Below are 46,388 nucleotides of genomic sequence, written 5' to 3'. Positions count from 1 at the left end.
ACTCTTCAATTAAATATATCGAATATGAATCGTCGTTGTGTGACACTCTTAATGAGTGCCCACACAGATTGTCTTGTTATAAATTGTTAAAGAACGTGGTGCAGAATCGCGACGCTTTCGGTCGGGACTTCTGCGCAAGGAGGACTCAGGCTACATATAGTTGCTAGCGTCTTTCTTGCTTTGCTTCTCTTCGAAGCGGATGCGCATTCTACGCGTTTCGTTTTCAGTGTCAACGTTTTTCGTAAATTTCTTTTCGAAGCGCTGTTAACTCCAAAGAGTTAATGAAAACTGCTTTTCCAGTGTTGTTACCAACTCCTTGAAGCGAGGCGCGCATTCTACATCGTTAAGTTACGATGTCAACCTAGATTTTTAACTTTTTAATCAGTCTTAATTCAAGGTTGCGCACTGTGTCTTGTGAATGCCTGAAGCCCCCTCAAAACGTGGAGCGCATTATAGATAGGTGGCGTAAAAGATCAACCGTTATTTGGCACTTATTTGCATTTAATAACACTTTCACCCTCAAACGCTTATTTTTACATCATTTAGGTGTATTCCATTGGACTTTAGGATAGTTCTTTCACATTTTATTGTTCTAATTGTTACAAATGAGTAAACTATAACCAGCCTTCATTATTATGATAATAAACACTAGAAAGGTAGGTATATGAAAGTAGGCTTTATTCAATGCACTGTTATTAGTGCTATCTTTGCAATCGCAGGATATCTGTTGTTTTCATCAGCTAGTATAGAAGCGCACGTTCCGTTAACGGTTTCAGCGTCTTTATTAATAAGCGGTATATTAACCCCGTGGCTAGCTTCACTCCTTAACAATTCCCCCTCTGAAACAGCTGCGCCCTCCACCAGCAGCACAACCACTGAAACACTCTATGTGGGTAATCTACCGTATCGTGCAAACGAATCTGCGGTTAAAGAGTATTTTGGTAGTTTTGTCGAAGTACAGTCTGTCCGACTCATGAAGGATAGAAAAACTGGCAAGCGAAAAGGTTATGGCTTTATTGAAGTGATAACTAGCGACCTTGACCCAGTAATAGCGAAGACTAACGACTCAGTGTTCCAAGAGCGAACATTAAAAGTTAGACCAGCTAAAGACAAAGTAGAACAAGTATAAATTAAAAAACCTGGGCATGACCCAGGTTTTTTTTACTCTATTCTGAAGCCGCTTGCTGTGGCATCGCGTTTAATAAGTTTTGGTTAAACGTATGGAAACGATTTATAGCTGAAACTAAATCAGGTATTTGTACATCTTTCATTTCACTAATAATACCTGCAAGCAATGTATTGTAGTCATCTCCAGCGCCTAAGGTATTCTCGGCATTTTCGAACGTAGACATCATCTTTTCTAGATACTGTGCTATTGGGCTTACTACATTACCGTATTGGTTTTCAGCCTCACCTTCTTCACTGTAGTGCTTTACGTTCTCATAAGCCTTGACCATTTCGGTTTGTGTAGTGCGGTTTAACTGCAACGCATACCCAACTAACTCTTTGTCATCGAAACCTAAATTCAACGCTTGTTCGAACGCCTTATCCATATCCCCGCTATAAAAGGTATCGGCTAAGTCTTGTGCTTCACCCACAAGGTTTGCAATAGCTGTCATTTCATCTTCGTCTATTTCACCCTTTAACGAAAAGCTGATGCCACTTCGCTCAAAGTATTCATATTGAGATGACTGCTGCGCCACAACTGAATCTGTATTCGAACTAGACGCTTCAGCATCGTCATTCGCGGGTATATATAGCGAAGCCTGACTAGCAGCACTAAACTGTCTGATACTTTCAAAGCTAAGGTTTACTTCATCCCCATCTTTGGTTCGAATGAGCAAGCTTCCTGATTTAGCATCAGATGCAGATACCGCGTTAAGCTCGCTCACACTCACTGGATTCGGATTGAAGATATTCTGTTCTAAATCGTTAATGCCGCCGTCTATCATTTCACGGCTACGAGTAACACCTTCTTCAATCTCATCATTCATAAAACCTTCGAGATCTTTTTCAGCCATAGCGAAGCCACGACTTACGCCTTCACGGGCCTGACCAAATAACCCTTTTAGGGTATCGTCATCCGCACCACCATCAGCGGCACCTTGAATGACTCCGGTCACGAACCCAAGTACATTACGGGCAACTTTTTCGAAATCGAATAAGCTTTTATTTTCTTCGCCGTCTTCAGACTGCTTGCTTTCATTAGGGCGCTTACCATCAACAACCACATTTTGACTTAAGCTACCACTGAAGACCTTTAAGCCGATACTGGTCTGCGTGCTATTCACGGTGACCGTTGCTGAATGCTGTTTGGTAAACTCGGCTGCTTGCTGTAAGCCTTCCTGTTGAAGCTGCTTCTTTATAGCTTCATTCGGGTGAACCGATGCCTTTTCATCCACTTTCTGGTCGCCCATGAAAGCCTTAATTTGACTCACGTTCATAATTTGATCCTCACTATCCTCAATCAAGTTATCGGCACCAATCACGTATTGTTTAATTTTAATACGAAATTTTTGCTTCTGTGAGTTTTATCCGTTGCACATATAATATAAGGCACTACAATTCGCAGCCTTATTTAAATGATGTTCGGAGAACCACATGACAACCACCACTGCAAAAGACTATCAAGCTCAACTCGATGAGAAAGTGGATCGGTTAGGTACTCTTCTTACCCCGTTTAACGCACCGAGTCTGTCGGTGTATCCGTCTAAACCTGAAAACTACCGTATGCGGGCTGAGTTTCGTGTATGGCACGACGGTGACGATCTTTATCACATCATGTTCGATCAAGGTTCTAAAGAGAAGTACCGCGTAGATACATTTCCACCGGCTAGTGAAACCATTAACAAGGCAATGCAGCAATTAATTGATTATTTAAAGCCAAACGAGCTGCTGCGTAAAAAATTGTTTCAAATTGATTATCTAACTGGATTATCCGGTGAATTGGTTATTAGCTTGCTGTATCACAAGCCACTAGATGACGAATGGCAAGCACAAGCTGAACTACTTCGCACCTTTTTAGCTACCCAATTTACGGCTGTGAGTATTATTGGGCGAGCTCGAAAGCAAAAGCGCATTGTAGGGAACGACTTTATTATAGAGCGACTACCTATTAACGGCCGTGAGTTTGAATTCAAACATATTGAAAATAGCTTTACCCAACCTAATGCAGAAGTAAATTGCAGCATGATTGAATGGTCACTTGAATGCTCTGCTCCCCTAACTGGGGATTTACTCGAAATGTATTGTGGCGCCGGAAACTTCTCGATGCCATTGGCGGTTCACTTTGACAATGTGATAGGAACCGAAATAGCAAAGCCATCGGTACAAGCGGCGCAATACAATATTGCGGCAAACCACTTAGATAACGTGAAAATTGTGAGGTTGTCGGCTGAAGAGTTTACCGAAGCAATGAACGGGGAACGAACCTTCTCTCGTCTAGAAGGTATTAACTTAACTGAATACAATTTTACCACTGTATTGGTTGACCCACCTCGAGCAGGGTTAGACGTAGATTCACTAAAGATGATTCAAGGGTACGATAATATTATCTATATTTCTTGTAACCCTGAAACCTTAGCTGAAAACTTAAGCCTGCTTTGTGAAACTCACGAAGTAGCAAATGCGGCGCTGTTCGATCAATTCCCATTCACCCACCATATAGAAGCAGGTGTGTTACTTACTAAAAAGTAACGAGCTGTATTTTGCAAATGGATTTGCAGCAACTTTAGATTTTAACGCTTAAGATGCGTCGGAAGATGTCTGTGATGCAAGCTTCGACATTGCGCCCAATTGCACGAAACGTAATTGGGCTTTAACCCTTTCGCCAATTTCTATCTTCAACTTAGTATCAGCTTCTAACGCTTCTGCACCAGCACTGAATACCAATCTAACCATCGCATCAGCTTGAAGCTGCGCAATATTGTACTCCACGCCTTGTTGCTCGATGATGTAATCGGTTAGCTCTTCAATAAAATGCTGAATTTCGCGAAAAACCGCCATTCGGTATGCAGCTGACGTGCCTGTATGTTCCCGCAACAATAATCGAAATACATTTTTGTTAGCAGAGATGAACTCCATGAAGGTTTCAACTGACGTGTGAATTACGCCGCCACCTGAAGCAATTCTACGGCGAGCCTGGCGCATTAACTGGCGAAGAGCTAACCCAGCTTCATCCACCAGCGTGAGCCCTAATTCATCCATGTCTTTAAAGTGTCGGTAGAAGGACGTTGGCGCAATGCCTGCTTCTCGAGCAACTTCACGTAAACTAATAGCAGACAAACTGCGATTTTCATCCAGTAATAGGAATGCCGCATGAATGATATTTTGGCGGGTTTTAAGCTTTTGTTCCTGACGAGTCACAATAGTACCAGTTTGTTAGTCTTCACTAGTCTATCGCATGAGTGCCTATGGGGAGAAGCTTAAATTAATTCGGCTCTAGGCATAAACGCTATTAGCACTTACTCATTATTATCTCCATAGCGTTTTATAGTAACTGTTGTTACTGTACATTCAACTCTTAACAAGTTGTTAACTATGTAGCCGCTATTCTCCTGTAAGGCATTACTGGGACTTTATCAGAGTGAATAGCCAGAATTAATTTATCTCATTATTTCCTGTGGGAATGATGGACTATGGGGTTATAGGACTATCGGCCTACATGAACAAAAATAGCTGACCCAATAATGAAAAAAAGTATTCAGCCCTACGTGCTACGGTTCATTTCGAGTAACACGCTACTAAGTATTAAACGCCGCTATTATACTTGTGCACGCTTTTTTAAGCGTGGTGTACCTAAATTAGAAATTTTCATAAAAGTAGATGACCCCTACTCATTCCTACTTGTTCAAGCATTACCGACACTCGAAAAAAAGTATCGCGTAGCCATTACAGCTCGCGTCATTATCAATTCAGATCCCGTGATGTTTCCTGAATTAACTATGTGGAATAAGCATTCAATTAATGATGCGATGCATTTAGCCAACGTTTACCATCTTCATTTTCCGTGCTCTGCTACTGAGATTACCCACGAAGCTCGCTCAGTTTTTACTGCGTCCTGTGCCGTTCAGCAAAAAATAGATGAAGGCGCTTCATGGACAGGCATTGCTGAATTGCTACTTGCCTATTGGAAAGGTGACCATATTGATGCCTCGTCTAGCATTGATGAGGCGGCATTGGAAAAACGCTTTGAAGCACACCTACATCAGCTTTCCTCGAAAGGTCACTATCTGCCCGCCACGATTTTTTACGATGGTGAATGGTATTGGGGTGTAGATAGGCTTGATCACTTAGAACGTCGACTTATTGATGAAGGCTATGGCATACAACCCAACCCTCAAATCGAATTTGATAAAACCTATACTTCGCTATTACAGCCTCTCAACTTTACTCAAGAGAAGGAAAAATACAGTGAGCCCTTAACCCTGTTTTGGTCTGCCCGTAGCCCCTATTCTTATATTGCGTTGCTGCAGGCCGTAAAACTAACCACACACTATGGCATCCCCATTGAAGTAAAACCTGTATTGCCGATGATGATGCGTGGGTTATATGTTCCCCCTAAAAAAGCCATTTATATTTTTCTAGACACAAAACGCGAGGCACAGAAACTGGGGATTAATTATGGGTTTCTAGCTGATCCGTTAGGTGAAGGTGTAGAGCGATGCTATGCGTTGCTAGCCTATGCTCGGGCGAATAATAAATACCTAGATTATTTACTCTCGTTTGCGAAGTCGGTAAATGCACACGGTGTTAGAGCAGATACAGACAGCGGAATGGAAAAAATAGTAGAAGACGCTGGGCTATCTTGGCAGGAGGCAAAGCGACACTTAGCCAATACTGACTGGAAAAATGAGGTCACTGCAAACCAATCGGACATTTACCAAAACGGCAGCTGGGGTGTGCCCGTTTTCAGATATAAAGATATTCAGGTATGGGGCCAAGATAGGTTATTCGTTATAGAAGATGTCATTCGACAAAACCTTACCCTGCATAAAGTAGCCCCTATTGATAAAGCAATGCATGACATTCGCCAAGCAGTAGGTAGTTCACAAGATGAATGAAGTGGACAATTAAACTAACTGGCACCAGGTAGAGTTCAACAATATGAAGCAATCGTTATGACGCAATCCTCACGAAGCAAAATACTGTAAGACTGCCAGATATGGGTCACAGTCCCCAACTTGAAGCGGCTACCGATATTAGTAATTCAATAATTTCCTTTATAAACAGCGATAAGGCTCCCTAAGCATAAAGTGTAGTAGGCAATTTCTTGAAGCTTACTATAATTAAAGTTTACACACGTAAGCAGAACTTCTGTCCATTCTGCTTGCCTGATGAGCAATAAAACGATAAATTAGCGCACAGTTGTAAGCTGAGTTGTAGAAAATGAAAAAACCACCTCTTATCCTGACGAATGTCTTAGTGTTCATAATTACCGGCGCCATCGCCTTTATTGGCGTACCTGTATGGGTTATCAATCATGGAATTGATTGGGCCGAAATAGGCACTGCGATCTTCTTATTTTATTTCACTGGTATGTCAATTACTGCCGGTTACCATCGTCTTTGGTCACATAAAACCTATGATGCGAATATTGTCGTGCGCGTAATACTTGCCATCGGCGGCGCAATGGCATTGCAAAATAGTATTTTGCACTGGAGCTCAGATCATAGAATTCACCACCGTCACGTAGATGACAACGACAAAGACCCTTATTCAGCAAAGCGCGGTTTGTGGTTTGCACACATTGGTTGGATGCTTCGCGAGTATCAAGAAAAGCGATATGACGACTACAGAAACTGTAAAGACTTGCAGAAAGATAAAGTGGTTATGTGGCAACACAACTACTACCTGCCAATCGTTCTTGCTGCTAACTTTGGCGTTACTGGCTTTTTGGGCTGGTTAAATGGCGACATCCTAGGCATGATTTTAGTGGCTGGTGTACTACGCTTAGTACTTGTTCACCATGTTACTTTCTTCATTAATTCCCTCGCGCACTTCTGGGGAAACCAGCCGTATACTGATGCAAATACGGCCAGAGATAACGGTGTACTAGCATTCTTCACTTTCGGCGAGGGTTATCATAACTACCACCATATTTTTGAATACGACTATCGTAACGGTATTCGTTGGTATCAGTTTGATCCAACAAAATGGTTAATCCGCGGGCTTTCTTACGTGGGGCTTACGCACAACCTGCGTCGTGTACCTGAAGAGCGTATTGAAAAAGCGAGAGCGGCGATGCAACTGCAACGTGCTAGCGAACAGGTCTCTGTATTACCGAATGCAGAAGAGCTCATGCACACCATTGAGCAAGAGTATGAGCTACTTATGCAACGTATGTCTGATTACTACGCGGCGAAAAAGCGTTTGATGAAAGTAAAACAAAAATCACTCAAACGTACCATAGAAGGCTTAGAGCTTACCTATAAGTATAAAGAGCTTAAGCATGCGTTCGCTGTACAAAAAGAAAAGTGGCTTCAGTTACAGAGTCTATCGCTTCAAGCCGCATAAATTGTTGGCTCCAGCTTAGGGACTACTGACATTTGATGTACAGTAAAGGTCCACACCCTCTATACTATTTTAAAAACCCACATGCGCTTTGCTCATGTGGGTTTTGTTTATTTGGCGATTAGCACTAGAGTTAGAGTTACAAACCCAGTAACGTAGAATATTAGTCATTGTTATTTTACGACAAGCGCGGCCACTCAAAAATAGGATGTAGTTATGGCGACAAAGCAAAAAGATAAACCAGCAACCCCTTCTTACCAATACGATGCCATTGTTATAGGTACAGGACCTGGAGGCGAAGGTGTAGCCATGCAATTGGCTAAAGCTGGCAAAAAAGTCGCCGTAATAGAAAGGTACGAAGCCGTGGGAGGTGGGTGTACGCATTGGGGCACTATTCCATCTAAAGCGTTAAGGCATTCAGTAAGCCGCTTAATTGAATATAATAGCTCTCCCCTTTTTGCTGATAACCATGTAAGCAGAAGCCTCACATTTGCAGAAATAATGCGTCATGCCAGTGGGGTCGTAAAAAGTCAGACTCGTCTTAGATCGTCATTTTATGATAGAAACCGCGTTAACTTGTATCATGGTGAAGCCAGTTTCCTTGATGCCAACACCTTACAAATTGTCCGTGATGATGGTTCGAAAGATATTTTAACAGCAGCACAGATTGCAATCGCTACTGGCTCTCGCCCTTACACGCCACCCGATATCGATTTTGGTCACCCTCGTATTTATAACTCCGACACGATTTTATCTCTTGATCACGATCCTAAATCCATCATTATTTACGGCGCTGGGGTTATTGGATCGGAATATGCCAGTATCTTTCGCGGCATGGGCGTAAAAGTTGACCTCGTGAATATGCGAGACAGACTTCTGTCTTTCCTTGATACCGAAATTTCAGATGCGCTAAGTTACCACCTTTGGAACAACGGCGTACTTATTAGGCATAACGAAACTTATAAGTCGGTGGAAGGTAAAGAAGACAGCGTAGTGTTGAACTTAGAGTCTGGTAAACGAATGAAAGCTGATTGCTTGTTATTTGCCAACGGTCGTACCGGTAACACTGACATGCTGGGTTTAGAAGCCATTGGCTTAAAAGCAGATAATCGCGGGCAACTCAGTGTGAATGAGAAATACCAAACCCAAGTAGATAACGTTTTCGCTGTAGGGGATGTTATCGGATACCCAAGCTTGGCGTCTGCCGCATACAATCAGGGCCGATTTGCCGCTGAAGCCATGTTAGGGGCAACCACACACACCGCATTAGTGGCTGACATTCCCACTGGCATTTATACCATTCCAGAGATTAGTTCGGTGGGTAAAACAGAACAAGAGCTTACCGCCGCAAAAGTGCCTTACGAAGTGGGTAGAGCCCAGTTTAAGCATTTGGCTCGTGCGCAGATTGCGTCAACACAGGTGGGTAGCTTAAAAATTCTGTTTCACAGAGAAACGAAGAAAGTTTTAGGTATTCATTGTTTTGGAGAACGTGCATCTGAAATTGTGCACATTGGGCAGGCGATTATGCAGCAAAAAGGCGAAGGAAATACCATCGACTACTTTGTTAATACAACCTTTAATTATCCCACCATGGCCGAAGCTTATCGCGTAGCAGCAATAAATGGACTAAATAGGATATTTTAAGGAAATTTGGGCACAAAAAAACCGGCACTTGATGCCGGTTTTTTTTAGTGCGATTAATCTCGGTTTGCAGCCAGAGTATTTAGCGCTGAAAGCGCATCTCTATGTGCTACGATATCGATCTGCATCTTTTCTTGGTCGAATGTCATTGTTGCAATTGCGTAGTCTCCAAGACTTTCGCTGGCAACGTTGACCAAATCAGTTTGTGCATCACGGAAATGAATGTTGTTGTTGATGTTCTCAGCTATACATTCATTATTCAATTCGAACGATTTTGCGTCCATACAATCGAAAAGCTGGTTTTCGCCAGAGCCCGCATGCGCAATACCAAAGACGGACATTAAGGTTAATCCTAGTACTACTTTACGCATGGTTTTTCTCCTGTTCAGCAGTTCATTACTGCGATGATCCAATAATAATGTATATACGTTTTAATGTCAAATCGGATCACGTAAATATGACAGCAATATTACAAAGTGAAATATTATGAGAAATTTGCCAATTATTTTTGAGGATTTAGTAAAAGAGGCGAAACAGTGTTCATTGTGTATTGAACACCTTCCCTATGGCGTGAACCCAATTTTCTCAATTGGGCCACAGGCAAAAGTTGTGCTAATTGGTCAAGCGCCCGGCCTGATCGCACATCAAAACACAAAAGCCTTCAGCGATAAAAGTGGTGAAAGGCTAAGGCAGTGGTTACACATCGATACTACAACGTTTTATGATGAAAACAAATTAGCCATTATGCCTATGGGGTTTTGCTTTCCAGGCTACAAAAATGGGGCCGATGCGCCGCCTAGAAAAGAATGCGCGCCCACTTGGCACGAGAAGATGTTACACGCCATTCAACCAGAATTAATTCTACTTGTCGGTAGATATGCTCAGCAATACTACTTACCTAAGTACCGAACATTAACAGACGCTATAAAGAACAATTGTGACGAGAAGTTTGCTGTGCTGCCCCACCCGTCTGGTAGAAACAACCGCTGGCTTGCACAGCATCCTTGGTTTGAAACTGAATATTTACCCCACGTGGTAGAGCGCTTAACACCACTACTTGAGTGAAACGTTAGTTCACGTCTTTTTGGGACACGAGGTAATCCATCAATTCATTAAATGGCATGGGTTTAGCATAAAAGAAGCCTTGCGCTTCATTACATCCTAATTCAATCATATACTCAGCTTGCTCTTTGGTTTCAATCCCTTCAGCAATAGTGAGTAGCCCTAGTTTGTTTCCTAAGGTAACAATAGTCTCAGCAAGCACAGCGCTTTTACCGGGCTCAATATCACGAATAAACGAGCGATCTACTTTAAGCCTGTCTAATGGAAGTTGCTGCAAGTAACTCATAGACGAAAACCCCGTACCGAAGTCGTCTATTGCTATGGCAACACCATGCTCTTTTAACGTTCTAAGAGCATCTATCACAATTTGCGGTTCATCCATCACCACGCTTTCTGTTATTTCTAACTCGAGTAAACTTGGATCGCATTTAGATGTGCTAATAGTGCCAAGCACTTTATTAACAAACGACCTATCTCTAAACTGAGGCATTGATATATTTACCGCCACCCTTAAGTCGCCGAAGTTTGCCTCTTTTAAATCTCTCAATCGGTGGCAGGCTTCTTCAAGAACCCATTCACCAATATCAACAATAAGACCTGAATACTCTGCCAGAGGCACAAACACCGCGGGGGAAATATAGCCGTTGTTCCCATCAGGCCAACGTAGCAAACCTTCCATGCCAACGACTTTTTCACTGACCAAATCTACTTGCGGTTGGAACCACAACTCTAGCTTACGTGCCATGAAGTCGCTGCGTAAGCGGCGTATCATTTCTAGGCGCCACGTGGTTTTGTCTTCAATATCTTTAGCAAAATACTCGAAGTTGTCGCTTATGTTCTTTTTCGCGCGATTTAGGGCAATATTAATGCGCTTTAAAATTTCTAAGCCAATATTTCGTTTGTCATCGAGTTGACATAGCCCCATCGTCACGCTGACAGGCAAGGTGTGGTCGCTCACCTTAAACGACGATTGAAACAATGAATTAATATTGTCGGGGTTAACCACACTCGAAGGGCCAATAAGCCCAAACACATCCGCGCCAATGCGCCCAATTTTAACTGAGTCATCGAAGCACGCTTGAAACCTATCACTGATAGCACGCAATAGCTCATTTCCAGCTTCTTGGCCTAAACCATCGTTGATGTCTGAAAAATGATTTACATCAATAAGCGCAACTGAGCAGTTTTCGCAGGCAAAAATATGCGGCTTATCGAGCATATTGATAAATTCATTACGATTGGGAAGTCTCGTAAGCCAATCCCTAAAGGCTGCGTTTCTTAGTTGGTGAAACAAGTTTACGTTTTCGTAGCCTACCGAAATACTGGATAAAAACACTTCTAACAAGCTTTTATCTAGGTTAGTAATTTCACTTACCATATTTACGTAAACTGCCGCTTCAAACCCAGAACGGTTTATATACAGCACAGATGAATCAGATTCGAAAATATGACGTTTAAGGCGAAGACAGCGACCTACTTGCTCGACAATTTCACTGTTATTAATGTTATCGATAGACTCATTAATAAAAGAAGCATATTCGCCTGCGGCCCCTAAGATATACACACCGTTGTCGTCTTTATCGAGAACCGAACCAGCTCTAGCACAAACAAGGCCCTCAGCATCTAATCCAATCAACGAGCTAATTTGAGTAACAACCCCTTCGCAAAACCCTTTTACCGAATGCTCTTCAAATAAATTGGCCGACGATGTAATGATTTTTTCTAAACCAATACGGTTTTGATTGATTGTCATTATTTGCTGATAAGAGCGCAGAGAAGAGATAACCGTCGTCATCAGTTTGGCGCGGGTAAGCTCTGTCTTTGTTTTGTAATCGTTAATGTCGTAAAGCTTAATCACCTCTTCTTCAGGTGCATAACCAGGTTGCCCTGTTCTTAAAACAATACGTGGTTCGGTTAGCCCCATGGATTCCCGGATATAACGCACTACATCGAAACCGGCGTCATCAGTTTCCATGACAACATCCAATAAAATGATAGCTATCGTTTTACCGTAATCGTGCAGAAGTGTTTTGGCTTCTTTAGCCGAATAAGCATGAAGGAAATTAAGTTTTCTATCATTAACAATAAGGTCGGAGAGTGCGAGTCGCGTAACGGTATGAATTTCCTCATCGTCATCGACAATAAGAATATTCCATTCTTTATAAAAAGTAGTATCGATATCAGAACTTCCATCATCATCTAAGAAGATAAGTTCATCGTTATCGTAATCCGTTGCCGACATAACTGCTTATACCCTCGTCACTGATTCATACATACTTTTTTGCCTGTATGCTGTTTATCAGAATTGCTAAATCGATACTGCAATGCAATAGTGGTAACCTATTGTTCATGCTTTGAATGGCAATCTACATATTAAAATGAAGATAACCCCTGATCCTTATACTAGTTCACTTCCTAAGACCAAGCGCCCTACTGAACCAACGCCGGCTAGCCGTAACGACAATCCAAACCAAAGTGCGACTCAAAATGTGCAACAAGATACACCGACGCATTTTGTACGGCAAAAGATACTCTCTTGGTTCTCTCGTGTCGGCATTTCTCCTTCAATGGCGAAAGATCCTAAAAGCCAACGCAACACGTTAGAACGAAGAAAGCAGATAATAGAATTACAAAAAGCTGCAAACCTCCAAGCTGTATTAAATATAGCACTAAATGTCAACATAACCGAATCTGAAAACGATGGACTTGATCCAGATTGGTTTTTTGCCTTCAGCAACATGGCAGAAGAGATCCACAGCCCGGGAATGCAGGGACTTTGGGGCAAAATTTTTGCCGTTGAGGTAAGTAAACCCGGCAGCTTTTCTCTTCGTAGCTTACAAATGCTGAAATTGCTTACTCACAGAGACGCAAAAGTATTTGCGAAGGCTGTCAGTATTGCCAGTAGACGGCAACACGATACTATCCCTCGTATATTAGTCGGCTTTCATAGAAAAAAAGGCATACTGTCTTTTTTCAAACGTGCGGTGCCGGAACAGCTCAACTTAGCCTCTGTCGGCCTTTCCTACCCCGATTTGCTGGCCCTTCAAGATATGAAGCTACTTTATGCTAGCGAGATAGAAAGCGGTGAATATACAGAAGGCCAACAAACAAGATGGCGCTGTGGTGCCGAGCAGTTCACATTAGAAAGCAAGCAGCCAGGTGTGGCCTTAGTATATTTTAAGTTTACCGCGGTAGGTGGCGAACTTTATAAGCTCGTACCAAGAAAACAAAACCCTACTTACCTATCGGCTCTTAAGGACGTATTAAGCGAAGTCTTCAATATTCATTAACCCGTCGTATTAGCACCGCTTTTTTTCAGACCTGCTTTTCATCTAGCGGTTTCTGTATGCTAGACGAGCGGGTGACAGCTTAAATACCGTCACCAAACTCGTGCAATCCACACTCTCGCTTAAGCCCGAAGAAACGAGTATCTTGTTCACTCATGCCTTCTTGCAATGATTGCGTGGTATGCCAATCGCCAATAGATACATAGCCTTCATCCCACAAAGGATGATAAGACAGACCATGCTCTTTCAAATAGTAGTGCAGATCTTTGTTGCTCCAATCAATAATAGGATAGAGCTTAAACTGACTGCCTACCTTTTGAAGCACAGGTAATTTGCCGCGGGTATCAGATTGGCTGCGGCGTAAACCGGCAAACCATGTACCTGCGTTAAGTTCTTTCAAAGCACGCTGCATAGGTTCAACCTTGTTCATTCGGTTGTACTGCTCAATGCCTTCAACACCTTGTTCCCACAATCGACCAAAGCGAGCTTCTTGCCACGCAGATGAAATATCTGCGTTATACACGTGCAAGTTTAGATTCAATGCGTCTTTCAGCTCGTCAATAAACTTGTAAGTTTCAGGAAACAAATAGCCAGTATCCGTTAATACCACAGGGATATCTGGCTTAGCTTGAGTAAGCATGTGAAGCATAACCGCAGATTGAGCACCAAAGCTTGATGACACAATGTGACTGTCAGGTAAGTTTTCAAGCGCCCACGCAACGCGGGCTTGAGCACTCATCTCTTCTAGTTCAACATTGATATCGGCAAGGGCTTCCTTGCTGATATCAAATGCTAACGGACTGCTATTAATTAGCGTCGAATTACTCATAAAAGTCTCTAGCTGAATCGACAACGGGCGCGACAATTTCAGCGCGAATAACATAATCACCGAACGATTCGTTACCGCTACGCTCTTTCGCCCACTTGCCAATTAATGAATCAAGTTCGGCCATAATTTCTTCTTCACTGATGTTTTCACGATACATCTTAGGAATACGGGTTCCTTCACGATCGCCACCTAAGTGGAAGTTATATTTACCTGGGCCTTTACCCACTAAACCAACTTCGGCCAACATGGCACGACCACACCCATTCGGGCAGCCCGTTACACGGAAAATAATACTGTCGTCCGCTAAACCATGCTTCGCTAGCAAACCTTCAAGTTCCGTTACCGCATCAGGCAAATAGCGCTCTGCTTCTGCCATTGCTAATGGGCAGGTTGGCAAGGCAACACAAGCCATAGAATCAAGACGCTGATTTGAAGTCTCTGGCGCAATAAGTCCGTGCTCACGGGCCAAGGCTTCAATCTTTTCTTTATCTTCTGCTGGTACACCCGCAACAATCAGGTTTTGATTCGCGGTTAAGCGGAAGTCGCCAGTATGAATTTTTGCAATTTCAGCACACCCTGTTTTCAAGGTTTTGCCCGGATAATCTAAAATTCGGCCGTTTTCAATAAATAACGTTAAGTGGTATTTACCGTCAATACCTTCAACCCAACCGAAGCTATCGCCACGGGTTGTGAATTCATATGGACGAGTGTCGCCAAAGGTCACGCCTGCACGCTTCTCTACTTCGGCTTTAAAGTTATCTACGCCAACTCGTTCTAACGTGTATTTGGTTTTAGCGTTTTTACGGTTAACACGGTTACCCCAATCACGCTGAGTAGTTACCACTGCTGCAGCTACGGCTAACGTGTCATCCAAACCAATAAAACCAAAGTCACTGGCTTTACGTGGGAAAGTGCTCTTATCGCCATGTGTCATGGCAAGGCCACCGCCTACTAGTACGTTAAAACCAATAAGCTTGCCGTTTTCGGCAATAGCTACAAAGTTAAGATCGTTCGCGTGAACATCTACATCGTTTTGTGGTGGAATAACCACGGTGGTTTTAAACTTACGGGGTAAGTAATTGTCACCTAATATTGGCTCTACTGGCTTTTCAGTAGTTTCTACTCTTTCACCGTCTAACCAAATTTCAGCATAAGCACGGGTTTTTGGAAGTAAGTGCTCGCTTATCTTCTTAGCCCATTCATAGGCCTCAACGTGCAAAGCAGACTCAACCGGATTAGAGGTACAAAGTACGTTTCGGTTTACGTCACCAGCGGTGGCAATAGAGTCGATTCCTGCTTTATTCAGCATTTGGTGCATCGACTTGATTTTCGGCTTTAATACACCGTGAAACTGGAACGTTTGACGGGTAGTAAGACGAATGCTGCCGTACATAGTGTGATCGGCGGCAAACTTGTCGATAGCTAACCATTGGTCAGGGGTAATCACGCCACCCGGTAAACGGGCACGTAGCATTACGTTGTGCAATGGCTCTAGTTTTTGCTTAGCACGCTCGGCGCGAATATCACGATCGTCTTGCTGATACATACCGTGGAAGCGTATAAGTTGGAAGTTATCTGCCGTGAACCCACCGGTTAAATCGTCTTTTAAATCGGTTTCGATTGTGCCGCGTAAGTTATTACTTTCACGCTTTAAGCGCTCGTTGTCAGCCAGTTTGCCCTCAACGATAAATGGTGATTTTTCATTGCTCATTAATAGACATCCTTCTGGTAACGTTTCGCTTTGCGTAATTCAACTAAGTACGCTTTAGCATCGGCTTCTGATTTTTCGCCGTACTGTTGCACAATACTAATCAGTGCATTTTCCACATCTTTTGCCATGTAGGTTGCATCGCCACACACATAAAAATGTGCACCTTGCTGAAGCCATTCGTACACTTCTTTACCATGCTCAAGCAAACGGTGTTGCACATAAACTTTCTCTTCTTGGTCGCGAGAGAAAGCCAAAGTAATCTTATCTAGTAGGCCGTCTTTCACGTAGCCTTGCCATTCCACTTGATACAAGAAGTCTTGGGTGAAATGCGGGTTACCGAAGAACAACCAGTTCTTACCTTCAGCCTCTTGAGCATCACGCTCTTGCATAAAGGCTCTGAAAGGGGCAATACCCGTACCTGGGCCAACCATGATAACCGGTGTATTTCCATCTTCAGGTAAACGGAAGTGATCGTTGTTTTCAACAAACACGTCTACTTCACCGTTTTCTTCTAAATATTCACATAAGAAACCAGATGCCCCGCCTTGGTGGCGATGACCAAAGGCTTCATAGTCTACGTGAGCTACCGTTAGGTGAACTTCGTCTTCAACTTCGGTTTGGCTAGACGCAATAGAGTATAAGCGCGGTGTTAGCGGTCGAAACGCTTCTACTAGTTGCTGAGCAGTTATACTGCCCGGATGGTCACGCACAATATCAATCAATTGACGCTCGGCCATGTAAGTGCGCAGTTTTGCTTTATCTTCCATCATCGCTGCCAAGCTTTCAGAGCCGGTAGCTACTTGATAGGCTTTAATGAAGTTAGGATAGCTAAGCGTAAGCTCAAGCTTGCTGGTTAATGCTTCTCGCAACGTCAGCGTTGCATCAGCAACCTTCACTTCTGCATCGCCATCAAGAGAAAGTGTATCTATGAACGCATTAACAAGACTTGGCGCGTTTTTAAACCACACGCCTAATGCATCACCCGCTTTGTAGGTAATACCAGAATCTTCAAGGCTAATTTCAATATGGCGAATGTCTTTTACTGAATCACGACCAGTAATTTTTTGAGCATCAAGCAAGGTTGCCGTAAACGGCGCTTTTTTGGTATACGCTTGTTCAGGTGCGCCTTGCACGGCTGAGCCAGTTTGCACTGCTTGGGCAACAGGCGCTGACGCTGTAAAGTCATCTTTAAGAGAAGCGATTAAGTCATTCAGCCACGCCTCAGCTTGCGCTTCATAATCAACATCGCAATCGGCACGGGCCACTAGCTCGGTACCACCAAGTTTGCCTAAGCGTTCATCGAAGTCTTTGCCCGTTTGACAGAAGAATTCGTAACTACTATCACCTAATCCTAACACCGCATACTTGGTGCTGCTTAACTTAGGTGCTTTCTTGCCGCTAACAAACTCATGCAACTCGATGGCATCATCTGGCGCATCGCCTTCACCATGGGTGCTAACAAAAAGCGCAACATGGGTTTCAGCTTTAAGCGAACGAGGCTTGTAATCTGCCATGCTAACTAACTTAGAGTTAAAGCCCGCTTCTTCCGCTTTAGCCTGACACTGTTGAGCCACGCCTTTCGCATTACCGGTTTGTGAACCGAATAAAATGGTAAGCGTGGGAGCATCAGTCTGCGCTGGTGCTACTGCACCGGCTGCAGTTGGCGCAACGGCGCCGCCTTGTGCTGCGGCCATACCGGCAGCATAGCCACTGATCCAAGTCAGTTGGTCGCGGTTTAACCCAGATATCGCTTGGGTAATTGCATTGAACTGTTGTTCGTTTAGTACGGCACCAGTAGCCGATGGATTGTTCGATTGTTGTGACATAATTCTTTAGCCTTAATTCGATGGGCATAAGGCTAACGGCTTTCTAGAAGAAGAGAAAAGAATAAATGAGACTTTTTTATTACTGAAAGTGATTAAGAGTGTGTTTTGGAGTATAAACACGCTATTTTCGATGATAACACTACCAGTAAAGTTGATTTTTGGTAGCTTCCCTAAAAAAATTTTAGATATCAGCGCCTAAAATTAAGCACAAACCTAAAGTGTTTTAAGCAAATTTTAAGGTGTAAGCTAACTTTCTGAAGGAAAAGAAAAAGCACCTAAGCAATTAATAAATAAAGGGCTTTATGCTTAAATTCACAAAGACTAGCATGTGGAAATATGTTGTAATCAATCAAATTTTCTAATTGCTACATTATGTCCCAACTTCCGTTTTTTAGATCAACCACTTCGTTAATCATTCTGTTCTTTCTTAGCGCAATTTCATCTAGTCATGACAACACATTTAAGCACTCAGATGTGCCATTGAATCAAGAGCGGCACAAAGATGACATTGAGGAACAAAAACATGACGAGCATGCAGAGCACGACGAACATCCTCTACTTTTACCTAGCCGAGCGGCTAGTGGGCAGTGGACTACTGATATATGGTCTCGCAACGATGGCTTCATTGCCAATGCAGGAATAAGAGTTAAATTTGGCCACTAGTGCAATAGTACTAATATAAAAAAGCAAAAAAACCGACACATGTCGGTTTTTTTGTTTATCAGATAGATGTCGGCAACAATTAGAAGTGGACTTCTAACCCTGCAAACGCGCCATCAAATTCCATATCTGCATAGATATCGTCAAGATCTTCAATATCCACCGTCACTTTGCGATAGCCCACCTGAAGGGTCATATCAACCGCGAGACTTTCTATAAATGAGTAAGTCACTGCTACTTGGTAATCGCTTAGTTCGTGATCGTCAAACGACAAGTAGCTACCTTCAGCGTAAGCCGCTAACCCCGTAAACGGCAAGCCTACTTGTACTTTCGAATACAGCATTGGTACAACACCAGAAAAATCACCTGAGCCCTGTGTGTCGCTAGCGGTATCGTAAACTGAGAACGCGCCGTCGATATACTTGGCATTTAAACCTACATCGAAGCTAATTAAATCGTTATCGAACAGTTCGTAATACAAAATAATGTCTGTAGCGTCTAACTCAACAATGGTGTCCACTTGACTATCGGCAGTGTACAAATCGCCATCGAAGGTAAAGTTAGTATTTAGCGTAGTCGTGCCCGAGTTATCAAGGGTGGTATGCCCTATCTTCACGTTAGGCACAAATGGCAACGGGTGCTCAAATGCAACGTATAACGCAGTATTTGTTTCATCATCAAAATTGAAATCAGCAGTAGACGAACTATCGGCGAAACCACCTGTTGTATCCGTCTGCCAAACATGTGCACCTGCGTACACTCCTGCAATTGTGTCTGCATGCGAAGATGCGGAGAAAAGAGCACAACCCACTAGGGTTGCCAATAGACACTTTTTCATTTGTTATCCTTGACTGAGAAGTTCTGAAAGTTCAATTAAAGCAGCGTTAGCGCGAGAAATATAGTTCGCCATCACTAAAGAATGGTTAGCCAGCATACCAAAGCCACTGCCATTTAGAATAACAGGACTGAACACAGACTGCTGAGTTGCTTCAAGCTCACGAATTATCTGCTGTAAGCTAACCAATGCGTTTTTATCTTCTAATACATCGTAGAATTCAACTTCTACCGCTTTAAGAAAGTGTAGTAGCGCCCACGTCGCGCCGCGCGCTTCATGGAAATTATTGTCTAGCTTAAACCAACTGGTTTTAACCGTACGCTGCTGCGCTACCGAGGTAGATTGCTTCGCTTTCGAATCGCCCGCTAAATCTGTATTAATTCTTGCAGAACCAACACTGGCACTTAACCGCTGAGAATAGCTGCCTAAACGCTTTTCAACTTGCTTAAGCCACTCACGTAAATTATCAGCACGAGTATAAAATTGACTGTCAGAATTTTGCGGGTTCGCAAGCTGATCGCGATAAAGTTTTAGAAGCTCTATGCCGTCTCGGTAACTAGACTCAGACGACGGAAACATCCAGCTCTTATGATCCATATTAAATTTAGGATGCGCTTTAGTCAGATAAGGGTTTTCTAACGATTGAGATTGCGAACGGCTAAAGTCTTTACGCATAGAAAGCGCAAGGTCTCGAATCATTTCCAGCGCGCCAAATTCGAAAGACGGCATATTATCTAAGAAAACACCCGGCGGCATTACATCATTCGACAGGTAACCACCCGGTTTATCTAGCAAGGTTTCAGAGACATCAATCATAGTTGCAGTAAGCGTATAGCCGGCCACGTCTTCTGGATTAATATTTTGTGCTTGTTGCGCCACCCGCTTTTTAACGTCGTAGGCGTCTGGTGCCATGCTCCAGTACAGACCTATTAACCAAAAAATCAGAAACAACACTGCAATGACAATGGCTACTCGTTTTGTGCTAATTGATTTTCTCATATCAATGCCAACCTTCCTTTCAAATGACACAAAGCCGGACTTAACCGGCAATGTATAACTAATTATAAATACGCGAGAATTACTAAACCTTTATGACGGTTGCAGTTATATCACCATTTAACGGCCTAATAACACAACTTAAATAAACTTATAATCATCATACAGGACGATTTAGGTGTTGATCACGCTTGGATTTGTCCTTAAATGCATAGATAAGTATAGCTAAAACAACGATTGGCCAAAACGCGCCAATACCTGCAGCAAGTAATGCTAAGAACACCGCACCAGCAGCCAACAATAGCGTGCCAAGAACACTGACTGCCACGACAAAACCGACTACCGCTAACAGAACCCCTATCACAGATAGTGCAGCAAGGTTTTCCCAAGGACTAAGTAATTCATCTGACATTACGATATGCATACCAAACCAGTCGTCAATAACACCGCCTAAACAATTAACCAAGATCACAGCTAACACAATAGCGATAAGAAAGTTTTTCATTACACTGCCCTTGGCAATAGCATGACTGCCGCGAAATAAGAGACTACGGCGATAGCTGGCATAAAGATAAGCGCCGTTGCTGCGCCAACGCGAACCCAAATTGGATCTACCTCTAAGTGCCGTGCAACGCCTGCGCAAACACCTGAAATAACCGCGCTGTCTAAATCTCTATAAATACGTTTTTGTGATGGCATTTTCATTTTCATTTCCTCAATTCATTTCAGATTTACTTAGGGCTGTACGGTGAGAGTGCGCAGGTACTAGCCTACGCCGCACTCCACTTAATATTTACGCTACCTTTTTTTTCTTAAGCGCAGCCAGTTCATTCTCTATCGTTTCATCGGCTTCTAGGGCGTCGAACTCTGCGGCTAAAGAGCTAACACTGCCGCTATCCTTCGTTAGATCGTAGGCATCAACCTGCGCTTCTAGTGTGTCAATGCGCTGCTCGTAATGCTCAAAACGCATCATGGCATCATCGATTTTGTTGCTGTTATCCACGCTTTTTACTTTAAGGCGCGTTTCTAACGTTTGTTTGCGGCTAACAAGCGACTTTTGCTTTTGCTTCGCTTCATTTAGCTTGCTATTTAAACGGCCTGTATCAACCTGAATCTTTTCGATAATTTCAGCCAGTTGTACCTGCTGTTGCTCTAGCTGACTTAGCTTGGCAACATATTTCTGCTTTTCTACCAACGCGGCTTTAGCCAAACCTTCTTTGTCGTTATTCATGGCAAGCTGCGCTTTATCCTGCCAACCGTTGATATCTTTTTCTGCTGAAGCCATATGGCGAGCTAAGGTTTTCTGGTCGGCTAAGTAACGTGCTGCATCAGTGCGTACTTCAACCAAGGTCTCTTCCATTTCTTGGATAATTAGACGAATGATTTTTTCAGGATCTTCAGCCTTATCTAGCATGGCGTTTAAGTTTGATTGCACAATGTCATTTATTCTTGAAAACATACCCATTGTTATTGCTCCGTTTCAGTGTGATTAATAACGTAGACTAGGCAGTGGCCATGCTACGGTTGGCGATTAACTATGCTGACACCAATCTTGTCGCTTACATCTCTTTGCTTATCAAATACATTACAATTGGCGTGCCAAATCAGTAAGGTGCTGTTTTTATTAATTAAAACTTAAAAATAAAAATAACTGGTGCTCCGCCGCTTTCCTATAAACCAACTTTTTAGCAAATTTAACCACTCACTATTCGTCAATTTAACCAGTGACAAAATCAGCGTTACGTTTAAAAATTAAGGCAAAAAAAAACGACCTTATTAGGTCGTTTTTCATAAATAGGGTAGAACCGTCGATGGCTTACTCAGCACTAGAGCTAGCTTTTTCAGTATCGGCAGTTGATGTTGCTGCGATATCGGTAACTTCTACTTTACCCGTTGTAGCTTCACCTTCTAACTCAAAGTGATATGCCGTATTCGCCACCGTTTGGTACACATTTGCTTTTACTTCGTTGGTAGTGATACTCACGGCGTGATCAACCATATTCGTCAATATTGACTGAAGGATTGATTCTTGCGCATTGGCGCCAGCGCTAAATAAAGTGATAGAAACGATTGATGCTGCTAAAAGTGAAGTTTTCATAATTTCCCTTGATGGTAATCACTGCAACAGCCCTTCGCTATTGCTTTGATTAATAGATAGCTAAACTCGTGCCATCTAGGAAAATTATAGGTAAGCTACTGAATTAATATAAGATATTAGAAATCACGACACCCGCGACATTTCGGCCACTTTTCGTACAACACCAAGGTTTGGTCAAATTAATTAATTCGCTTAGTGTATTTGACCACTCAGTACCTTACCGTTCATTTAAGAAATATTATTCGCCGCTTTTTGCGCATTGTAGTCATTGATTTCTTGCTGCGCTGACTCAACAGCTTCAAGCGCATTCATTAATAAATGAGGATCTGGAGACTTTCCGGTACCATTTTGGCTAAGATAACGACGCCATATACGCCCACCCGCTTGACCTTGATACAAGCCAAGCATATGCCTCGCTACGTGCCAAGGCTTGAAATAAGGGTCGTCTTGGCGCGCAATACACTTTTCTATATATTGCTGCATCTTTAATACGACATCGCGGCGGCTAATGGGTTGAACTGAATTATCGCCAAAAATTTCGGCATCAACGGTAGACAGAATATAAGGATTGGCATAAACCTCCCTTCCAATCATTACTCCATCTACATATTTTAACTGCTCTTGAGCATCAGCAAGCGATTTTATCCCCCCATTTATACTAATTGAGAGCTCTGGATGAGATTCTTTTAGCATATGTACTCTAGGGTAATTTAGCGGCGGAATATCTCTGTTTTCTTTTGGACTCAACCCTTGCAGCCAAGCTTTTCTTGCATGCACAATAAAAGTATCGCACCCAGCGGTAGCGACGATATCAATAAAACGAGCAAAATCTTTATACTCGTCCATGTCGTCAATACCAATGCGGCATTTTACGGTAACAGGTATATCAACTTCAGCCTGCATAGCTTTAACATTGTCAGCAACCACCTCAGGTTGCGCCATTAAACATGCGCCAAAGCTGCCATTTTTCACTCTATCAGAAGGGCAACCCACATTGATATTCACTTCATCGTAACCGCGTTCTTGGGCAAGTACTGCACATTTCGCCATATGCTCTGGGTTACTACCGCCAAGTTGCAGCGCTACAGGGTGTTCTTCTTGGTTAAATCCAAGGTAGTCGCCTTTGCCATAAATAATCGCGCCAGTAGTTACCATTTCGGTATAAAGCAATGAGTGCTTTGAGAGCAGCCGAAGAAAGTATCGACAATGGCTATCAGTCCAATCCAGCATTGGAGCGACAGAGAAGCGGCGGTCGAGAGTTTGAACGGTGGTATTCAATTTAAGCCTTTGTTTTGTATTGATAATATCTAATTTCTTGAGTAAAGACCAAGTGCGGTATTTATCCCTTTAATTCCTTATTTTCACTCTTTCGGGGGAACTGAAAAGCTTCTTCGGGGGAACTGCTTTTTTTATTAAGGAATAATTTGATGGCGCATTATAGCATTTCAAAGAGAGTTAGGAAAAATCAAACTGTTTACTGTGCGAGGGTTAGAAATAAAGAGTCTGGAGTAGTGACTTTTTCAACATCAAAAACTTTTCACAGTAAATCATCCGCCAGTAAATGGGCAAAAAACATGGTTCATAAAGTTGAACGGCAACTCATTGATATTGAAATGGGATTAGTTGATTGTACAGTCGGTGAACTTATTCAAAAATACCTAGACGCGAAGCAAAATAGTAATAAACCTATCGGTAGAACTGCCTTCTACACCCTACAAAATATAGCCAAAAGCACCTTTGGTAAAATGCTTGTCTCTAAGGTAAACGCCAACGACGTTGTTAGCTTCTGTCTTGAACGCAAAAAGTCTGACTCATCGCCTTCACCCTCTACTCTTTCGGTCGACGTTAGCTGTATTAGGAAAGTTTTTCGTGTGGGTAAAAGTATGTTTGGTATAAACGTTGACGATCGCCCAATCGTTAATGCTTACCCAGCGCTACACGACTTAAAGCTGATTTCGCGAAGTAACGAAAGAGAGCGTAGATTAGAAGAAAATGAGTTTGAAATACTCTTAGATGCACTTAAATTGAAACAACAGCATCACTGCTGTCTGATTCCTTACCACGACTTGTTTCTCATATCGATACTCACTTGTTGCCGGATAAGCGAAGTATGCAAACTCAAATGGCGAGATTTAGATATTAAGCAAAAGACAATTTTAGTGAGAGATAGAAAAAACCCGAACGGCAGCATCGGCAACCACTGCATTCTACCACTTCTCGGCGATGCGCTTGGTATCATATTAAGACAGCACCAGACTGACGAGCGCATATTCCCTTTCAATGCCCGCTCGATAACATCTGGCTTTCGGCGAACACGACAAAAGCTAAATATCCCCGATCTTCGCTATCACGACCTGCGGCGTGAAGGAGCAAGTCGACTGATTGAGATGGGTTATTCAGTCGAAGAGACAGCGCGGGTCACAGGACACCGCGACTTGAATGTGTTGTGGCGTGTTTACGTAAATATCAGACCCCAGCATTTTTTAGAGCGTAAAGCTGTTTAACCTGTCGGCTTCACTAGCACGTGGGACTGATCTTTTAAAAAACAGTTAGTTCATCGACGGCATTGATGCAAGTTAGAATAACTATATATCAAATAGATATAGTTCAAAAAGAGACCTATAATAGATTAAAAAGCATACGTCACGGCATTTATTGTAACAATAATTGCCGTGCGACTTCGTTATATATGCTGAATAAAACAATGTAAAACCTGGGATTTTAAAATCGAGAGTAAAAACACTCAAAAAAAATTGCCTAAACTGCCACCAAAACCGTGAAACAAAACTCACCGTTTCACAGAAAAGCGAAAATCTCAAACTATTGATTTTTATAATAAAGAATAAGAACATTGCGTAAACCAAAGACAATAATTCAGTTTAAATAATGTCAGCAATGCTTTTAGATAAGTTAGTTCAACACAATATTCGACCAGCGATTCGCTTTAAAAATAATAGGTACGTTTGTCGTTATAGAAACACTGAACATCAGATAGATAGAGAAGCTAAATTCGATTGCGAAAAAGACGCTATCGTGTGGCGGTCGAAGATGATTACCACATACGGAGTCATAAAAAACAAAGGCCCCGCCCAAAAAAACATTTTCTTGGAAGGAAATGAAAATGTAATCTCAGCCTCATCACAGTTCAAAGAGTACATTGCATTTTGGCTTAGAGCTATTCGCGATGTTCCCGTCAAACCCGCTACAAGTACCATCGCATGTCTAAAACACATGCTCAAATACGATATTGTTAGAACACCAGTCGATAAATTAAATTACTCAATTCTATATCACTACATGATGCAGCGTGCTCAATCTAGTACCACACCTACCGCCAGCACACTAAATATCGACATGTCTGCAATCAGTCGCGTTATTAGTGATGTTAATGCACAGCTTGATATCACGTTCGATGACAGCTCTCTACTAAAAGCTAGACGACTTCTCCGCAAAAACGGACTCATTAAAGCCTCTGGTGAAAAAGACCGAAGGCTAATGTCTGGTGAATGGAAGCGATTGCTACGGGAACTATATAAACATAAAAAATCTCAACAGCTAAGACGAGACTATACACTTATACTTCGACTATATATAAGTACAGCATTGCGCTGCTCAGAGCTTTTGTCTCTCACCTGGGGAGATATAGACTTTGAAAATTCGACAATAAACGTTGTTGTGCTCAAGCAAAGAGGAAAGCGCACAGGCTCAGTAAAATCATTGCCGATGCTTGATAAAACAAGACAACTTTTTTTAAAACTTCGCCCTAAAAACGCCTCTTTAAAAGATCCGGTTTTTCATATAAAAGCCAAAACTATGTCTACGAGCTTCACTAAAATAGCGAAAAGTGCAGGAATTGAAGGCCTGTCATTACACGACTTAAGAACTGAGGGCATTTGCCGTATGCTAGAGTTGGGGCTTTCTGTTGCGATCGTGGCATCTTTCACGGGTCATCGCGAACATTCAACTATTACGCGTATTTACACAAATTTGTGTGCCCACAGAGTTTCGAACAATTTAAATTTGATAACGCAAATTAATCGTATGCAAGCTGGGATGCTTTAGACCTTTCGAGATAGGCATCGACGGTCGACTATTTATATGTTTGCCTTACGCAGATTAAGCACACTTATTCTGCATTTACCCCTTTTATTGATCTATTAGTAAGTATGAAACAAAACAACGCTTTGTCCTTGCGACATGATAATGACATTAAAAGCCCTTGGCCTTGACAGATAGGCTCTAACACAGGAACTTAAACTCAGAACGTGATAACTTCAAAATCAAACAATGTACTATTCAAGCTGGGCAGGACTGATGAAAAGTTGTTGAATGACTCAGGCCGCGAAGCGTTCGACCGAAATAGTTGAAGGGTATAGAAATATGTCAAGATGGGATGAATATGATCGCATGCTGGAGCGTTTCGAGCAGGGTCGCAGAGATATTACTGAAAATAACGCTAGGGCTGCGCTAGCGCCTAATGATGATGTAATAGAAAATTGGAATAAAAAAGCCAATGAAGTCTTGTCTTTGGTAGAGGACGGAGTATTGCAGACTGACGAATGGTCAATTAATAGAGCCAACTGGGTGGAATTTAAAACGGGAAGCTTTCGCGGTAGAAGCCTTAATGTAAGCGACGTAATCTCCGAAAAAAGGGTTTTAACCTACTTATCGAATCATGGCTTAACGGTAACACCTAATGAAATTTCAGCGTTAATGAGTGACATCAGTAATCTAAACGCAGAAAAGACTAAAAAGTTTCTTAAACATTATATATCGCAGAGAAAGACATCGTCTCAAAACAAACACCCCGACGTAGTTCAAAGTCCGTCATCACGAACAACGAGCATTCATTACGATCACTTAGATCCAACTCAGCCCCGCAAAAAAGCGAGGTTATTCTCGAGAATCATAAACTATCTCTTTGGAAACTAAATTGTACGTTAGAGGAAGTAATTTGATTTAGCCTTAACTCAATCAAGTAGTCTTGACTACTTCAAGTTTATCAAACTCATTACCGTCAGGAGCTAAAATAATAGCCCTTCACTGCTTCCTTAGCAGTGTCCGAATAGTTAAAGCTTAATAATGACATTGTGACGCCCTCTTGCTTGTTGAGGGCTTCGATAATGCATTAATGAAAGATTCTCCTGTTGCAAATTTGTTCCTCTGCCAATAGTGAAGTTGTTGTTATCGCAATTCGTTAGCAAATTAAAGATGTCGAGTCTTCATTCTATAAGCGTTAGCGGCTACGCAAAACCAGTCAGTTCTCAGTTACTGAAACCCTGTTGCATTTCTAATTCATATTTTCTATTTACTCTTCATGTGCTAGTTAAAGTTCGCGACTTCTACTTAAGAAGTCAGACCCGACATGAGCATTCTCCTACAAAAAAATTTTTTAATTAAAAGCTGATTATGCTTGGTATGCTAATAGCAGTGGTTGCAAAGTAAATCGAGAGAACCGAAATTAAAGATTATGTGAAAAATGTGGGCAATGCACAGCGTCACTTGCCCCGCTTACTTCAAACTTCTTTTAGTTGTGCCGTTATACTCCACAATTTTAGCTTCGTTTAACTAGAGAATTTTTTCACTCGGCCACACCGACCTTTGGTATATGGGACTGAGCTACCCTCTCGAAATAATAGGGACGGAAAACCATCAATAGTGCGAGTGGGTGCATCAAAACTAGACCCATGAAAGGCTATCGGGAAGATATTTAAGCGACCTTTAATCGGTATGCCTGAGTCTGAACTTCGTTCATAAACACTGACTGTCTGTTTACATATTTGCTCTAAAAAGCCAGGTGCATAGCTTTCTAGTTCTTTGTCCTAATCTTCATTGTCTTCAATAATCGAATTCGGGATATCAGACCAATACTATAAACGTGGACGCGGCTTCTCACGAGTTGAAACGTTCGGACACTGTTGCTTTGCTCGCAATGTCCTTTCGCCGCCAATTTCAGCAGCAAGTTGTGCAATAAATTTGTCTTCCGAATCGTATCGAGGATTGCTTCTCTTTTTAGCTAACTCGTCGGGATAGCGCTCCACAAAAAGCTTAGCAAGCTCTCTTGCAGTGAATTTTTTATCCTTATTGTCTTTTAGTGTGTCAATAATCATCTTCGGACGACTAATCATTACTTTTATCCTAAACTTCTTCCTGAATAGACCTCTTGAACTGTGTGCATAAGTGCTTGAATCTCTTCATCTGTTTTTCTCGCAACTTCACTAAAGCATAGACTTTTGAAAAAAGCTTCGCGTTCATCCTTCATTACTTTGTCACAACGAGCGATTTCTTTCCTTAAAACTTCTCGAATATCATCAACCCTAGTAACACCATTAAAAAGTGGAGCCAACCAAGAGCGGTTGAAGTTTTTTAATCTTTTGTTAACTCTAGGGATAACCTTAAAAACCCTATTCCAACTTATTGCCTTTAGATTTAACTCATCGTCAATATTTATTATATTAACGGACATATCGAGCTTTTCATCAATTCGAACTAGAGAAGCCTCAAGCTTAACTGTACGCTCATCTTCATACGGATAAAACGCTAATGTCCTTACACCATTTGCAGTTAGCACATCTACTTCTCCCTTAGCCTTTTCATTACATTTTTGGCAACAAGGAATTAAATTGTCAAAATCAACGGAAAGAAATGGATATAGTTTCTTAGGTAGGTAATGGTCATAAGAAGCTCTCCATTGCTTTTCTTCAGTAGTACAAGCCCCACCCTCAGGCTCAATTTCTCTCTCCTCCATCATTTCTTCAGTGCCACAAAAGCAACAGACAATCCCATTAAGATCTTTATACTCTTGATAATGGACATCTATGTCAGCTTCTTCCTTACATGCATTATGAAAGCAAACTAATCCAATAGTTGTCGAATATAAATAAGTCGCTAAGCTCTTAACGTTATTCCAGAAATCGGATATTCCAGCGCTTGGCGTTTTAATAATAATACCTGTTGAAGAAAAACACTGTTTATAATCCATATGGTTAGCAAATATGCTTCGCACCTCTTGTTGTAATAAACCATCCAATCGATGATATTCAGCATACACAGCCGTAAACATGGTGTTTGTTTTTGCACTTTTAGCTAGAACATCATGAAACTCTTCACAGAAACAATCCTTAAAATCAGTATTTTCAAAAAGCTCCACATAAAAGTTCTTGTAAACTATGTCAAGCCAATACAGTCCTGAATTTTCTGGTTTCTCTACACTCCATAACATCAGCTATTTCGCTCTCCTTGCTTTTGTAGCTCTTGCTTCAGCTTATTTATCCTATAATTCAGTTCAAAAGACTCACCGAACTTCTCTAATTCTTTTAATGTAGCCGCAGCGTCAGTTATGCCCTCATCATAATCTTTTAGCCGTCGTCGAATTTCATTGAGTGGCTTTTGTGAGATTAAAACATCCATGTCAAAAACGGATGTCAACAGCGCATCAAAAGCTGCTCCGTAGGTCTGTAATTCAAGAGAGTCGATTTCTACCTCATGGTTGTCATTTTTCTTAAAACAGAGAACTCTGTTTGATTCACAAGCTGATAATAGAAAAGGTGAATGCGTCGATATCAGCAACTCCATCTTAGAAGTGTCGACATACTTCTCAATAAGATCTAGAAACTCTGTTCGCCACTCAGGATTAAAATGGCTTTCTGGCTCATCTAAAATAAACAATGTTTGCTCGGAAGAAAAAACTAATAAGCTTCCTATAATTTGAATAAGCTGGTGCTCTCCATCACTCACCCTATCGTAGGTACTTTCGATTTCATTAACACCATACTTTATTTTTATGTTAGTAAATCGGATTGGCATTAATCCACCAGATAGATTTGGAACATTTCGCTCATGTTGATCTAACTTTAAAACGCGCTTTTCATCATGACTCCATCTTTTAGCGACAAGATGGTGTAATGAAATCAAATGCTCGAAGAAATAGCTTTCATCGAGATACAATCTACTAAAACTGTCGTAAAAGTCGTCGTTGATATGAAAAGTAAGCCTTCCATTCAATGTCTCAGAGTTAAATTTAAGAGAAGTCGTTTCTTCCGAATTTTTTTGAGAATCAATACTTAGCTCAAATAGTCTATCTACTATACTTCCTACTTTTTCAAAGTCTCGATATTCACTTAATCTTAAGTCGATCTCAAAGCTACTGACTCCATAAATTTTTGTTTCCTTTTTCACAAATTTCTTGAAGGATTCAGACTTTTCTTTATTGATACCCTGGCAAACCATCAAATAGACAAATATTAAATTATTCAATGAATGATCGGTAAAGAGTCCTATTGGCAGATTTAGCTCTTTAGCTTCCAAAGGTTCATCTGGTATTTGAAGATAGTATTCTTCGTCATTGCGAGCAAACCTTGGCACTTCAAACAGGTTTCCCCAGGACTCAAGCTTCCCTTTTACATATTGAGATAGCTCAGTCCACATTTCTTCGCTTTCTGCATCGCTATCAACAGAGGCTCTCTCTAAAGCCACATTACGTTTTGCAGTATACTCTCTAAAAAATACGCCTTGGCGTCTTATCAAATCAAAATACTGAAATTGGTTCTTAGCAAAAACTGAACTTAGCCCCTGATTCTGTCCAGAAGAATACGCAATGATATTTCTTGGAAGTAGTTCATGAGGATTTGAAACAGATACTTGCTTTTCATCATAATCAAGAAATAAGTATCCCTCTCTACAACGTAAGCAAACGTCAACTTCTAAACCCTCACATTCAATGTTGTAGGTCAATGAAAAATTATAGTTTAACTCATTTCTTGATAGGAATTGTTGATTATAAAAGCGATCTGCGTAATTGAATATATCAGCTATTAATTCTATAAAATTAGATTTACCCGAACCATTCAAGCCAACTAAACAAAGAGGATTGAAACCTTTTTTAGTCTGTAAAAACTTATAAAAAAATGGCCTATCGTTGGTTCCAACTATAGATTTAAATTTCCCGACAAGTTCTAAAGCTTTCAGCCTCATGAAAGTTTGCCACTAAATGCTTTTGTTAAAATTGATTGCGTTAAGGCGTCCAAACTAGCTTTTCCTGATAGATACTTTCTTTCCATTTTCTCAGCTTTTCCAAATAGCTCTGAAACTTTAGTAATAATTTCCTTCTGCTCTTGAACATCAGGTAAAGGAAAGGAAAGTGACGCCAACTCTTTACTATTAATATTGTTAACTCCAGATGTGGAACGGGCATTTAACTCTATGACTTTCCTAACCTGCGGACTTTTTAAAGCCATATCGATATATGCTGGTAGAGCGTAGTCGGAATGTGGGAGACGCAACCGTATCAGATACCCAGCATATAAATACCCTTCATATTCTTCTGAAACTAAAGCAGATTTGCCTACAAGGTCTACGCTCCCGTTTGACCGGATAACAAGTATATCCCCAGTTTTTAGGCTAAGTTTCTCAAACTCCTTGTCGTCAAATTTAGCATACTTCATATCGTTAGGGTCAATACCACCATTTGATATGTTTGGAATTCGTAAAACTGGGGTCAATTCATTATCGTAATCGCACTTTTTCGATGTACCGTATCTAATGTCACTAGTAAGATCTCCTATACATACCACTTTCCCGAACTCTTTATTAGCTCTCAACTCCTTCGTCAACTCCCCCGATGTAGCAGCAGCAAGCACAGACTGGCGGAAGCGTTTTAAGATGGCGGGGATTTTGTCGAGGCGGGCCTGGGCGGCTTCGACTTTCGCGAGCACGCTATCGAGTTTGTCTGCGATGCGTTTTTGTTCTTCTAATGGAGCTATAGGAACTTCTATTTTTTCATACTCTTTGAACTTCAGGTTGCGTAAATTGTTGCTTCCGCCTTGGTACTTAGTAACCTCACCACTTAAATAAAATGATTGAAGGTAGTAATTTAAATACCTTGATGAAACTGAATCTTGCGGCCTTGCCAAGCGAATAAAGTTTGTACATACAAGAGGCGTATTTTCGTGAACGTTGAGTGCTTGTTCGTCTATCAATATAGTTCGACCTACGGGTTGGTCAGGGCCTCCACCAGAGATTTCAATTAGTATATCGCCTTCTTGCAGTTTCCTTTTTTCGACACTGCTACTTTTAACCTTTCTTTCAACACTCGTTAGACCTTTCTCTTTCTTCCAGTTACGAAACTCAGTCCCTCGGATACAATAAACAGTCTCGAAGTCAGCATCTGGATATTCAGGGTCTTTCCCCCAATCACCACCCAGAACAAATGAAAAAAGCTCCTTTAGTTGTTTGGACTCCCATCCCTTAGGCAATTCACTCATAGCACGACCTCTTCCGAAGCCTCTGCCATATCCAACTCTACAAGAATCGACTGTAAATCGGTGATAGCGCCTGCTAACTCTTCAATTGCCTCGTTAATCAGAACATCTGGCTCAGGCAGTTTAGAAGCGTCTTCTACGCTATCGTCTCGAATCCAAGCCAAATCTAAAGAATCTTCTTTCGCTGCAATTTCTTCACGAGTGAATTTACGCAGGCGACAAGTATCGACATCACCCACATCACTGCCGTTTTGATGATTGTCGATAAAGGCTTGTCGCTGGGCTTCATCAACCTGAGTAAGGTCGCTACCTACTGCCTCATAGAATTCATCGAAATGGGCTTTGGTTAACACTGTACGTTTACCGAATTGCGGCATGTTTGCTCGCATGTCATAAACCCACACATTTTGGGTGTTGGCCGTGTCTTGATTCACATCTTTGGGCTTATCGAAAAACAGCACATTTGTTTTTACGCCCGCCGCGTAAAAAATCCCTGTCGGTAAACGAAGGATGGTATGCAGGTTACACTTTTCCATCAAATCGTTACGTATCTTGCGGCCTGTAGAGCCTTCGAACAATACGTTATCAGGTAACACTACTGCTACTCGCCCTCCAGGCTTAAGCATGGTTTGGTACATGGCATGAAGAAAGGCTAACTGCTTATTACTGGTGTAATGTACCAGGTCATCACGGGTTGGAACGCCACCGCCCTGCTTTGTGCCAAAAGGCGGATTGGCTAGAATAAGGGAGGCTTTCGGTAGAGCTTTACCCTCATTTGATAAGGTATCGCCATAGAGCACACCTGCGTTGTCATCGTCAATAGCTAAGTCGTGTAGCATTAGGTTCATCATTGCCAAGCGGCGCGTATCGGGCACTAATTCCATGCCGAAGAAGGTTTTATGCTGATACTTGTCGTACGCTGTTTCCGAAAGGCTTGATATGTCGTTATGTTCTTCTAGATATTTATGAGCGGCGATGATAAACCCGCCTGTGCCTGCTGTTGGGTCCACTACAACATCGTCTAGCGTTGGGCGCATTAATTCTACCATGGCATCAATAAGCACCCTTGGCGTGAAGTATTGGCCTGCGCCAGACTTCTTCTCACTCGCATTAATTTCCAACAAGCCCTCATACATGTCACCTAAGCCTTCTACTTTGGCTGAGTACCAGTCTAGCTTGTCGATTTCGGTTACCAACTTATTCAGTGTTGCTGGTTTACGAATACACGTTGCTGCATCAGCGAAAATCGCTTTGGTAATTAATGAGCCATGTGAACCAAGGTGTATAAGTAGCTTTTTGTATTCTTCTAAGCGTGTCGCTGCATTGAAGTTTTCAATATCGCTCCAGCGATAATTTTCGGGAATGAGGCTATCTTGCCCTGTTTCTTCGACCATTTTCAGGAATATTAAGTAAGTTAGTTCGTTCAGGTACTCGTGGTAAGTTACGCCGTCATCACGCAATACGTGGCATAAATTCCATAACTTACTGATTAAATCTTGTGTGCTCATACTACTGTCTCTTATTTCGTTCGTTGCACAGCTTGAAATTAGGCTGTTGCTTTGTCATCTGTGTAGCCGCCGTTATCATCATTCGTCCAAAGTGCGCGATTAAATTGCGCAAGGATATCGGTAATGGGCTGGTCGAAAAGTTTGTTAGCGCGATTGATGCCACCAAGCCGCTGCTTGAAAATACCTTCATTTAAGTTGGCTTCATCGACGATAATGTTGGCTTTCATTTGTTTAGCGATGGTGCTTAACCAGTCCCGCTGCGGTGTTTTCCACGGCTGGCTTGCAAGTATTCTATCTAATGCTCTATCTACTCGTTCTTCGTATGGGATAAGGGCTTCACCTATAGCGGCTTGGCGAATGTAACCAATAATTCTGGCAGCGATATCTTCATTTCGCACCTCTTTCCATGCCGCCTTGAGATCTTCTTCTCTAAACTCGTTTTTTTCAAGCTCTAATGCTAATTGTTTCAAGCTTTCACGGGTTAATTCCCACGGGCGTTGAATAACTGTTTGAATAGCAACCATGCGGTTACTATTTGCATTCACAAAGTCATTAAAGGCAGTTAAGTAATCTTCCGGTTTTTGGCCGCTGCCATAGCCTGTTGAGGTATCTATTACCTCATCTTCATACTCAGACAGTACAATACGATTAAACCCACCTGCGCCTTTTACTCTCATATCGAGTAATTCACCCAAGCCAGGGTTATCTAAGAACCAGTCGGCGACTTCTTGAACAGGCTTTGCTTTTAATTCTTGCGCAAATTCTTGTGGCGGCTTTCCAACAATGCGCTCGAATTCGCTTTGCTGGGTTTCAGTAAGGTAGCGCTTCTTACTTTGAAGCTTACTCAAAAATTGGTCTTTCGCGAGTTCTTGAAGTTTGCTGTCTTTACCCTCTTTAATCTCGCTTTCTAGTTTGCTAAAGGTAATGTCTACGTTCGTGACCACGGGTTTCATGGTGTTCACTTTTTCGAGCTGCTTGTAAATGTCTACAGCATCGTAAATACGAAACCGCTCTTTAGCGATGTCGTCACAGCGACGCGTAGCACGGCCTAACATCTGTTCGTAAAGAATACGACTGTTCACGCGGCGCATGAATACAAGGTTGCAGATAGAGGGTACGTCTACACCCGTGGTCAACAGGTCTACCGTGACTACAATGTTGGGGAGACGGTCATTCTTATAACGCCTGATAAGCTGTAGCGGCTTATCAGATGCACCCGTTATTTTCATAATGGCATCGTCATCAACCGCACCATGATATTGCTCACATGCTTCTTTGAGCGCCTCTACCATCTCATCAGCATGTTTGTCGGTTACACAAAATATAAGTGTTTTCTCTTGAGAGTATGGGTTAATTGAATCACTTTCTATCAACCACTTCGCTATCGCTTTGGTAAACTCTGGCGCTATTACTTTTCTGTTGAATTGCGCGACATCAAAGTCGAGTTCATCGGGGGTGTGAATGAGTTCAAGTTGATTAGTTTGTGGGTCGTAAACCTGCACTTCCTCATTCACATTGTAGTGAATGCCATCAGTATTAAGTTTGGTATGAATTCTTACTGGTGGTAGGTGGTCAACTAGGTAGCCATCTATTACCGCTTCTGTATAGCTATATGAGTAAACTGGATCGCCAAAGATATCGGTAGTATGAATAGCAGGCGTTGCTGTTAACCCAATTTTGAATGCATCGAAGTAGTCTATTACGGCGCGATATTTCGAAACATAATCTTGCTGATCTCTAAACTTTACCTCGGTTTCACTAAGCTCTCGGTCTAACAGGTAACCACGGTGGCACTCATCCACAACAATGCAGTCATACTGCCCTACTCCTGGCTTAGTCGCATCTTCTGACGGGTACATAATACGCTTAACCAAACCTTGCACTGTAGCCACATGCACTTTTGTGTCGTCATCGGGCGTTGGTTTTGGATTTTTTTCTGGTTCCATTCCAAGTACATCAAAAGTATCCGCAAACGTATTGAGATTTTCCATACGCACTTCACCAAAATCGACGGTAGCCTGAACGCCTAGAGCGCTGCGGTCTACCAAAAACAGAATTCTGCGGAATCGTTCAGCTTTTAAAAGGCGGTATACCAGCGCAATACAGGTTTTGGTTTTACCTGTTCCGGTTGCCATCGCTACAAGCGCACGCTCTTTCTCATCCTTAATGGCCTGTTCTACGCTGAGAATGGCTTGCTTCTGATAGTCACGTAACTGAAGTTCGTACTCGAAGCCCATGTCATCTAGTTGTGAATTGGCTTTTTGAGGTGTTTGGCGCAAGTAAGTTTTTATTTCTTGAGGAGAGTACCAGCCTTTCAATGCTTTGCGGCGATTAGTGGTATCACGAACGTCTAAAAACCAGATACCGCTTTCTTGCTCCATTTGCTTAAGATAAGCACGGCCATTAGTAGCTAACGTTAGCGGTACTTTAAATTCACCGTATTCTGTCACTTCTATATCGTCAGTTAACGATGTAATGCCCTTCGCGTAGCGTTTAGCTTGGTCGATAGCGCCATATACATTCTTGGCATTTTTCTTTGCTTCGATAACAGCCACTAACGTTGTGCCGATAAAAAGTGCGTAGTCAGCTGGCCCAGAATCTGTGGGCCACTCGGCAATAGCACGATTCTTGTTAGGCTCAGGGCGAGCGCCTTTAGAATAGCGTAAGTTTTCAGTATCAGCTTCCCAACCTGCATCAATAAGTTGCTGATCAATGATGACACGGGTCTCCGCCTCATCCATTTCAAAGTGGGACTTTTCAATGCGCTGAAGCTCAGCGGCTTGCTGCTCTTTTGGTTGCGCTTTGAAGTAGTTGAAGTTGTCTTTATTTTCACGTTCAACTTCAGCTCGATAGTTGGCAAGCGCTTCTTCTTGCTCATGCGCCAATTGTTCCCATATCTCACGCTCTTCAGCCATTCGCTCTGCACGAAGGCGTTCAGCCTCAGCTTTTTCATGCTCAATTTGGCTAAGCTTTTCAGCAATTTTTATGCGGTCTGATGTGCGTTGAGATTCGGTCTTTAGTTGTTCTAGTTGTTCTTCTATTTCCCTAACGTAAGCGGACGGATCTTCTGGTTTAACAAATTTAGTTACTTTAAAGCCTTTTGCTTTATCTCCCCCAAATGTGCTGTGAAACCACATTGATAGCGCATGGCCTACCATCATCGACTTAAGCGCGTCACGATGGCTACTGCTATCAAACTCGTGCGTCGCTGTATTCCCTAACTTTCTTAAGGTATGAAAGGCGTCTCGAACGTTGTCATCCAGTCTGAGGGAATAGTCAATATCGCGGAGTAAATCAACTTGCTTCACATCGTTGCCATACTCAACGCCGACTCGTGCAGCAATATTTTGAGCAATGGCCTCGCCAAGTTGGCGCATTTTGATAAGTGTTGTGTTTGGGTCGGAAGAAAAATTACGCTCTGCACTAGCAGCAAGATTATAAAACCAAGCTCCATGCGGTTTTAGAAATTCGAAATTACTTGTGAACACCATACAACGTTCCCTGTTTAACAAGTCTACTGCCCAAACTATATACTAAAGTAGAGAATGAATTAAGGGTTATCTGGCTGACTACGACGACTTACTTTTGTGAGGTGTTTTAAACGTTAATTTTTTCTTTTTTAAAGATATTTTTTTGCATTGAAATACTGGCCTTAACGTAATAAAAAACGCCCTCTCGGGCGTTAAACTGCGTCAGCTATGCATTCTGTTTGGGTCCCTCAGGAGGTAGATTTTTATAGCTGTCGAGGACAAAAATGCCGCCAGGCCCGTCCACAATATAAAACCAGGTCCTACCGTTATTGCTTTGTTTAATTCAATTTCAAAAATAGTATTCAGTACAAATACAATCACAGCACAATAAGCAAATGCCCTTAAGAGTTCCATTACCGCCTGTGCGACAATATCAATCACTGCACGTTTTGATGATCTCATCAGATTTTCCTTTTTGTCTTAATCCATATTACATAGGCGCTTCAAACGGGGATTTCGGCCATCCTTGGCCGAGAGGACATAAACTTTTTTGTCAGAACACTTAGATAGTCACTACTTTTAAATTGCTAGTAGAACTCAAAAAGAGCATAGCTCAGTAATCTTTTACCTGAAGGCTCATTTAAGCCGAGTTCTTGCTGCTTAAAGTACCTTTTTGCCCCCAAATAAAGCTTCCAAAATACACCCATGTTGATAAGTGCGAAAATACATGCAAACTCAAGTAAATCTATGCTCACGTAGTACAAAAATATCGGCATACACACTGCTGTAACTGCACTCAAAACAGCCAGTACACACTTCATTGCTTTTGACTCATCCATATGAATTCTGCACACAATATTTATTGAATAAATACATTAATGATTGAGTTTTCATAAGCAACTATTTTTTAATAAGAGTCAGCAGACTGCATTGAAATGAAGTGAAATTTTGCTATAAAAAGAGCACTTCTTACGAAGTGCTCTTTTCTCTTTTGTAAAAATCCAAAAGACGTCAATATGCTGTTGCAGAACGAAACTAGCAAGGAATGGTTTTGCAATCAGTACCTCTATATCTGCCTAGAGGCATCTCTCTCGCTACGTTAACAAAGCCAGACTTTTATTTACGTAGCTCTCGATTTTTTGAGAGACCTGACGGAACAGCAGTTACCTAGTGTTCTATCTTTATATATGCACCTGCCATGCAAAAATTTCTCACACTTGCTTTAGATAATGTTTAATTCATCGAACTAATTGATGCTCGAGACACTTGGGTGTTATCTACTCACAATAAACGCAAAGTTTGGTGCATTGACTTTAAAAGTAAGAATTTTTGCTAAGCAGTGCCTAGGTATAACGTGAGCATTTATTATCTAACATCGAGCGGCTTTTTTCTTTAAACTGAGGCGCGTTCAGCGACAAAGTTGGGGGAGCCGCAATTTTTTCGTACGCCCTAGCGTTAAGAAGTTGCCCCAGCAACGCAAAAATTGTGGGGGCTAGCCCCCGCCCGAGGATGCGCAGCGATTCCGAGCAACCTCGACTTGAAAGATGAATTGTCAGTTCGTGCGAAGAGGTGCAACCTCGCCCCGTACAACGCCAATTCACTGAAAGTAGTGGTTGCTCGGAGTCGCGCATGCGACGTAGGGCGGCTTTTCGTGCGCTTTTAGAATGTAGCTGCGTCCAGCAGCGGAGAGCTAAAAGCCCGAAAACCAAAGATATTGCAGGGCGTCCAGCCCGAAGATATCGCGCTCTTGTCTGGCTACACCCTCGCTTATGTGAGGGTGTAGCCAGAGTTTGCACAACAAAAGCCTAGTTATTTTTCAGTCGACAAATAACTAGGAAAGTAAAAATATGCAAAACCGCAAAAAGTTAAGTGGAGCAGCAGCGAAACAAATCTTCTTAGGTGAAGAAAATCAATTAAATATTCTTTTCGCATTGGGAAAATTTGGGTGGCTTAGCCAAAGCCAGCTTGCCATGTATTGCGAAATCAGCGTTCAAACAATACGACATGTACTCAGGCGTATGGTGGCAGACAAACTTATTTGGACAGAAACTTATAGTGGCTCTCCTGGCGTAAAAGCTTTCGCACTCTCACGCCGAGGGGCCTCATTGCTCAAGAATGATAAAAGAAGCGACTTGTTAGAAAAAATTTCGACTTTTTATAAATCCAGCGGCTTCTTAAGTAACTTCGAACATCAGTACCATCGTCACTTAGCCAACGAATTTCTTATCGCATTGCAATCGGAACAAATCGAATTTGGTAATCACATAATCAACTGTATTAAATCCGAGCATGAGATTCAGGCAGTGAAAAATACTGCCAACACAATTTTTCAGTGCATTCCCGATATTTTGGCTATAACGACTGATATGACGCTACTCATCATCGAAATTGAGAATTCAAGTAGGGGCATATCACAACACGCAGGTAGCTTGACGCACTGGTTAGATGTTTTTGCGGAAAAATATCAGAAAGAAGATTGTTATTCAGACTCTCTTAGAGACTTATTTCGAGAGTTAGTAGATGCAGATGATACCGGCAATATCGTATATCCAGACTTCGAAAATGTAGAGCAAATCTTTGTTTGTCGCTCCGAAGCTATCTTTAGAAATATTTGGCGCAAAGTGGAGAGAATAACAACGGCCTCACCTAATTGCCGCGAGAATATTAGTTACTTTGTCATGTCGGAGAAGCCACAATGGCACAATATATTCGAAGGTATTGAACCACGATTTCATGACGAGCTTGAGACGAGGGAGCTTGTCGAGCAAGGGGGTGAACGATATAAGTACGCACTTGATAAGCGTATTCAAATAGTTAAACAACTAAACACCCTCAGTATTTCTCGTTCACAACTAGCAAAACGGCATAACATAAGTGTAAGCACGCTTGACCGCTGGAGAAGAGAATTGCGCATAGCAGTGCATATTTGAATAATTCAATAAACAGGCTGAAACCTCACCGAAAAGACAGCTAAGAACGAAAGTAAACATGTTTTTTCTATCCTCTAGAAACACAGTTTTGTTTCTAGAGGATAGGAGTGCTTTTTTGAAATATAGGAAATAAGCCGTTAGGCGTACAATAGTTAATGGAAAACTTTGCAAGTGCGAAATTTTAATTAAGCTATAGTAGAAGGAATAATGAGCAGAAAGCGTGATGAACGAAATTCAAATACTCGGAATTTTTGTCGCCATTGGCGGTATAGCTGTTTTAGGCTTATTGATTAATCATCTAAAAAAGAAGTAATCTGATTTATGTCAAATTTTATAGACTCAATCGTGACGCTGTTGCCGATGGCAATCATCTTCGGTTTTATCGTTGCAGTCGCTGTTTACATCATCAAACATCCTGAGAAACTCTAAAAAATAGGAGCGATTCATGCCAGCAGAAGTTATTTTTTTAGGCTATTTGCATTCTAAGGTTGGATATTGAAATTTCATCCAGATAGCGACATTTCCGATTTGTGCAAAACTTGGTAGAAACTGGTTTGATAGTCAAGGTCGCCTAAAGACAATCAGCAGACGTTCAACGCTGTGTTCAGGGGGCAACGCCCTGAGTGAGACGGGATTCGAACAGCGCAAACAACGATAACGCAAGTGTACCGCTGAAAAAAGCGAACGACCCAGTGAGTCACTTGCATTACGTTGTTGGGGGAGAGCACCACAAATTGGACTAACCCCGATTGTTCCGCTTCCAACACAAGCGCATTTTATGATAGATTGGCAGCTGTAGTCGCGATTCCCGCATCTGTTAGCGGGCTTAGTGTTCAAGGATTGTCTCAATCCAACCTATGGAGAATGCCCAATGACCGGTTTTATCGCTGTGCTGTTTTACGTAGTGTGGATGCAACTGCTGATGCTGGCTTACGCGTTTCCCCGCGTGCCGATGGCGCTGTTCGGGGATCGCAACTTCGCGGACTGGGAGCGCGCTGAAGTCAACCGCGACCCACCCTTTATGGTCCGCGTCAAAGGCGCACATCTCAACTGCGTGGAAAACTTTCCGCTCTTCGCTGCCGTCGTGGTGATCGCTGCGCTAATGGGTAAGAGTCCCGTTGTGGATGGCCTTGCGGCCTTTATCCTGGCCGCGCGTGTGGGGCAGAGCCTAGTACACCTCATCAGCACCGCGCCAGCGTTTGTGCTGTTACGTGCCACGTTTTTCCTCGCTCAGGTAGGCATGATTTTCTGGGTTTGCTACCAACTCATCGTCTGACCGAGCCAACGTGCCCCTGAAACCATGGGGTATCAAGCGCCAGTCAGATCCACAACGCTAATGAAAGAAGTCTGCGGGTATGTCGTCATGCTTATTGACAGCGGGAATCATATCAACACCCAAATATGGGGCGCGGACGCGCTGGCGAAAATGGCGAAGCCGCCTGCGTGTTAGCGTCCCAGCCCGCCTCGGCGGGCGCCATAATTTGTTTGTATGTTTCATTCACTCCGGCCGTATACAGTGAACTTGTCAGAAGTTGCGTCTTTGAAAAATGTAACGCTACTACTGCCCGTTGAGCGTAAAAGCTGAACATTTTCAGCTAGGTTCTCTACAGTAACGTTTTCTATGTAACTGTCAAAATAACAACCAGATACTTCTTTACTGAAAGAGGTATTGGAGTTGAGGTTAAGGTCTAGTGCTAAATATCCGGAAAGAAAGTTAGGGCCAATAACATTTGTCTCACTAGACGACGAGCGTAATTGTTTAATGCATTCCGCTTGTGACGAATTGGCTATGACTAAGTTCGCAGCTTTTGGGATGAACGTAAGCTGATATACATTAATTGCTAGTGATAGCGCCAGCGCGGCTACTAAGAATACCTTCACTCAACTTTCCTTGAAACATAATAGCTTATTGGATTGAATTCATAGTAACACCCGTTTCCCTTGAAGAAACATACTCCGTATTTTCATGGGAAAGGTAAAATGTCTGCTTTACGTACAATGCCGCCCCTCATATTTTAGATTCCAACCAGCAGCGCTTCCTCATTACTTTGGCAGAAAAACTGATTTCCAACCTTAGAATGCAAATAGGCTTTTTTTATTGCCGCTCGCGATCATGATTTTTGGCTCGATTTACATCGCTAAAAATCACGCCAAAAATGATTGAGGCTTCAATAGTCGCTTAACGAACTTATCAGCGCCACTGTGTAAAGGCCACCTATAGACAAAGAGCGAACGCTCAGGCTTTAAATTTAAACTCCCGATTTCAGCCATAAGCGGGTTACAGTGCCTCAACACACTTTTTCAAAAACTTAGTTAGAAATAAAAATCATCGTCATTTCTAATACTTTATGCCTCTGGCAATGAGTGAGGTTATGCCAAGACGTTTCCGAACAAAACTAGACTTGCTCATACGAATACGAGCCTTTTATGTGGTGATGAATATATGAGCCAACAGACGATGAGGAAACCAATTCTTCGAAAACATGCCTAGGTACATCATAGTAATGGTATGTCCCGCTATAAAATTCTATCTCAAGAGTAGACGTGTCCTCATCATACCCAACAGAATTAACGTTGCTCGAACTAACTGGTACTCTTTCCATATGTAATAACTCGCTATGTTTTTAATGGTCGTTGCTTTCTCCAAGCATCGATTATCTTTGCAAAGTCAGGTTTCGAATAAGATTCGGCCCACTTGCCAGTCACGTTAGGATCATGACTATCTGGGAATTGACCAGCCGAAGGTAGACGAAAACGGAAGCGCATGGGCAACTTTGTTGCCTCACCAGTTACAATCGCTTCTCCAGTCCTCAATATAGGTAAAGAATCTATCATGCTTGCAAGGCCATCGGTCATTGCAGACTTCACCTGTGCTCTATCTGTTGCATTGTTTATTCGCATTGCAAACAATGTCCCGCACTGCGAGAGAATTGTATCGTCAATCTCTGAAGGACGTTGGCTTATTAACATTGAACCAACTCCAAACTTCCTGCCTTCTTTTGCTACTCTTCTCACCATATCCTTTGCCATACCATTATTATTTTTAGATAGATATCGATGAGCTTCTTCCATAACCATTAACAATGGAAAGTTTTTGAGGCCAATATCGAGATTCCTGCTCCAAATGGCAGATTCAAACATGACATCAATTATTGAACCGAGAAGTAAGTCCAACCTTGATGACGGCATACCTGAAAGGTCTAAAATGGTTATAGGTTTTTCGTTTCCTATCCAACCAAAAATCAAGTCTTTCAAGTCTTTCTTAATAACATTATTGGCGTCAGGTTCCCAATCATCAGGTTTTAAGAAAAACGAATATTGGCTATCTAAAAGCCTCGCTTTCATAAGATCTAATTGCTTTTTCCATAGTCCTTTACCATCTTTAAATGGTGCCTTGTTGCCTGTTCCTGGGGGAGTAAACTTAGGTGCTATTAACTTCTGAAAATCCCCTTCTTGTTCAAATGCTGGTGTTTCTTGTGTGTTTTCTTCCCAAGTAACCGTATCTTCGAAGCACAACATGTACCAAATATAATTGAGCCGAAAAGGTACTGGAGTATATTGGGTGACAAGATCGGGACTGATATTTAAATGTGGATTGTTTGTTACGTATGCAACTTTTTCGTTTATTAGATAATCTATAAAGCGATTTTTAAGGCTTTCATTGCCACCGCATAAAAAATCTATGAGGCTATCTGGTGAAACACACCAGAAAGGAATAATAAACTTTTCTACACCATCATCATCTGGTGTAATTGAATAAGTAGTCGAAATGTCAGAGAGAGCTGTGGAATACTCCCCGTGCAAGTCAAAAAGTACAATTCTTGCGGAGGGGAATGCAACTTCACCTTGATTATGGTTAGTTACTATAGACCTGAGCAAACTAGCAACGCTAGTAGATTTACCCGAACCAGTCGAGCCAAGTAGTGCTGAGTGTTTGTTTACGAGTGCATCTAAATCTACACTAACTTGTATACTATCAGCACTGGATAATCTGCCTATACTGATTTGTCCGTTAGCTTGACGACCATAAATGTTGAATAGATCTCTTTCCGTAACTAGATGAGCTTCATCGCCGATACTTGGGAATTGGCTAATACCTCTTTCAAAGTCTATCCCTATGGATTCCCCTACTAGCTCTACTCTAACGGTTCGTTTTTCCTCATTATTTTCGCTTTTATTATCACTAGTTCCAGTAGTCTCTGAAATTATCCCGTAGAGGTTATTGTAACCTTGAGGGATTCGAATGAAGCTGCCAACCTGCCCAATCTTATGTGCTTTTCCTTCTATCATCATCAAACCAGACTTTACAGAAGGGGTGAGTTCTACACTGATTGATGAGCCAGACACTGATGTGATTTTGCCCAAATATGTGTGACTATTATCCATCAATATTGATCTCTTCTACCGCCACAACTGAATCGTACATTTTATCACCATTGGAATTAGCCAAGAATCTTGCAAATAGAGCAAAGTCGCCAAGTACATACTTATTCGAGTCCCAATATTCTTGGCGTATTGTTTTCCAATTTTTTGCCGGTTCCTCACCAATTTTCCATTCAGCCTCTATGCCATTAATTACAGCGCCATCTTGACAATAAACACTTAGATTTGGTCGGCGAAGCGCCAGCTCCTTGGCTTGCGGCTCATTTGCGAGAGACTTGTACTGAAAGGCTAATAAAGCTGCTGATGGATTCTCAGATAGACACTCATCAAGCTTGGCGGAAATGTGCGCATCTGCAAACGAAAATCCTGTTGTTAGCAATATTGTATCAGGTTCAAGTAGGAATGATTTCAGTCTATCGAATAGGGCGGAGAATGGTGCAGACTGAGTCTGGTCATATTTAATGTGAGAGGGGTATACCATTGTACCGTCGTTGCCACCAACCGATCGTGTTACTTCTCCTGCATCGTTCTTTGTCCAATTTATTGACCCATGTAGTTTCCAAAGTCTTATCCAGCGAGCGGGTAGGTCATTGCTTGAAATTGTAGAAGGGTCAAAAAACGCAATTCGAGAACCGGTGAAACCATCGAAGTATGGAGTTTTGGCATTTTCCATAGCTTCTTCAAGCAGCAGGTCATAATTTGTAGTAAAAACTTCAACTGCGTGTTCTCTGTTTATTCCGTTTATCCAAGAGACAAGGTTACTAAACGGATTTTCGCCTTCAGGAAGCTTTTTTGAAACGACATCTTTTATGATTGAGCATATTTTGCTACCAAACTCATGGTATTGCTGAGAGTCAAAACCGTTAACCTTGAACGAACCAATTACCTCAGATAATGACCTTACTCTGGATAGAATTAACTCTAAATTACTATTTTCAATTTCTTTTTCTAGAGACTCGTAGACTTCTAATTCGATGGGGATTAGTTTCTGTTTTACTTCCTTTGTGAGGCCTGTAATGTCGGGTATAAGCGATTGCCAGCTTCCCTCATCTGGACTAACGTTTATGCTAACTGGTGCTCCTGCTCCTATTAGTATACCGATCTTCTTTTTTCCATGAGTCAAAATATGTTTAAAGTCATACATATACTGATCAGGGTTATGGACGGTGGTCATACGATATCCTTTTCTTTTTATTTTCCACGTTATCAATACTACTACCATTAAAGAATTATGCAAAAGCCATATAAATTTGCTCATTGTTTACTTTAGTGAGTTGAAAGCAGCTCAAACCCTACAAGGATTTCCCCCTGTGTCAGGATAGTTGTCGCCTCAGTTTTTCATAGTATTAGACAGGGTGCGGAAGTTAGGCATGAGTGAGAC

General features: G+C 42.0%; 38 protein-coding genes. 13 read left to right on the top strand and 25 right to left on the bottom strand.

Features of this window, described 5'->3' with window-relative positions; all coding sequences use genetic code 11:
• Nucleotides 1–664 precede the first annotated feature (664 nt).
• On the top strand, nt 665–1,129 hold the full coding sequence (locus tag J5X92_RS19815; RefSeq protein ID WP_013782662.1) for an RNA-binding protein: 465 nt from the start codon (nt 665–667) through the stop codon (nt 1,127–1,129).
• 37 nt (nt 1,130–1,166) lie between these two features.
• Here J5X92_RS19815 and J5X92_RS19810 read toward each other — a convergent pair whose 3' ends face one another.
• A complete protein-coding gene (locus J5X92_RS19810) occupies nt 1,167–2,444 on the bottom strand; it encodes a DUF5610 domain-containing protein (RefSeq protein ID WP_126872794.1) in 1,278 nt (425 codons plus the stop codon).
• Between the two features lie 157 nt (nt 2,445–2,601).
• On the opposite strand from J5X92_RS19810, the gene trmA reads away from it, so the two are divergent.
• Entirely contained in the window at nt 2,602–3,696 is a 1,095-nt protein-coding gene (gene trmA, locus J5X92_RS19805; protein WP_208806369.1) for a tRNA (uridine(54)-C5)-methyltransferase TrmA, read from the top strand.
• A 48-nt stretch (nt 3,697–3,744) separates the two neighbouring features.
• Here the strand turns inward: trmA and fabR are convergent, their stop codons facing one another.
• On the bottom strand, nt 3,745–4,365 hold the full coding sequence (gene fabR / locus J5X92_RS19800; RefSeq protein WP_126872796.1) for an HTH-type transcriptional repressor FabR: 621 nt from the start codon (nt 4,363–4,365) through the stop codon (nt 3,745–3,747).
• A gap of 323 nt (nt 4,366–4,688) precedes the next feature.
• On the opposite strand from fabR, the gene J5X92_RS19795 reads away from it, so the two are divergent.
• The 3 genes from J5X92_RS19795 to sthA all read left to right on the top strand — a co-directional run bounded on the left by J5X92_RS19795 (nt 4,689) and on the right by sthA (nt 9,156).
• Complete coding sequence (locus J5X92_RS19795) at nt 4,689–6,062, top strand: DsbA family protein (protein ID WP_208806368.1); 1,374 nt, start codon at nt 4,689–4,691, stop codon at nt 6,060–6,062.
• A 325-nt stretch (nt 6,063–6,387) separates the two neighbouring features.
• Nucleotides 6,388–7,515, top strand: a complete 1,128-nt coding sequence (locus J5X92_RS19790) for a fatty acid desaturase (protein ID WP_126872798.1) — start codon at nt 6,388–6,390, stop codon at nt 7,513–7,515.
• A 213-nt stretch (nt 7,516–7,728) separates the two neighbouring features.
• On the top strand, nt 7,729–9,156 hold the full coding sequence (gene sthA, locus J5X92_RS19785) for a Si-specific NAD(P)(+) transhydrogenase (protein WP_126872799.1): 1,428 nt from the start codon (nt 7,729–7,731) through the stop codon (nt 9,154–9,156).
• A 53-nt stretch (nt 9,157–9,209) separates the two neighbouring features.
• Here sthA and J5X92_RS19780 read toward each other — a convergent pair whose 3' ends face one another.
• Nucleotides 9,210–9,524 carry a pyridine nucleotide transhydrogenase gene (locus J5X92_RS19780; protein WP_126872800.1) on the bottom strand — a complete coding sequence of 105 codons (315 nt, stop codon included), beginning with the start codon at nt 9,522–9,524 and terminating at the stop codon, nt 9,210–9,212.
• A 115-nt stretch (nt 9,525–9,639) separates the two neighbouring features.
• Between J5X92_RS19780 and J5X92_RS19775 the strand changes: the two genes are divergently transcribed.
• Nucleotides 9,640–10,218, top strand: coding sequence for a uracil-DNA glycosylase family protein (locus tag J5X92_RS19775; RefSeq protein ID WP_126872801.1), 579 nt, complete (start codon nt 9,640–9,642; stop codon nt 10,216–10,218).
• A gap of 4 nt (nt 10,219–10,222) precedes the next feature.
• On the opposite strand, the gene J5X92_RS19770 is transcribed toward J5X92_RS19775, so the two are convergent.
• Nucleotides 10,223–12,457, bottom strand: coding sequence for an EAL domain-containing protein (locus J5X92_RS19770; RefSeq protein WP_126872802.1), 2,235 nt, complete (start codon nt 12,455–12,457; stop codon nt 10,223–10,225).
• Between the two features lie 136 nt (nt 12,458–12,593).
• Here J5X92_RS19770 and J5X92_RS19765 point away from each other — a divergent pair, with 136 nt between their 5' ends.
• A complete protein-coding gene (locus tag J5X92_RS19765) occupies nt 12,594–13,505 on the top strand; it encodes a TIGR03899 family protein (protein ID WP_208806367.1) in 912 nt (303 codons plus the stop codon).
• Between the two features lie 79 nt (nt 13,506–13,584).
• Here the strand turns inward: J5X92_RS19765 and J5X92_RS19760 are convergent, their stop codons facing one another.
• Genes J5X92_RS19760 through J5X92_RS19750 form a run of 3 tightly spaced genes read right to left on the bottom strand, consistent with a single transcriptional unit; the run spans nt 13,585 to nt 17,868 of the window.
• Nucleotides 13,585–14,331: a phosphoadenylyl-sulfate reductase gene (locus J5X92_RS19760; protein ID WP_126872804.1), complete on the bottom strand. Its 747-nt coding sequence runs from the start codon at nt 14,329–14,331 to the stop codon at nt 13,585–13,587.
• Nucleotides 14,324–16,042, bottom strand: coding sequence for an assimilatory sulfite reductase (NADPH) hemoprotein subunit (gene cysI / locus J5X92_RS19755; RefSeq protein ID WP_208806366.1), 1,719 nt, complete (start codon nt 16,040–16,042; stop codon nt 14,324–14,326). The genes J5X92_RS19760 and cysI overlap by 8 nt, the downstream gene beginning before the upstream one ends.
• Nucleotides 16,042–17,868: an assimilatory sulfite reductase (NADPH) flavoprotein subunit gene (locus J5X92_RS19750; RefSeq protein ID WP_208806365.1), complete on the bottom strand. Its 1,827-nt coding sequence runs from the start codon at nt 17,866–17,868 to the stop codon at nt 16,042–16,044. Before J5X92_RS19750 ends, cysI begins: the two co-directional genes overlap by 1 nt.
• 474 nt (nt 17,869–18,342) lie before the next feature.
• On the opposite strand from J5X92_RS19750, the gene J5X92_RS19745 reads away from it, so the two are divergent.
• On the top strand, nt 18,343–18,531 hold the full coding sequence (locus J5X92_RS19745; RefSeq protein WP_041452451.1) for a hypothetical protein: 189 nt from the start codon (nt 18,343–18,345) through the stop codon (nt 18,529–18,531).
• Between the two features lie 79 nt (nt 18,532–18,610).
• Here J5X92_RS19745 and J5X92_RS19740 read toward each other — a convergent pair whose 3' ends face one another.
• The 7 genes from J5X92_RS19740 to dusA form a co-directional block, all read right to left on the bottom strand.
• Nucleotides 18,611–19,366, bottom strand: a complete 756-nt coding sequence (locus J5X92_RS19740; RefSeq protein ID WP_208806364.1) for a TIGR04219 family outer membrane beta-barrel protein — start codon at nt 19,364–19,366, stop codon at nt 18,611–18,613.
• A gap of 3 nt (nt 19,367–19,369) precedes the next feature.
• The gene (locus tag J5X92_RS19735) at nt 19,370–20,362 is read right to left on the bottom strand and encodes a DUF2333 family protein (RefSeq protein ID WP_013782647.1); all 993 of its coding nucleotides are present in this window, start codon (nt 20,360–20,362) and stop codon (nt 19,370–19,372) included.
• A 157-nt stretch (nt 20,363–20,519) separates the two neighbouring features.
• Nucleotides 20,520–20,864 (bottom strand): hypothetical protein, encoded by a 345-nt coding sequence (locus J5X92_RS19730; protein WP_126872810.1) that lies wholly within the window; start codon nt 20,862–20,864, stop codon nt 20,520–20,522.
• Nucleotides 20,864–21,064, bottom strand: coding sequence for a PspC domain-containing protein (locus tag J5X92_RS19725; protein ID WP_013782645.1), 201 nt, complete (start codon nt 21,062–21,064; stop codon nt 20,864–20,866). Before J5X92_RS19725 ends, J5X92_RS19730 begins: the two co-directional genes overlap by 1 nt.
• An 88-nt stretch (nt 21,065–21,152) precedes the next feature.
• Nucleotides 21,153–21,824: a phage shock protein PspA gene (gene pspA, locus J5X92_RS19720; RefSeq protein ID WP_126872811.1), complete on the bottom strand. Its 672-nt coding sequence runs from the start codon at nt 21,822–21,824 to the stop codon at nt 21,153–21,155.
• 351 nt (nt 21,825–22,175) lie between these two features.
• The gene (locus J5X92_RS19715; RefSeq protein ID WP_126872812.1) at nt 22,176–22,457 is read right to left on the bottom strand and encodes a hypothetical protein; all 282 of its coding nucleotides are present in this window, start codon (nt 22,455–22,457) and stop codon (nt 22,176–22,178) included.
• Between the two features lie 228 nt (nt 22,458–22,685).
• Entirely contained in the window at nt 22,686–23,735 is a 1,050-nt protein-coding gene (gene dusA / locus J5X92_RS19710; protein WP_208806363.1) for a tRNA dihydrouridine(20/20a) synthase DusA, read from the bottom strand.
• Nucleotides 23,736–24,031: 296 nt separating this feature from the next.
• Between dusA and J5X92_RS19705 the strand changes: the two genes are divergently transcribed.
• The 3 genes from J5X92_RS19705 (at nt 24,032) to J5X92_RS19695 (ending at nt 27,389) form a co-directional block, all read left to right on the top strand.
• On the top strand, nt 24,032–24,961 hold the full coding sequence (locus J5X92_RS19705; protein ID WP_244361115.1) for a site-specific integrase: 930 nt from the start codon (nt 24,032–24,034) through the stop codon (nt 24,959–24,961).
• Between the two features lie 382 nt (nt 24,962–25,343).
• Entirely contained in the window at nt 25,344–26,519 is a 1,176-nt protein-coding gene (locus J5X92_RS19700; protein ID WP_208806361.1) for a site-specific integrase, read from the top strand.
• Nucleotides 26,520–26,837: 318 nt separating this feature from the next.
• On the top strand, nt 26,838–27,389 hold the full coding sequence (locus J5X92_RS19695) for a hypothetical protein (RefSeq protein ID WP_208806360.1): 552 nt from the start codon (nt 26,838–26,840) through the stop codon (nt 27,387–27,389).
• A gap of 938 nt (nt 27,390–28,327) precedes the next feature.
• Here J5X92_RS19695 and J5X92_RS19690 read toward each other — a convergent pair.
• The 8 genes from J5X92_RS19690 to J5X92_RS19655 all read right to left on the bottom strand — a co-directional run bounded on the left by J5X92_RS19690 (nt 28,328) and on the right by J5X92_RS19655 (nt 38,533).
• Nucleotides 28,328–28,585, bottom strand: a complete 258-nt coding sequence (locus J5X92_RS19690; RefSeq protein ID WP_208806359.1) for a hypothetical protein — start codon at nt 28,583–28,585, stop codon at nt 28,328–28,330.
• A gap of 5 nt (nt 28,586–28,590) precedes the next feature.
• Nucleotides 28,591–29,679, bottom strand: a complete 1,089-nt coding sequence (locus J5X92_RS19685; protein ID WP_208806358.1) for a hypothetical protein — start codon at nt 29,677–29,679, stop codon at nt 28,591–28,593.
• A complete protein-coding gene (locus tag J5X92_RS19680) occupies nt 29,679–31,430 on the bottom strand; it encodes an AAA family ATPase (protein WP_208806357.1) in 1,752 nt (583 codons plus the stop codon). The genes J5X92_RS19685 and J5X92_RS19680 overlap by 1 nt, the downstream gene beginning before the upstream one ends.
• A complete protein-coding gene (locus tag J5X92_RS19675) occupies nt 31,427–32,719 on the bottom strand; it encodes a restriction endonuclease subunit S (protein ID WP_208806356.1) in 1,293 nt (430 codons plus the stop codon). Before J5X92_RS19675 ends, J5X92_RS19680 begins: the two co-directional genes overlap by 4 nt.
• Nucleotides 32,716–34,224, bottom strand: a complete 1,509-nt coding sequence (locus J5X92_RS19670; protein ID WP_208806355.1) for an N-6 DNA methylase — start codon at nt 34,222–34,224, stop codon at nt 32,716–32,718. The genes J5X92_RS19675 and J5X92_RS19670 overlap by 4 nt, the downstream gene beginning before the upstream one ends.
• Before the next feature lie 38 nt (nt 34,225–34,262).
• On the bottom strand, nt 34,263–37,715 hold the full coding sequence (gene hsdR / locus J5X92_RS19665; protein ID WP_208806354.1) for a type I restriction-modification system endonuclease: 3,453 nt from the start codon (nt 37,713–37,715) through the stop codon (nt 34,263–34,265).
• A gap of 201 nt (nt 37,716–37,916) precedes the next feature.
• On the bottom strand, nt 37,917–38,156 hold the full coding sequence (locus tag J5X92_RS19660) for a hypothetical protein (protein ID WP_208806353.1): 240 nt from the start codon (nt 38,154–38,156) through the stop codon (nt 37,917–37,919).
• A gap of 125 nt (nt 38,157–38,281) precedes the next feature.
• Complete coding sequence (locus J5X92_RS19655) at nt 38,282–38,533, bottom strand: hypothetical protein (protein WP_208806352.1); 252 nt, start codon at nt 38,531–38,533, stop codon at nt 38,282–38,284.
• Between the two features lie 1,008 nt (nt 38,534–39,541).
• On the opposite strand from J5X92_RS19655, the gene J5X92_RS19650 reads away from it, so the two are divergent.
• Complete coding sequence (locus tag J5X92_RS19650; protein WP_208806351.1) at nt 39,542–40,624, top strand: hypothetical protein; 1,083 nt, start codon at nt 39,542–39,544, stop codon at nt 40,622–40,624.
• An 871-nt stretch (nt 40,625–41,495) separates the two neighbouring features.
• A complete protein-coding gene (locus J5X92_RS19645) occupies nt 41,496–41,900 on the top strand; it encodes an MAPEG family protein (protein ID WP_103685576.1) in 405 nt (134 codons plus the stop codon).
• Nucleotides 41,901–42,118: 218 nt separating this feature from the next.
• Here the strand turns inward: J5X92_RS19645 and J5X92_RS19640 are convergent, their stop codons facing one another.
• From J5X92_RS19640 to J5X92_RS19625, 3 genes are all read right to left on the bottom strand, one after another.
• On the bottom strand, nt 42,119–42,505 hold the full coding sequence (locus tag J5X92_RS19640) for a hypothetical protein (RefSeq protein ID WP_103685575.1): 387 nt from the start codon (nt 42,503–42,505) through the stop codon (nt 42,119–42,121).
• A gap of 735 nt (nt 42,506–43,240) precedes the next feature.
• Nucleotides 43,241–45,010 (bottom strand): ATP-binding protein, encoded by a 1,770-nt coding sequence (locus J5X92_RS19630; protein WP_208806349.1) that lies wholly within the window; start codon nt 45,008–45,010, stop codon nt 43,241–43,243.
• Nucleotides 45,003–46,181 (bottom strand): SIR2 family protein, encoded by a 1,179-nt coding sequence (locus tag J5X92_RS19625; protein WP_208806348.1) that lies wholly within the window; start codon nt 46,179–46,181, stop codon nt 45,003–45,005. The genes J5X92_RS19630 and J5X92_RS19625 overlap by 8 nt, the downstream gene beginning before the upstream one ends.
• Nucleotides 46,182–46,388 lie beyond the last annotated feature (207 nt).

This window comes from Alteromonas sp. K632G (genome assembly GCF_017653625.1).
GTDB lineage: Bacteria > Pseudomonadota > Gammaproteobacteria > Enterobacterales > Alteromonadaceae > Alteromonas > Alteromonas naphthalenivorans.
The sequence above is the reverse complement of the archived record's forward strand: the minus strand, read 5'-3'. Positions and strand labels throughout refer to the sequence as shown.

Excerpts from the sequence above, each read along its gene's own strand:
- J5X92_RS19815 (WP_013782662.1), top strand. The coding sequence starts at position 665 with ATGAAAGTAGGCTTTATTCAATGCACTGTTATTAGTGCTATCTTTGCA.
- J5X92_RS19810 (WP_126872794.1), bottom strand. The coding sequence starts at position 2,444 with ATGAACGTGAGTCAAATTAAGGCTTTCATGGGCGACCAGAAAGTGGAT.
- trmA (WP_208806369.1), top strand. The coding sequence starts at position 2,602 with ATGACAACCACCACTGCAAAAGACTATCAAGCTCAACTCGATGAGAAA.
- J5X92_RS19795 (WP_208806368.1), top strand. The coding sequence starts at position 4,689 with ATGAAAAAAAGTATTCAGCCCTACGTGCTACGGTTCATTTCGAGTAAC.
- J5X92_RS19790 (WP_126872798.1), top strand. The coding sequence starts at position 6,388 with ATGAAAAAACCACCTCTTATCCTGACGAATGTCTTAGTGTTCATAATT.
- sthA (WP_126872799.1), top strand. The coding sequence starts at position 7,729 with ATGGCGACAAAGCAAAAAGATAAACCAGCAACCCCTTCTTACCAATAC.
- J5X92_RS19780 (WP_126872800.1), bottom strand. The coding sequence starts at position 9,524 with ATGCGTAAAGTAGTACTAGGATTAACCTTAATGTCCGTCTTTGGTATT.
- J5X92_RS19775 (WP_126872801.1), top strand. The coding sequence starts at position 9,640 with ATGAGAAATTTGCCAATTATTTTTGAGGATTTAGTAAAAGAGGCGAAA.
- J5X92_RS19770 (WP_126872802.1), bottom strand. The coding sequence starts at position 12,457 with ATGTCGGCAACGGATTACGATAACGATGAACTTATCTTCTTAGATGAT.
- J5X92_RS19765 (WP_208806367.1), top strand. The coding sequence starts at position 12,594 with ATGAAGATAACCCCTGATCCTTATACTAGTTCACTTCCTAAGACCAAG.
- J5X92_RS19760 (WP_126872804.1), bottom strand. The coding sequence starts at position 14,331 with ATGAGTAATTCGACGCTAATTAATAGCAGTCCGTTAGCATTTGATATC.
- cysI (WP_208806366.1), bottom strand. The coding sequence starts at position 16,042 with ATGAGCAATGAAAAATCACCATTTATCGTTGAGGGCAAACTGGCTGAC.
- J5X92_RS19750 (WP_208806365.1), bottom strand. The coding sequence starts at position 17,868 with ATGTCACAACAATCGAACAATCCATCGGCTACTGGTGCCGTACTAAAC.
- J5X92_RS19740 (WP_208806364.1), bottom strand. The coding sequence starts at position 19,366 with ATGAAAAAGTGTCTATTGGCAACCCTAGTGGGTTGTGCTCTTTTCTCC.
- J5X92_RS19735 (WP_013782647.1), bottom strand. The coding sequence starts at position 20,362 with ATGAGAAAATCAATTAGCACAAAACGAGTAGCCATTGTCATTGCAGTG.
- J5X92_RS19730 (WP_126872810.1), bottom strand. The coding sequence starts at position 20,864 with ATGAAAAACTTTCTTATCGCTATTGTGTTAGCTGTGATCTTGGTTAAT.
- J5X92_RS19725 (WP_013782645.1), bottom strand. The coding sequence starts at position 21,064 with ATGAAAATGCCATCACAAAAACGTATTTATAGAGATTTAGACAGCGCG.
- pspA (WP_126872811.1), bottom strand. The coding sequence starts at position 21,824 with ATGGGTATGTTTTCAAGAATAAATGACATTGTGCAATCAAACTTAAAC.
- J5X92_RS19715 (WP_126872812.1), bottom strand. The coding sequence starts at position 22,457 with ATGAAAACTTCACTTTTAGCAGCATCAATCGTTTCTATCACTTTATTT.
- J5X92_RS19705 (WP_244361115.1), top strand. The coding sequence starts at position 24,032 with ATGGTTCATAAAGTTGAACGGCAACTCATTGATATTGAAATGGGATTA.
- J5X92_RS19700 (WP_208806361.1), top strand. The coding sequence starts at position 25,344 with ATGTCAGCAATGCTTTTAGATAAGTTAGTTCAACACAATATTCGACCA.
- J5X92_RS19695 (WP_208806360.1), top strand. The coding sequence starts at position 26,838 with ATGTCAAGATGGGATGAATATGATCGCATGCTGGAGCGTTTCGAGCAG.
- J5X92_RS19690 (WP_208806359.1), bottom strand. The coding sequence starts at position 28,585 with ATGATTAGTCGTCCGAAGATGATTATTGACACACTAAAAGACAATAAG.
- J5X92_RS19685 (WP_208806358.1), bottom strand. The coding sequence starts at position 29,679 with ATGTTATGGAGTGTAGAGAAACCAGAAAATTCAGGACTGTATTGGCTT.
- J5X92_RS19680 (WP_208806357.1), bottom strand. The coding sequence starts at position 31,430 with ATGAGGCTGAAAGCTTTAGAACTTGTCGGGAAATTTAAATCTATAGTT.
- J5X92_RS19675 (WP_208806356.1), bottom strand. The coding sequence starts at position 32,719 with ATGAGTGAATTGCCTAAGGGATGGGAGTCCAAACAACTAAAGGAGCTT.
- J5X92_RS19670 (WP_208806355.1), bottom strand. The coding sequence starts at position 34,224 with ATGAGCACACAAGATTTAATCAGTAAGTTATGGAATTTATGCCACGTA.
- hsdR (WP_208806354.1), bottom strand. The coding sequence starts at position 37,715 with ATGGTGTTCACAAGTAATTTCGAATTTCTAAAACCGCATGGAGCTTGG.
- J5X92_RS19660 (WP_208806353.1), bottom strand. The coding sequence starts at position 38,156 with ATGAGATCATCAAAACGTGCAGTGATTGATATTGTCGCACAGGCGGTA.
- J5X92_RS19655 (WP_208806352.1), bottom strand. The coding sequence starts at position 38,533 with ATGGATGAGTCAAAAGCAATGAAGTGTGTACTGGCTGTTTTGAGTGCA.
- J5X92_RS19650 (WP_208806351.1), top strand. The coding sequence starts at position 39,542 with ATGCAAAACCGCAAAAAGTTAAGTGGAGCAGCAGCGAAACAAATCTTC.
- J5X92_RS19645 (WP_103685576.1), top strand. The coding sequence starts at position 41,496 with ATGACCGGTTTTATCGCTGTGCTGTTTTACGTAGTGTGGATGCAACTG.
- J5X92_RS19630 (WP_208806349.1), bottom strand. The coding sequence starts at position 45,010 with ATGGATAATAGTCACACATATTTGGGCAAAATCACATCAGTGTCTGGC.
- J5X92_RS19625 (WP_208806348.1), bottom strand. The coding sequence starts at position 46,181 with ATGACCACCGTCCATAACCCTGATCAGTATATGTATGACTTTAAACAT.